Source organism: Paenarthrobacter sp. MSM-2-10-13 (genome assembly GCF_011605365.1).
GTDB lineage: Bacteria > Actinomycetota > Actinomycetes > Actinomycetales > Micrococcaceae > Arthrobacter.
Genome location: NZ_JAAOXO010000006.1, coordinates 1 through 56,439, shown reverse-complemented (window position 1 = coordinate 56,439; position 56,439 = coordinate 1). Strand labels below are relative to the sequence as shown.

Below are 56,439 nucleotides of genomic sequence, written 5' to 3'. Positions count from 1 at the left end.
AGACTGGGGCGTGGCTGCGCTCGAGAGAGCGGCAGAAGGACTGCGCGCGGAGACCGCCGTGCATATCTGCTACGGCTACGGGATCAAGGCGAACACTGACTGGAAGGCGACGCTCGGCTCACAGTGGCGGCAGTACGAGGAAACGTTCCCGCTGCTTCAGAGCTCCAGCATCGACATCATCTCGCTGGAATCCCAGAACTCCCACGTGCCCATGGACCTCATCGAGCTCCTCCGCGGCAAGAAAGTCATGCTCGGGGCAATCGACGTCGCAAGCGAGACCATCGAGACCCCGGAGGAAGTCGCCGACACCCTCCGCAAGGCCCTGCAGTTCGTCGATGCGGACAAGCTCATCCCCAGCTCCAACTGCGGCATGGCACCGTTCCCCCGCGACGTCGCCCTGGCCAAACTGAGTGCACTCAGCGCAGGGACGAGAATCGTTCGCGAGGAACTCGAGCGCTCCGCACCCAAGGTGTCCTAACGATGTTTCACGCTTACCCCCCGGACACCTGGCTCGAGGCTCCCAAGCCAGGCTTCCCGTCCTCCCTCTCGGCCGATGACTTCAAAGCACTGTTCCGTGGTCACCCGGGAGGTGTCGCCGTCATCACGGCGGATGCCGGCGAAGGGCCGGTGGCGTTGACGGTATCGTCGGTGGTGTCAGTGAGTGCGGAACCTCCGTTGCTGATTTTCTCGGTCTCGGCACTGTCCTCTGCCTCCGATGTGCTTTCACGCGCCGAAACCGTCGTCGTGCACCTGCTGGACGCGCACGACGTCGACTTGGCCAAGTTTGGAGCGACCCCCGGCGCGGACCGCTTTGACCAAACGCACCGCTGGTCGACCCTTCCAACCGGCGAAGCGGTGTATGACGATGTCCGCGCCTGGGTGCGCTGCGCCGTCATCAATCGCATGGAGGTGGGAACCTCCACAATCATCGCCGTTCACGCCCTGGAGTCCCGCGTGATGCGTGACGTCCAGGCGGGCGAACCCGGCGACGCTCTGGTCTACCACAACCGCTCATGGCACCGTCTGGGCGAGCATTCCAAGTATGAGGGCTGAGCGCCGCCCCAACAATGCGAGGCAGCAAACCGAACGGCGCACGACGGCGGGAGCATAACTCCCGCCGTCGTCCTCGTTAACGTCGTCATCGTTAACGTCGGATAGCGTTCGCGGGCCACGTTTCGCAGGACACGGGGGCTGCTGGAGCGTCGCTTCCAAGGACTTGAGTAGCTGGGCATTATCGAGGGGCCCGACCCAAAGTAAACAGCGGCCCAAGTTCGATCGCGGTTGGCGGGTTTGCCCCTGCCCTGGAACAGGTAATTGCAGCGGCCCTGGTGGCATACGCGGCCACAAGCAACAGCTCGTCCTCGGATAACGCGTTCAGCTTCTTCCTGCCTGCCGCACCGAGGGCACACACTTGGGCCAGACCCGAGATGAGCCCCGCCATGAACGAGTCCCCGGCCCCCACGGTATCCGCCACGACGATCCTCTCGGCAGGCATCTGCACCCGACCCCGACGCGTGAGGATCACAGGACCGGCCGCACCCCTCGTCAACGCAAGCAATGAAGGACCGAGCTCCAGCCATGCCTCCAGTGATTCCGTTGGTGTCCTGTCCGGGTAGAGCCAAAGGAGGTCCTCGTCGCTGGCCTTCACGACGTCGCTGGCGGCAACGAACTGTTCAACCCGCGCCCGGGCCCGAGCCACATCCGGACTGATGGCGGGCCTGCAATTTGGATCGAAACTGACGGTTGCGGACTCCCGGGCTGCCCGCACAAGCGACAACGTGGACTCGTCCCCCGGCGCGAGGACGGAGGCGATCGACCCCGTATGAACGTGACCGGCGGACCGCACGGCTTCCGCCGCCGAAGTCCAAGCATCGTCTAGGTCCCAGCTGACATCGAAGACATACGTCGCGGCACCGTCGGCACCCAGGGTGGCAGTCGCCGTCGACGTCGGTGCGGAGCCGCCTTTGATGACTCCGACGCCATTGCTGCTGAGGTGCTTCTCCAGCGATGCGCCGTGGGTATCATCGGCGTAGTGCGTCACAAGACTGGTCCGCATGCCGAGCCGTGAAACACCAACAGCGACGTTCAGCGGGCTCCCGCCGGGATAAGCCTGGGACGTAGCCGCGTGGGGATCTCTGATCACGTCCACCAGCGATTCCCCAACCACCGTGACTAAAAGATCCGTGTGATTCATCGGCCCGGGTACACCACGGCTTTGAGCTGCCCCGGCTGCTTGCCGGCGGTCAGCGCCGCCTCGGAATCAGCGAGCCCGAACTTGCCCGTGACTAGGATGTCGAGGTCTACTTTGCCGTCCGCGAGGAGTTGGATGGCCAGCGGCCAGGTGTTGGTGTAGCGGAAGACGCCGGAGAGCCAGATCTCGCGGTTCTGGATGTAAGAGACAGGCAGTTCGACGTCGTCTGCGCCGAGTCCCACCAGGATTACGCGGCCCGCAGGACCCACGGCTTTAATCCCGGAACGGACCGCCTGAGGTGCTCCGGAAGCGTCAATAAACGCATCGACGTCGAGCCCTTCCACCTTATCCGTCAGGGCGTTCAGCGCGTGCGTCGCACCGTGCTTCAGGGCGAAGTTAAGGCGGTCTTCGGCGATGTCCGTGACGTAAATTTCGCTTGCGCCGAAGGCCCGCGCGGCCTGCGCAGCGATGATGCCGATAGGACCGGCGCCGGCGATCAGGACCCGGCTGCCGGGTTTGATTTCTGCGCGTTCGCAGGCCCAGAGCCCTACCGAGAGCGGCTCAATCAGTGCAGCGGCTTCGTCGCTGACATCATCCGGGATGTCGTACGCGAAGTCGCTTTGAATGGTGACATACTCGGCGAACGCGCCGTCCACCGGCGGGGTGGCATAGAACTCCATCTCCGGGCAGAGGTTGTAGCGTCCGGCCTTGCACTGCTTGCAGGTCCGGCAAGGGCGCTGGGGCTCGACGGCGACCCTCGCACCGATGCGAGCGGGGTCCACGGAGCTTCCGACGGCGGCAATCCGCCCTGCGAGTTCGTGGCCGAGGATCAAGGGGTGGTCCACCACATAATCACCGATCCGGCCGTGCTCGTAGTAGTGGACGTCGCTTCCACACACTCCGACCGCGGAAACCTGCACCAGCACTTGGTCGGCGTCGAGGTGCGGGACGGGCAGCGTCTCCATGGTCATCTGGCCTTGGCGCTGCAGGACGGCGGCGCGCATGGTGGCCGGCAGTTCAGGCTGGTCGAGCAGCGGGGTCTGAGTGGTTGAGGTTGTCATGATGGGGGTCCTTTGGAGTTGGTTACTTAGCCGCGTCGAATTACTTGACGGCGCCGAGCGAGAGGCCTTGGACGAGCTTGTCCTGTGCTGCGAATCCGGCGAACAGCACAGGGAGCGAAATGACGACGGCGGCCGCGCAGACCTTCGCGAGGAAGAGGCCCTGGCTGGAGACAAATCCGGTCAGGAACACGGGAGCCGTGCCGGCCACAACGCCGGTGAGCACTCGGGCCAGCAAGAGCTCGTTCCAGCTGAAGATGAAGCAGATCAGGGCCGTGGCCGCGATGCCCGGCATCGCCACGGGTGCTATGACCTTGCGAAGCGTGAGGATCAGGTTGGCGCCATCGATCTGTGCAGCTTCCAGCATTTCGACTGGGACTTCGGCGAGGAAGGACCGCATCATCCACACCGCGATAGGCAGGTTCATGGACGTGTACATGAGGATCAAGAACCATATGTTGTCCAGCGCGCCTACGGTCTTGGCGAAGAGGTACAGCGGAAGGATCGCTGCGACCACCGGCATCATCTTGGTGGAGAGGAAGAAGAACATGACGTCCGTCCACTTCTTCACCGGCCGGATGGACAGGGCATACGCGGCTGGGATGGCCAGGACAAGCACCAGGACGGTGGACAGGATGGAGGCCGTGGCGGAGTTGATCAGCGAAGGCCAAGGGCTAACGCCGGACGTCTCACCGAAGAACTCTTTGTAGGCATCCAGGGTGAGATTCGCAGCCAAGGACGGAGGGTTGGTGGCGGCGTCCGACTCGGAGTGGAACGAGGTCAGGATCATCCACAAGACGGGCGTAGCGAAAAGCAGGGCCAGCAGCCAGGCTGCGATGCCGGCAGCTGTGTTGTTGCGGGTGGGGTCCATCCGCGACTTGCCGCGACGACGGACGCCGGTAGGCGTGCTGGATTTTTCAGGCGTGATGCGGGCTGCGGTGTGACTGAGTGTGCTCATCGTGTTGCCTCCTTCTTGAAGAGCGAGAAAACGGTGCGGAGGGCGAAGGTCGCCACGAGGATGGTGCCGATGACCACCACGACGCCGGCCGCGGAGGCCAACCCGTATTCATTGGCGTAGTAGAAGGTCTGGTAGATCGCGTACGGAAGATTTGCGGTGCCCAAGCCTCCGGACGTAAGGGTGAATACGGCGTCGAAATTCTGCACAATGTAGATCGCACCCAACAGGCCTCCGAGTTCCAGGTACTGGCGAAGGTGCGGGAGTGTAAGGTGCCGGAAGATGGCCCACGGTGTAGCTCCGTCCATCTGGGCTGCCTCCACGGTATCCATGGGCCGGGACTGCAGCCCGGCCAGCAGGATGAGCATCATGAACGGAGTCCACTGCCACACCAGCGAGATGATGACCGCCATCAGCGGCGCTTGGGACAGCAGGTCCAACTGCGGAGGAGTGTCGCTGCCGAACAGGGACCAGATCCACGTCAGGACACCGTTGATCAATCCGTAGGTGGGGTTGAGCAGTGCGTGCTTCCAGATCAGGGCTGCGGCCACGGGCACCACAAGGAACGGGGCAATCAGCAGCGTCCTTGCCAATCCGCGTCCGATGAATTTCTTGTCCAGCAGCAGGGCCAGGCCTAGGCCGACGACCAGGCTGGCCAGGACCACGGCAACTGTGAGGAGGATGGTGGTGAAGATGGCTTGGCGGAGGTCGGGATCGGTGAGGACCGTGACGTAGTTCTCGAAGCCGGCGAAACCCGTGGTGCCGGGGCTCAGGCTGTTCCAGTTGAGGAACGAAATGATCAGTGTCACCACGAACGGGAGCTGCGTGACGATGATGAGGAAGATCAGGGCTGGAAGCAGCGGCGCACGCCGGGCCCAGGCCAGGGCGCGTTCCCGCGATGCTTTGCTTCGTGAAGGTTTTGGTGTGGCATGTCCCGGGCGGGAGATGCGCGCCGTTGCGGTAGTCATGATGTTCTCCTGCGGTTCGGTTATTGCTTGTTCTTGTACTTGTCGCCGACCTTTTGCGCGGCTTCCTGGCCCTTGGCCAAGGCATCAGCCACACTGCCTTGACCGGCAATGGCAGAGCTGACGCCCTGGGAGACGTTGGTGCCAAGAGCGGCGAACTCGGGGATGCCGACAAACTGGATGCCGACGGCGGGCCGCTCTTGGACGCCGGGGTTCTTAGGGTCTGCATTCTCGATGGCAAAACGTTCGGCTTCAAAGAACGGGGCAGCGTCCTGGAACTCGGCGTTCTCGTACGTGGAGATGCGCTTACCTGACGGCACCTTTGCCCAACCGAGCTTGGAGGCCACCAGTTCTTCGTATTCCTTGGAGCTGGCCCAAGCGATGAACTTTTCCGCCGAATCTGTCTTCTTCGACGCCGCCTGCAAAGCCCATGACCACGTCCACAACCAGCCGGCGGATGAGGTTTCCTTCACCGGAGCCTGCGCATAGCCAATCTTGCCCTTCACCGGGGAGGCCTCCGCCTCCAAGGCGCCGGCGGCCGAGGTGGCGTCGTACCACATGGCCACTTTGCTTTGCGTCAGGTTGTTCAGGCATTCGGTGAAGCCTGCCTGGGCTGCACCGGCCTGACCATGTTCCCGGACCAATTTGGTGTAGAACTCCGTTGCTTCCGTGAACTCGGGCGAATTGACCTTCGCGTTCCAGTCCTTATCGAACCAGGTACCGCCGAAGGTGTTGACCACGGTTGTCAGCGGCGCGAAGACCTGCCCCCAGCCCGGCTGGCCCCGAAGGCAGATGCCTTTCATCCCGGGTTCCGCCCCGTCCACCCTTGCGGCGAGCTCAGCCACTTCAGCCCAGGTGGGCTTCTCCGGCATGCTCAGGCCATTGGCGTCGAAGACGTCCTTGCGGTACATCAGGAAGGACGATTCACCATAGAACGGTTCGCCGTAGAGCTTGCCGTCGGTGCCAGTGAGGGACGCGGTGTAGGCCGGCAGAATATCGTCTTGCTTGAACTCAGGATCCTTGGCCACGTTGTCCAGTGGCGCCAACCAGCCATTGGCCGAGTAGAACGGGATCTCGTAGTTGGACAGCGAAGCGACGTCGTACTGGCCTGCCTGGCTGGAGAACTCCTGGCTGATCTTCGCCCGGACGTCGTTCTCCGGCAACACCGTGTAGTTCACGCGGATGCCCGTCTCCTTGGTGAAATTATCCGCAGTGAGCCTCTGCAGGTCTTCCATCTGCGGGTTGTTCACCATCAGGACGCTGATGCTGTTCTGGTCACCAGCTCCGGTTCCGCCCGCTCCGGCACAGGCCGTGGCGGATAGCGCGATGCACAGGGCGCCGGCTGCTAGGGCTGCCGCACGTGTTTTTGGGCGCATTGAGGACTCCTTCGTTCTTCATGGGGGTGCGCAGTCTCCGCACTCCTACTACTGCGTGGAAGTACAAGACCGGAGCGGGGCAATCGTCCGGGAATCCGGGGCGCCTCGCCGTCTTCGTCAACATTAGGCGTGTGGGGTGGGGCACAACTAGCGTCCTTGATGACGCATACTGATACTTATTTTCCCTCTCCCATCGGAGGCCCCCATGAGTTCCACCCCTCCGGGCGACGGCGCTGCGGCGCGGCTGGCCCAGCGGCTTATTGGGATGCGCGCCAACCGCGAAGTGATCCCCGAAGATCCGAACCATTCGGTCCGTTGGCACCAGCATGACTACCCCAGCCCGGTAGCTCGCTGGAATTATCACCCCGAGTACGAAATCCACCTCATCCGAGAAGGATCGGGAAAATTCATCGTCGGTGACCATATCGGCACCTTCGAAGCCGGGCACGTCTCCCTGATTGGGTCCGGGCTCCCCCATGATTGGGTCAGCGATCTCGAACCAGGGGAACTGCTTCATAATCGCGATGCCGTGATCCAGTTCGACGGGAAGTGGGTGGAGCAGGCAGCCGTTCTCATGCCTGAACTGGCTGAAGTAAGGCCGTTGTTGGAACAGTCCGCCCGGGGCATCGAATTCTTTGGCCAGACGGCACAAGTGGCAGCCGACTCCATAGAAGCCATGGGCACCTCCACCGGATTGGAGCGTCTGCATCACCTGCTGGCATTGTTTGCCACGCTTTCCCGGGCGCCGGAGCATGATCGTAAATACCTCGCCGATGAATGGTTCCGACCTCAATTGGACGGCCAAGCAGAAGCAGTCGTGGACATCGTTCTCGAGTACGTCTTCACCAACCATGCCGGCAGCGTCGCCATGGCAGAAGCAGCAGCCATGGTGGGTATGGCCGAGCCCACATTCTCCAAATACTTCAAACGAGCCACCGGGCAGAACTTCACGGACCTGGTTCGGAAACTGCGACTGGCTCACGCACGGCGCCTGCTGGAACGCAGCGAGAAACCGGTCTCGGACATTTGCTACGAGGTGGGCTTCAGCAACCTTTCCAACTTCAACCGGCAGTTCCTCAGGGAAGTTGGTGAGACGCCACGGCAGTTCAGGCAGCGCGTCATGTAGCGAGGGCCACTCACATGCATGAGCAGACGTAAGCCGAGGGAAAGAAAGCCCATGGATGCAAGCAGCCCTGATAAAGGAGATTTAAGTCTGGACAGCGTCCACACTTAGTTTGGCCTGACAAAGCATCGGCCAGCCCGGTCTTCTCACGCCAAGAATATGCCGAAGCCAGACGTTATCTACGCAGTTTCTCGGCATCATGTCGCACTCACTCTCCCTACCCATAAGGAGGTGTAGGCCAACCAGGACCGACCGGACGCACCAAGAAGGGAACGAATAACCCCAGTGCAGAGCCAGCGGAGGGCCAACCAGCCACGACCCTGAACCCGCTCCCCCACAAGTTCACAGGTGACCCGCGGCGCCAGGCACACCCCGCGGCCAGTGTCAGAGGGACCTGACCAACCAGAATGTACACACATTAAAGCAAAAGCCCCCTCTGACGAGGGGGTATGCCGTGCCCGAGGTGGGACTCGAACCCACACACCTTTCGATACTGCATTTTGAGTGCAGCGCGTCTGCCAATTCCGCCACTCGGGCGCGGATATGCGGGGAAGGTAGCTGCTCTCATCTCTGTGAGCAACGCGATCCTTTCCCAGCACGCGAAATTACTATACATGCAGATAGGCTGATTCAAAGAACCGGGCACGCCGATGCAACAAAACCAGCCATCAAAGAGTCCACACTAAGATGGACATGAACCCGCCGAACCTTTTCAAGGAGATCCCGTGACCGAACAGACGGAGTCCACGTCCACAGCCCAGCCGGCCCGACGCGTTGTCGTTGCCGAGGATGAGACCCTCATCCGCCTGGACATTATCGAGATTTTGAAGGGCGAGGGGTACGACGTCGTCGGCGAGGCAGACAATGGCGAGAAAGCGGTGCAGCTGGCCGAGGAATTGAAGCCGGACCTTGTCCTCATGGACGTCAAGATGCCTGTCATGGACGGTATTTCGGCTGCTGAGAAGATCGTCAAGGCACGCATTGCACCTGTTGTCCTTCTGACTGCCTTCAGCCAGAAGGAACTGGTGGAGCGCGCACGCGACGCCGGCGCCATGGCGTACGTCGTCAAGCCGTTCTCCCCCGCGGACCTGATCCCGGCCATCGAGATCGCACTGTCCCGCCATGAGGAGATCAAGGCGCTTGAGAACGAGGTTTCCGACCTCCAGGAGCAGTTCGCTACGCGCAAGCTTGTAGAGCGCGCCAAGAGCCTCCTGACCACCAAGATGGGCTTGACGGAGCCGGAAGCTTTCCGCTGGATCCAGAAGACTTCCATGGACCGTCGCCTCAGCATGCGTGAGGTTGCCGAAACCATCATCAACCAGGTCAACTAACACAAAGCAACGCACGACGGCGGCCGCTCACCTCACCCGAGGTGGGCGGCCGCCGTCGTACTCGCCACAAGCAGTGGTAGTCACCGAGAAACAAAAAAATGCGGGCCCCACCAAAAGGCGGGGCCCGCATTCACTTAAGACCGGAAGACTACGCCTTGGTCTTGGACTTCTTTTCAGGCCAGGGGCCAACGGGTTCCTTGCGGGAGCCGTCGTCGGTCTTGGAGGTGTCGGCGAGGTCGCCTACCTTGTGGACCTTCAGCGAGTTGGTGGAACCGGCCTGTCCTGGAGGGGAACCGGCAGCGATGACAACCAGGTCGCCTTCGTCCACGAGGTCCATTTCCAGCAGGCTCTTGTCCACCTGTGCGGTCATCTCGTCGGTGTGGCCCACGGAGGGCACCAGGACCGGCTGGATGCCCCAAGTGAGGGCCAGCTGGTTCCAGACGTGCTCAACGGGTGTGAACGCGAAGACCGGCTTGACGGGGCGCAAGCGCGAGAGGCGTCGTGCCGAGTCGCCGGACTGGGTGAAAGTACAGATGTACTTGGCGTCCAGCTGGTCGGCGATTTCGACGGCGGCACGGGTGATGGCGCCACCGCGGGTCTTGGGCTTGGTGCCCAGCGGGGGGACGCGCTCAAGACCGTGGACCTCGGTGGATTCGATGATCCGCGCCATGACCTTGACGGTCTCAATGGGGTACTGGCCCACGGAGGTTTCGCCGGAGAGCATGACTGCGTCGGCGCCGTCGAGAACTGCGTTGGCGCAGTCGGAAGCCTCGGCGCGGGTCGGGCGCGGGTTGTCGATCATGGATTCGAGGACCTGGGTGGCCACGATGACCGGCTTGGCCCAGCGGCGTGCCAGTTCGATGGCGCGCTTCTGGACGATCGGGACCTCTTCGAGCGGCAGCTCGACGCCGAGGTCGCCACGGGCAACCATGATGGCATCGAACGCGTCGATGATTTCGTGGAGCTGCTCTACTGCCTGTGGCTTTTCGATCTTGGCGATCACCGGCACGCGGCGGCCTTCTTCGTCCATGATCTCGTGAACGCGCTTGATGTCTGAGGCATCACGGACGAACGAGAGGGCGATCAGGTCTGCGCCGCGCTTGAGGGCCCAACGGAGGTCGTCCTCGTCCTTTTCGCTCAAGGCGGGGACGTTGACGGCTACACCGGGCAGGTTGATGCCCTTGTTGTTGGAAACCTTGCCGCCAACCGTCACGGTGGCAACAACCTTCACGTCGTCAACCTCGATGGCACGCAGTGCCACCTTGCCGTCGTCAATGAGCAGGGCATCGCCTACGTTGACGTCCTCGGTGAGGCTCTTGAGCGTGGTGGAGCAGATGTCCTTGGTACCGGGGACGTCCTCGGTGGTGATGGTGAAGGTATCGCCAACAGCCAGTTCGTGGGGGCCGTCGACAAAGCGGCCCAGGCGGATCTTGGGTCCCTGGAGGTCAGCCATGATGGCCACCGGCTTGCCCAGCCGTGCCGCAGCCTTGCGGACGTTCTCGTAGGTGTTGTCGTGCACGGAGTAGTCGCCGTGGCTCATGTTCATGCGAGCAACGTCGACGCCGGCCTCCAGCACCGCGAGGGTGTTCTCGAAGCTGGAGATAGCCGGGCCGAAAGTTGCCACAATTTTCGCGCGTCTCATATACCTACCCTAAGTAGTCATGCTGATTGAGTAAAAGAAGTGTTCCTGCCGGCGCTATAAGACCGCTATCGCCCGGTCGGTGGGGGCGACCGGTGCCGGGAGAATGGTGCTTCCCATCAGGAACCTGTCCACTGCGGCCGCGCAAGCACGGCCTTCCGCAATGGCCCACACAATCAGTGACTGGCCACGTCCGGCATCGCCGGCAACAAACACTCCCTCGGTGTTCGTCATGTAGTAGCCGTCGCGGGCAACGTTGCCCCGACTGTCGAACTCTGCGCTGACCTGCTCGGTGATACCTGCCGGCTCAGCACCGGTAAAGCCCAGGCTCAAGAACACAAGGTCAGCTGGAATGATGCGTTCTGTACCGGCTTTGGGCAGGCGCTTGCCGTCCACAAACTCGGTTTCAGCAACTTTGACGCCGGTGAGTTTGCCGTTTTCGCCAACGAACTCAACGGTTGATGCAAGGTAGGTACGCTCTCCACCTTCTTCGTGGGCGCTGGCGACCTCGAACAGTGTGGGGAATGTCGGCCACGGTTGGTGGGCGGCTCGTTCGGCAGGCGGCTGCTGGCCGATGGCGAGCGTGGTCACCGATGCTGCCTGGTGGCGGTGTGCGGTGCCGATGCAGTCAGCACCGGTATCGCCACCACCCAGGATGACAACGTGCTTGCCACGGGCGTCGATGTGGTTTTCGGGGCTCTCCCCCGCCACCATACGGTTCGAAGGGACCAGGTAGTCCATGGCGAAGTGCACGCCGTCGAGGTCGCGGCCCGGGATGGGGAGGTCGCGCGGGACGGTGGCCCCGGTTGCGACCACCACGGCGTCATACCGGCGGCGCAGCTGCTCCCACGTGACATCCGTACCAACGGCAACGCCGGTCCGGAAGCGGGTGCCTTCGGCCTTCATCTGCTCAAGGCGGCGGTCAACCTGTTCCTTCTCCATCTTGAAGTCGGGGATGCCGTAGCGGAGCAAGCCGCCAATCTTGTCGTCGCGTTCGTACACAGCAACGGTGTGGCCCACACGGGTCAGCTGCTGCGCCACAGCCAGGCCTGCAGGGCCGGAACCCACCACAGCCACCGTCTTGCCGGTGAGGCGAGTCGGCGGAAGGGGCTGGACCCAGTCGTTATCGAAGGCTTGGTCGATGATGGAGACCTCAACCTGCTTGATGGTCACGGCAGGCTGGTTGATGCCCAGCACACAGGACGCTTCGCAGGGTGCAGGGCACAGGCGGCCGGTGAACTCCGGGAAGTTGTTGGTGGCGTGAAGGCGCTCAATCGCTTCTTCACCCTTGTCCCGCCACACGAGGTCGTTCCACTCGGGAATGAGGTTACCCAGCGGGCAGCCCTGGTGGCAGAACGGAACACCGCAGTCCATGCAGCGGCCGGCCTGGCTCTTCAGGACGCCCTTTTCCTGGGCTTCGTACACTTCTTTCCAGTCCATGATGCGGACGGGAACGGGACGGCGTGGCTGCGTCTCGCGCTGCCGGACTTTCAGAAATCCGCGTGGATCAGCCACCGGTTACCTCCAGGATTCGAGACCATACTTCTTCGCCATCGGGGTCAAGGCCCTCTTCGATGGCGTCAAGACGGGTTTGCAGGACTGCGGCGTAATCGCGCGGCAGCACTTTGGTGATGCGGGCGGCGGTGTCGTCGAAGTTTTCGAGCAGACGGCCGGCCAGGACGGATTCGGTTTCTTCAAGGTGCTTGGTGAGCAGACCATGGACAATGTCGCGGTCCTCGGCATCGAGCTCCAGGAGCTGAAGTTCACCGGTATCGAGGGCCATCTTGTTGACGCGCTCAGGCTGCAGGTCCAGCACGTAGGCGGTTCCACCGGACATGCCGGCACCGAAGTTACGGCCCGTGCGGCCGATAATCAGCGTCTGGCCACCGGTCATGTATTCGCAACCGTGATCGCCAATGCCTTCGACGACGGCGGTGGCACCGGAGTTACGCACCAGGAAGCGTTCACCCACCTGGCCCCGCAGGAACATTTCACCGCTGGTAGCGCCGTAACCTATGACGTTGCCGGCAATGACATTCCGCTCTGCCTGGAACACGTTGGTGCGGTCCGGGCGGACGATGATTCGGCCGCCGGAGAGACCCTTGCCAACGTAGTCGTTGGAATCGCCGAACATACGCAGGGTAATGCCCGCGGGGAGGAACGCTCCGAGTGACTGGCCTGCGGTGCCGTTGAGCGTGACGTCGATGGTGTCGGTCGCCAGGACATCGATGCCGAAGGTCTTGGTCACCACGTGGCCGAGCATCGTTCCCACGGAACGGTCCGTGTTGATGACGTCCAGGGTGATCTTGACGGGCATGCGGTCGCTGAGCGCTTCCTGGGCCATGGTGATCAGCCGCTGGTCGAAGTGCTTGTCCAGCTCGTGGTTCTGGCCGGTCATGTTGCGCAGCGGCACGTCGTCGTCGAACTCCAACCCGTGCAGGATGGGGTCCAGGTCCAGCCCTTCGGCCTTCCAGTGGTTGATCGCTTCGCGGGTATCCAGGACCTCGGCGTGGCCAATGGCCTCTTCCAGGCTGCGGAAACCGAGCTCGGCAAGGATTTCGCGGACTTCTTCTGCGAGGAATTCGAAGAAGTTGACCACGAACTCGGGCTTGCCGTTGAACCGGGAGCGAAGCTCGGGGTTCTGCGTGGCAACACCAACAGGACAGGTATCCAGGTGGCAGACGCGCATCATGATGCAGCCCGAAACCACCAACGGAGCAGTCGCGAAGCCGTACTCTTCGCCACCCAGCAGGGCGGCAATGACAACGTCGCGGCCGGTCTTGAGCTGACCGTCAACCTGAACCACCACGCGGTCACGGAGACCGTTGAGCATCAAGGTCTGCTGGGTCTCGGCGAGGCCAAGTTCCCACGGCACGCCCGCGTGCTTGAGCGAGTTCAGCGGCGAGGCACCGGTACCGCCGTCGTGACCTGAAACAAGCACGACGTCGGCCTTCGCCTTGGTGACGCCGGACGCCACCGTGCCGATCCCGACTTCCGAAACCAGCTTGACGTGAACACGGGCCGAAGGGTTGGCGCGCTTGGCATCGTAGATGAGCTGCGCGAGGTCTTCGATCGAGTAGATGTCGTGGTGCGGGGGCGGCGAAATGAGTCCTACGCCGGGAGTGGAGTGACGTGTCCGGGCTACCCAGGGGTAGACCTTCTGCGCCATCAGCTGGCCGCCTTCGCCGGGCTTTGCGCCCTGGGCCATCTTGATCTGGATGTCCTCGGCGTTGGTCAGGTACAAGCTGGTGACGCCGAAGCGACCAGAGGCAATCTGCTTGATGGCCGAGCGGCGCTCAGGATCCAGCAGGCGATCAACGTCCTCGCCACCCTCGCCCGTGTTGGACTTGCCACCCAAACGGTTCATGGCGATGGCAAGTGTCTCGTGGGCTTCCTGCGAGATGGAGCCATAGCTCATGGCACCCGTGGAGAAACGCTTGACGATGCTGGAGACAGGCTCCACTTCCTCCAGCGGAACTGCCGGACGGACACCGTCCTTGAACTTGAGGAGCCCGCGGAGGGTCATCAGGTTCTCGGACTGATCGTCAATGCCCTTGGTGTAGGACTTGAAGATGTCGTAGCGGCGTTCGCGGGTGGCGTGCTGCAGGCGGAAAACCGTCTCCGGGTTGAAGAGGTGCGGTTCGCCGTCGCGGCGCCACTGGTACTCGCCGCCGCCAAGCAGCGGCTGGTGCGGGTGCTCGATGCCACCTTCGGGGTACGCCATCTGGTGACGTGCCGAAACTTCGGCTGCGATGACATCCAGGCCGACGCCGCCCAGCTGGGAGTGCGTACCTGAGAAGAATTCGTCCACGAGTTCCTGGGACAGGCCCAGTGCTTCAAAGGTCTGGGCGCCAGTGTAGGAAGCCACAGTGGAAATGCCCATCTTGGACATGATCTTCAAGACGCCCTTGCCCAGGCCCTTGATGAGGTTGTAGACACCGTCTTCGGCGGTGACGCCTGTGACGTCACCGTTGGAGATCAGCTGCTCCACCGATTCCATGGCCAAGTAAGGGTTGACGGCGGATGCGCCGTAACCGATGAGAACTGCCACATGGTGTGTCTCGCGAACGTCTCCGGCCTCAACCACCAGGGCGGTCTTGGTGCGGTTCGCACTGCGGAGCAGGTGGTGGTGAACGGCGCTGACCAGCAGGAGCGAAGGAATCGGGGCCCATTGCGCGTTCGAGTCACGGTCGGACAGCACAACGTACTGCACGCCGCGGTTGATCGCGCCGGAAACCTGTTCGCAGATCTCCGTCAGACGTGCACGCAGTGCCGCTTCTCCACCCTCGGGGCGGTAAAGGCCACGAACCTTCATGGCGATGCGATCGCCGTCGGGGGTTTCGATGTTCGCGATCTTGGCAAGCTGATCGTTGTTGATCACCGGGAACGGCAGCGAGATCTGCGGCTGTCGGACCTGCTTGCCATCCAGGAGGTTGCCGTTGGGACCAATGGCACATTTCAGCGAGGTGACCAGCTCTTCGCGGATAGCATCCAGCGGCGGGTTGGTGACCTGGGCGAAGGACTGCACGAAGTAGTCGAACAACAGGCGCGGGCGCTTGGAGAGCACAGCCACCGGGGTGTCCGAGCCCATGGCACCCAAGGGCTCGGCGCCGGTGCGGGACATAGGTCCGAGCAGGATCTTCAACTCTTCGGTGGTGTAGCCAAAGGTCCGCTGACGGATGTTCACCGAAGCGGCCGTGTGGACCACGTGCTCACGCTCGGGAAGCTCGTTGATGTCGATCAGGTTGTCCTTGAGCCAATCAGCCCAGGGGTTGGCCCCGGCAATTTCAGCCTTGACCTCGGTGTCGTCAATGATGCGTCCGGCTTCGGTGTCCACCAGGAACATCTTGCCCGGGGCTACGCGGCCCTTCTTGACCACGTTGGAAGGCTCAACCTCAATGACACCAACTTCGGAAGCGAAGATGATGAGGCCGTCTTCGGTGATCCAGTACCGTCCCGGGCGCAGGCCATTGCGGTCCAGTGTTGCGCCAACGAGGCTGCCGTCGGTGAAGGACACAGCGGCAGGACCGTCCCACGGCTCCATGAGCAGGGAGTGGTACTCGTAGAACGCACGGCGCGCGGGATCCATGGTGGCGTGGTTCTCCCATGCCTCCGGGATCATCATCATGATCGAGTGCGTGATCGGACGGCCGGAGAGCCAGAGGAGCTCGGCCACCTCATCGAAGGAAGCAGAGTCCGAGGCGCCCGGGGTACAAATCGGGTAAAGCTCCTCGGGCACCGAACCCAGCAGGGGGCTGGCCAACTGCGACTGGCGGGCACGCATCCAGTTGCGGTTGCCCTTGACCGTGTTGATCTCACCGTTGTGGGCGATGGTGCGGAACGGCTGCGCCAACGGCCAGGACGGGAACGTGTTGGTGGAGAAGCGTGAGTGGACGATCGCAAGCTTCGTCTTGAACCGCTTGTCCGAAAGGTCCGGGTAGAACGGCTCCAGCTGTGCGGTGGTCAGCATGCCCTTGTACACAATGGTGCGCGAGGACAGCGACGGGAAGTAGACACCGAACTTGTTCTGGGCGCGCTTTCGGATACGCCAGGCACGGGAGTCCAGTTCATTGGGCTCAAGGCTTTCACCGGTGGCCGAAGCGAAGAACGGCTGCGAGAAGTACGGCATGCAGGCCCGCGCCATGGCGCCAACCAGGTCTGCAACCACCGGGACCTCACGCCATCCGAGGACTGTGAGCCCCTCATCAGCGGCGAGGGCTTCGATACCGGCTTTGGCGTTGTCAGCTTCACGGGACTCAGCTGGAAGGAAGGCGGTGCCCACCACATACTGGCCCGGTGAGGGCAGTTCGAATTCGGTGACAGCCCGGAAGAACTCGTCCGGGACCTGCATCAGCAAGCCCGCACCGTCGCCGGTACCTTCGTCGGCGCCCACGGCGCCGCGGTGTTCGAGATTGCGGAGGGCGGTCAGCGCCGCTTCCACGATGTCGTATCCCGGTTCCCCGCGGAGCGTGGCAATAATAGCCAGGCCGCAGGCGTCCTTCTCCTTATCAGGGTTGTAAAGACCCTGAGCCTCCGGGAGCGCGGCAAAGCGCTTGAACGGAGACATGGCACCCTGAGGTTCGATATTTTCGGACCAACCGGGGTTATGAAGATGGGTCATGGGAGACGTCCTTCCTCGAGATCGTGCGTATGGAAGGGACAACGTTGGCCCCACCTTGCCTGCCCTGTGACGGGCACAACAAAGCGCTAGTAATTGGAATTGTAGGCCAGCCGATCCAGCGCAACGAACAGTTACGCAGACCTCTGGCCCCGGCTTGACCAGTGAACATCGGTATGCTGCGATCCGGTTTCCGGGGTGCCACGACGCTGTGGACTGGGCCCTACGAGCGGTGACTCTGTTGCCCCTTTACCGAACGCGACTACTTGGTGTCGTCTGCCTTCGGCGTGGATCCGGGGGCCTTCCTTGCGGCAGTAGCAGCAGACGTGGAACCGGTGCCGGACGTGATGTCCTTTCCCGCCTCCCCTGCTGATTCCTGCGGCTCGTCAACGTGGCCCGGATCGCTTTGGTTATCTGGGAGATTACCACGCGAACCAGTATCTGAGACAGATGCGTCCACATCATGACTGGTGACGCTGGTCACCGCAGCCGGCTCCTTTTCCGCCGTTTTTTCGGGCTCGCGGCCCGGCAAATAAGGTGTATCGGGCACCGGCCGGCCCTTACGGCCCAGGACGAAGAAGACCGCCAGAGCGGCGATAAAGACAAAGATGCTGGTCCACACATTAAGCCTGGTGGTAATCCCGAAAAGGCTGATCTGCTCAGCATCGTCAATGCGCAGCGCTTCAATCCACACGCGGCCCAAGGTGTAGTACACGGCGTACAACCAGAAGAGCCGACCCCACCGGAAATTGAACTTCCTGTCCAGCAGCAGAAGGATGGCGACACCCACCAGGTTCCACAGCATCTCGTAAAGGAACGTCGGGTGGAACAGAGTGCCCGCAGCCATGTCCGGCGGGAAGTTGGCATTGGCGGGGTCAATCTCCAGTCCCCACGGCAACGTAGTGGGCGCGCCGAAAAGTTCCTGGTTGAACCAGTTTCCCAAGCGTCCGATGGCCTGGGCCAGGAGCAGGCCCGGAGCTGCTGCATCCAGGAATGCCGTCAACTTAACGCCTGCCCGTCGGCAACCGATCCATGCACCTACCGCACCGAGGATCACAGCACCCCAAATGCCCAAACCACCCCGCTGGATCTGCGGAATCAGCGAGAGGTCCCCTGTGCCGTCAAACCCGGGCCCGAAGTAAGCGTCCGGGGAAGAGAAGACATGGTAGAGGCGGCCACCGATAATGCCGAAGGGGATCGCCCAGATGGCGATGTCCCACAGACTGCCCTCAGGCGCCCCGCGGCGCTTCCAACGTGCCGAGGTCAGCCACAAGCCAACGATGATGCCCGCCAGGATGCAGAGGGCGTATGCGTGGATGCGCAACGTCCCCCACGGTAGCGGAATGTCGAAACCGGACCACGATGGGCTCGGGATACTCAAGGGGACCATTGCCGCAGCGTGGAGGACGGTCTGCATTCGCTTCGCTGTTTCCTTTTTCTAGGCTTCTGCAGCTGCGCGGCCCAGGCCGGCGCTGAGGTTCTTGGTGAGTTGTCCGACGGCGTCCACGCCGCCGTCGCGGAGGGCCGCCACCAAAGCGGTGCCGACGATCACCCCGTCCGCATAGGCAGCGATTTCACGCACGTGATCCGGGTTGGAGACGCCCAATCCGACACAAACACGCTCGGCGCCGGCCTCGTGGGCACGAGCCACCACGCTTTCTGCACTACTGCTGACGGAGGTTCGTGTTCCGGTAACGCCCATGATGGAGACAGCGTAGACGAATCCACGGCTTGCCTTGACCGTCATGTCCAGTCGCTCCGGAGTGGAAGAGGGCGCCACAAGGAACACCCTGTCCAGGCCGTACTTGTTGGAGGCTTCGATCCACTCATGAGCCTCGTCAGGAACCAGGTCAGGGGTAATGAGCCCTGCTCCCCCGGCTTCGGCCAGGCGGCGGGCGAACTCGTCCACGCCCATGCGCATGACCGGGTTCCAATAGGTCATGACCAAAACTGCTGCATCGGTGGCGGCAGTAATGCCTGCAACCACGTCAAAGACGTCTGCGACGCGGAATCCGTTGGAGATCGCTTCAGTGGTAGCGGCTTGGATCACGGGACCGTCCATCACGGGATCGGAGTACGGAATGCCGATTTCGATGAGGTCAGCACCGTTCCGGGCCAAGGCTATGCCGGCCTCGATGCTCTCCTTGACCGTGGGGTAGCCGGCGGGAAGGTACCCCACCAACGCGGCCCGGCCTTCTGCTTTGGCCCGGTCAATGACGGCGGCGGATTTGCTGGCGAATTCTTCAGTCATCAGTTCTGGTCCTCGTTGACATCCACGGCTGCTTCGTTGGTGCGCTCGGTGGGCCCCTTAGGCTTCCGCGTGGACAGTGTGGTGCCCTTGACGTGCCCTTCCTCGTCCAACATGTTGAACCAGGCGGCAGCAGTCTCCACATCCTTATCGCCACGCCCGGACAGGTTCACGATCACTGTCACGTCCGAGGGATTTTCCTTGCCCTCCGTGAGACGCTGGCCGATCTTGATGGCACCGGCCAATGCGTGGGAGGACTCGATAGCCGGGATGATGCCTTCAGTCCGGCACAGGAGGCTGAACGCATCCATGGCTTCGGTGTCCGTCACGGCCTCGTAGGTGACACGCCCGATGTCTGCAAGGTAGGAGTGCTCCGGGCCGACGCTCGGGTAATCCAGCCCGGCAGAAATGGAGTGTGACTCAATGGTCTGACCGTCTTCATCCTGCATCAGGTACGAGCGGGCGCCGTGAAGTACGCCCGGGCGGCCCAGCGAGATGGCTGCAGCGTGGCGGCCTGTCTCCACTCCTTCGCCGCCGGCTTCAAAGCCGTAGATCTTCACTGATGCGTCGTCAAGGAATGCGTGGAAGAGGCCTATTGCATTGGATCCTCCACCGATACATGCAGCGATGGCGTCGGGAAGCTTCCCGGTTTGCTCCAGGATCTGGCTGCGCGCCTCTTCACCGATGACTTCGTGGAAGTAGCGGACCATGGCAGGGAAAGGATGCGCTCCGGCGGCGGTACCCAGCAGGTAGTGGGTGTGCTCCACGTTGGAGACCCAATCCCGAAGGGCATCGTTGATGGCGTCCTTGAGTGTCTGCGAACCGTTGGTCACGGGAACCACTGTGGCGCCCAGGAGCTGCATGCGCGCCACGTTCAAGGCCTGCCGGCGGCAATCCTCGGCACCCATGTAGACCACGCACTCAAGGCCCAGCAGTGCTGCGGCGGTTGCGCTGGCCACGCCGTGCTGGCCTGCGCCGGTCTCGGCGATGACGCGGGTCTTGCCCATCCGCTTTGCGAGCAGTGCCTGGCCCAGGACGTTGTTGATCTTGTGGGAGCCGGTGTGGTTGAGGTCCTCGCGTTTGAGGAAGATGCGCGCCCCGCCTGCGTGCTCCGAGAAGCGCTTGGCCTCGGTCAGCAAAGACGGCCTGCCGGAGTAGTTCTTGTTGAGGTCCTTGAGCTGGGCGATGAAATCAGGATCAGCTTTGGCCTTCTCAAAGGTGTCCTGAACTTCGTCAAGGGCGGCGATGAGCGACTCGGGCATCCAGCGTCCGCCATAGCTGCCAAAGTAGGGCCCCGATGCATTCCGCAGCGAAGGGCCACCTTGGAGGAATGCATCCGCTGCATTCTCGTCTGAGCCGGCTGTTGGCGCGTCGACCATCAGTCTCACCGTCCTGTTCCAGTTAGTTCTTTGGTAGTTCCACGTGCCACAAGGCAGCCGCAGGCTGATGCCCGGGCTGCCTTGCAACTGTTCGCCGTGATTCAGGTGCTGCCTCAGTTCCTGACGGCGATTGCGGCAGCTCCCGCTGCCTTGAATTCAGTGATGCGTTCGCGCGGTGTGGAGTCGCTGACCAGCGCCTCCCCCACCAGGATGGCGTTGGCGCCGCCCGCGGCGTAATGAGAGACGTCCTCGGGACCCCTGACGCCGGATTCGGCCACGATGACGGACTCAGCCGGAATCAAACCGGCCAATGATCCGAAAACGGAACGGTCGACGTCGAGCGTTTTGAGGTTGCGCACATTGATGCCAATGATCTTGGCCTGCGCCGCGACAGCTCGCTCAATTTCCTCTTCGGTGTGCGTCTCCACCAGGACGTTCATGCCGAGCTCGTGGCTCAGAGCACTGAAGTCAGCAAGCTCCGAGTCGGACAGCGCCGCAACGATCAACAGGATGAGATCGGCACCGTGGGCACGGGCTTCCCAGATCTGGTACTCGTCAACGGTGAAGTCCTTGCGCAGCAACGGCGTTTCGACGGCGCCACGTACGGCGTCGAGGTCCGCCAGGGAACCGCCGAAGCGGCGCTGTTCGGTGAGGACGCTGATCACGGAAGCCCCGCCGTCGGCATACTGCGCCGCAAGCGACGCAGGATCGGCGATGGACGCGAGATCACCTTTGGAAGGGCTGCGACGCTTGATTTCGGCGATGACTTTGAGGTCGTTGCGGATGGATGACGGGCCACCCAAGGCGGCCCACGCATCACGGGCCGGAGCAGCGTTAGCGGCGCGCTCCTTCAGCTCCGCGAGGGACACGAGACCACGCCGGGCCTCCATGTCCTCCTTGACGCCAACAATGATGTCATCAAGAACGGTCACGATTAGTGACCGTTGTTCTGCAGCTTGCTGCCGCCCACTCCGTAGCCTGCCTTGCGCATGACGAAGCCCACGATCAGGCCGATAACCATGACCACCAGTCCACCGACGAAGATCGGGGTGTTGGCGATGACAAATGCGATGGAAGAAATCAGGGCGCCCACCAGCATCACAAGTACGCAGGTCCAGGCAGCCGGGCTGTTTCCGTGGCCAATGGCGTCAGCGTGGCTGGCCATTTTGGATTCAGCTTGGTTTGCGGACACTGTGGTTTTGCTCATGTGAAATCTCCTCAGGATGAATACTGCTTACATTCTGCCATTTATTGACGACGGCCGGGACATCGCCGGACGTCATCGCAGGTGTGGTCGGCTTTGTTGCGCCGGGGAACCCGAAAGTACGATGCGACTGCTTACGTGGGGTCTTCTCCGCGCGAGAGGCTGTCCCAGCTGTCGATCTCGTCAACGGGTTCGTTGTTGCTCTTCTTGCTTCTCGTCCCGGCGTCATATTTGGTCCGTGAGGTCCAGTGACGAGCCGCAAGCGGCAAGAGAACAGCGCAGACCGCCAGAAGGGAACCGGCAATGATGGCAAGCACGGGGAACACAGTAACTGCTGCATCGGCCTGCCCGCCCGATACTCCCGTGGCTGCAGCTATGGAACCTTGCGCGGCTCCCAACGGATCCAGCATGACGGTCACTGCCGCGAGGATGATCCCCGCAGCTGACAAAACAATGAGGACTGCAATGATCCAGCGCGCTATCTTTCCGGCGATGGATGCAGCCAAGCCGCCCGCCAGAGCGACGACAGCCAGTGCTGTGACCGCGGTAGCCGCTTTGCTTCCTTGGACATGGAGGTCACTGTTGGAGGCACCAGTGGGGTCCAGCCGGACCTCGATCCAGGTCTGAGTGGTGGCTCCAAAAACGGCCAGCGCAAGGATGGTGGTGGCCAGAACCAGAGTGGATTTTCGCGCCCACCGCGGAGACTGCCTCACAGAAGGTGCTGAAGATGCCGCGCTCATGAAGCCGACGTCCCGGTGTCGGATTCATCTGCGCTCCGCACAGACCTTGCGGAAATGTTCTGCAACGAACCGGCTGTGTGCACCGCACGGAGAGGTGCGGCAGCTTTGTTCACCGTTTCAAGGGCTTCCGAAGGCTTGTGCGAATCGGCCACGATCCCACCGCCGGCCTGGACGTAGGCGCGCCCCTCACGGAGCAGTGCGGACCGGATGGCAATGGCCATGTCCATGTCTCCGGCGAAGTCCAAGTAGCCCACCACGCCGCCGTAGATGCCACGCCGGTGCGGTTCGAGTTCGTCCAGCAGCCTGAGCGCACGCGGCTTGGGAGCACCGGAAAGAGTGCCCGCCGGAAAAGTCGCTTTGAGGACGTCGTAGGCCTTTGCGTGCGGGGCGAGCTCGCCTACCACGGTGGACACCAGGTGCATGATGTGGCTGAACCGCTCCACTTCCATGAACTGCGTAACGTCCACGGTTCCGGCCACACAGACCTTGGAGAGGTCGTTGCGTGAAAGATCCACCAGCATCAGGTGCTCTGCGCGCTCTTTCTGGTCTGCCAGAAGCTCAGTAGCCAAGGCCTTGTCGGCCTCCACCGTCTTGCCACGGGGGCGCGAGCCGGCGATGGGGTGGGTAATGACTTCCTGTCCGGTTACCGTGACCAAGGCCTCCGGTGAGGAGCCCACAATCGAGTACTCGCGGCCGTCCGCGTCCTCCAGGCTGAAGAGGTACATGTACGGGCTGGGGTTGGTGTTGCGCAGGACGCGATAAACATCCAGGGGGTCCGCGGCGCATTCCATTTCGAATCGCCGCGAGATCACTACCTGGAAAACCTCACCGTCAACAATGGCTTCCTTGCCGCGGTCGATTGCTTCCAGGTATTTGGCCTCGTCCCAGCGTTCCTGGACGCTGGAGGCGAAGTCCAGGGCAGCCGTTTCAAGCACGGACACGGGCTGGGCAACCGGTGTGCTGATCTGCTCCAGCAGCGCCTTCACCCGGGCCACGGCGTCGTGCCAGGCATCATCCACCCGCTCGGAGCTGTCATCGAAATTAATGGCGTTGGCAATCAGGAGGACGGTGCCGTCCATATTGTCGTGCACCGCCATGTCGGTGACCAGGTTCAGTGCCATCTCGGGCAGCTGCAGATCATCTTCGGGCGGGGACGTCAGCCGCTCCCAATGGCGCACAGCTTCCCACCCGAGGAAGCCCACCAAACCGGACGTGAACGGCGGCAACCCATCAAAGCGGTCAGTTTGGAGTGCCGCGACGGTGTCCCGCACAGCGTCAACGGGGTTGCCCGAGACAGGAACTCCCACGGGTGGCTCACCAATCCAGTGCGCCTGGCCGTCTTTGGTGGTCAGCGTGGCACGGGACTTGGAACCGATGAAGGAGTAGCGCGACCACGCGCCGCCAACCGCAGCGGATTCCAAGAGGAAGGTTCCCGGTTGCCCCTTGGCCAGCTTTCGGTACAGGCCAATGGGAGTCTCGGCATCCGCCAAGACCTTGAGTCGGACAGGGATGACACGGCTGTGGACGGCGAGTTCGCGGAACTCTTCCAGGCCCGGGCTGATGATTCCAAGGTCCTGCATGGCTATGTTTTCCGCCTTATTGTCTGAGGTGGTGCGTCAGTGGAAAGTGGTGGGTGCCTTAGTCGCGGTGGCCCGTAACAACTGTGAAGTCGCGACCATCGAAGCAGGTCCGGGTTCCGGTGTGGCAGGCTGCGCCGATCTGGTCCACGCGGATCAGGAGGGCATCGCCGTCGCAGTCAAGGGCGACAGACTTCACGAACTGTACGTGTCCGGAGGTGTCGCCCTTACGCCAGTACTCCTGACGGGAGCGGGAGTAGAACGTGACCCTGCCGGAGGTCATGGTGCGGTGGAGAGCCTCATCATCCATCCAGCCGAGCATGAGGACCTCATGGGTGTCGTGCTGCTGCACGATAGCTGCGACGAGGCCGGAAGAATCCCGTTTCAGGGCGCTGGCGATCTCCTGCGGCAAAGGGCTCGCGGGCTCGCTTGAGGGCTCCGCGGCAGGAGTTGGGCTGGGGGCGGACTGCTCTGACATCAGATCAAGTCTAGTGCCTTTGGCGGGAGCCGGATTCTGCGGCGGTTCCACTGCGCAAGAGTGCTCCGATCGTGCTAGTTTCACAAGTGATGCATTTCGTCGATCCTTCCCGAGAAGTACTGGCCGAAACCCTTCTGGCGGCCGGACCTGACTCCTCCACGCTCTGCGAAGGGTGGCAGACGCGGGATCTTGCTGCGCATTTGTATCTGCGCGAACGGAAGATTGCAGTGGGTTTGGGCCTGCTGATTCCCAGTTTGGGCAAGGCCTCGGAGAAGGCCACCTCCAAACTCGCTGCCAAGCTCAAGAGCCCTGAAGCCTATGCGGACCTCATCAAGACGTTCCGCGCCGGCCCTCCGGCCCTCTCCCCCTTGAAGATCAAAGCCCTGGATGAGACGTCCAATCTCATTGAGTACTTTGTTCACACCGAGGACATTCGCCGCGCCGGCGACCGTTGGGCACCCCGGGCACTCGACGAAGCCTATTCGGATGCCCTCTGGGACGACCTCATCAAGCGCGCTGCGTTCCTTTACCGCGGTGTAGACCTCGGTATTGTGCTTGTGCGACCCACCGGTCCCCGACACGTAGCCAAGCGAGCCCCCGTTTCAGTAGCAATCGTCGGCGAGCCCGGCGAACTGCTCATGCACGCTCATGGACGTACCAGCCAGGCGCTCGTCACCTTCGAAGGCCAGCCGGACGCCGTCGCGCTCTTGCAGTCAGCCGACATCGGCCTCTAAATGCGCAATGGAGGGTCACCTGCACGGTGACCCTCCATTGCCTTTTAAGCTCTACTGATCAGCGAACCTCGAAGCCTGCCTCACGAATCGCGGTCTTCACCTGGGCGATCATGTCATCCGGGCCAAAGTGGAACACCGAGGCCGCCAGCACGGCGTCCGCGCCAGCCTCCACGGCGGGCGGGAAATGGGCAGGCACGCCGGCCCCGCCCGAAGCAATGATGGGGATGTTCACCGCAGCACGGACCAAGCGGATCAGTTCAAGGTCGAAGCCGTCCTTCGTGCCATCGGCGTCGATCGAGTTGAGCAGGATCTCTCCCACGCCCCTGTCGGCGGCTTCCTTGGCCCAGGCGATCGCATCGATTCCGGTACCGGTGCGGCCACCGTGGGTGGTCACTTCAAAACCGGACGACGTCGGGACGTCACCGTCACGGGTACGGCGCGCGTCCACCGAGAGCACCAGGACCTGCGAGCCGAAGTGACGGGTGATTTCATCGATCACATCGGGGCGGGCGACAGCCGCGGTGTTGATGGACGCCTTGTCCGCACCGAAGCGCAGGAGCTTGTCCACCTCTGCCACGCCACGAACACCACCACCCACGGTCAAGGGAATGAAGACTTCCTCAGCCGTGCGGCGGACCACGTCGAACGTGGTTTCGCGGTTGCCGGACGACGCAGTGACGTCCAGGAACGTCAATTCGTCGGCCCCGCCGTTATCGTACCGGTGCGCGAGTTCCACTGGATCTCCGGCATCTCGGAGTCCTTCAAAATTGACGCCCTTGACCACCCGGCCTGCATCGACATCCAGGCATGGGATGACGCGTACGGCTACAGCCATGTGCTGCTCCTAAGTTCTACTGGGCTTGCTGTCCGTGGATCAGATGCGGCAAGCGTGGATGCTGCTGACCAGGATGGCGCGTGCTCCGAGGTCGTAGAGCTCGTCCATGATGCGGTTGGTTTCCTTCTTGGGAACCATGGACCGCACAGCAACCCACTCCGAATCCCGCAGCGGTGAGACCGTGGGCGATTCCAGGCCGGGAGTCAGTGCAGCCGCGTCCTCCACCAGGTCTTTGCGGATGTCGTAATCCATCAGGACGTACTGGCGGGCTACGAGGACTCCCTGGAGTCGACGGATGAGAATCTCGATTTCCTTGGCTGTCCCGTTGGCGGCTCCGCCCGAACCGGACCGGCGGATCAGCACGGCCTCGGACTTCAGGATGGGATCGCCAAAGATCTCCATGCCGGCAGCTTTGAGCGTGTTACCTGTTTCAACGACGTCGGCGATTGCGTCCGCGACGCCCAGACGCACGGAAGACTCAACGGCTCCGTCCAGCCGGACCACGGTGGCGTTCACGCCGCGCTCGGAAAGGTAATCGCGCAAAAGTCCGTCATAACTGGTTGCCAGGCGCTTGCCTTCGAGCTGCTCGACGCCGGTGAAGTCACCTACCGGTCCAGCGAACCGGAACGTGGACGGCGCGAAGCCCAAAGGAAGCAGTTCTTCGGCTTCCACTTTTGCGTCCAGCAACAGGTCGCGGCCGGTGATGCCGACGTCCAGGGTTCCCTGGCCGACGTAAACGGCGATGTCGCGGGGACGGAGGAAGAAGAACTCAATGTCATTGTCGGGATCAACCATGACCAGTTCGCGGGTGTCGCGGCGCTGGCGGTAACCAGCCTCGGACAACATTGCCGAGGCGGCTTCGGACAGGGATCCCTTGTTGGGGACTGCTACACGGAGCATTGGGAGACTTTCTTTTTGGAATGGAGGTTTTCAGGCACCTTGGCCACGCAGGGGGCTCCGCAACAGGCAAGCGGAGTGGCGTGGCTAGAGATGCTTGTAAACGTCTTCCAGGCTGAGGCCCTTGGCGAGCATGAGGACCTGCAGGTGGTACAGCAACTGGGAGATTTCCTCAGCGGCGGCTTCGTCCGATTCGTACTCCGCGGCCATCCAGACTTCGGCGGCCTCTTCGACCACCTTTTTACCGATGCCATGGATTCCGGAGTCCAGTTCGGCAACCGTGCGCGAACCTGCCGGGCGGGTCGCTGCTTTCTCACTCAGTTCTGCGAACAGCGTCTCGAAATTCTTCACGCCCTCCAGACTACTTGCTCAGGGGCAACCACCGCTTGTTGGGGCGTTGCATGACGAAGGGGATGTGAGTGAAGACACACTCACATCCCCTTCGATCCAGGCGTTTAGCTGTACTGCTTGAGTGTCACAGCCGTGGCCAAGGCAGCGGTCACTGCTTCGTGTCCCTTGTCCTCCTTGGAACCCGGAAGGCCGGCACGGTCGATGCCCTGCTGCTCGGTGTCGCAAGTGAGGACGCCGAAGCCAACAGGCACTCCGGTGCGGACGCTGACGTCGGTGAGGCCCGACGTCGCGGCCTGGCAGACGTAGTCGAAGTGTGGGGTCCCGCCGCGGATCACTACGCCGAGGGCTACCACAGCGTCGAAGTGGGGCGCGAGCCTGGCCGCGGCAACCGGAAGTTCAAAGCTGCCCGGAACCCGCAGGAGCGTGGGTTCGGCGATGCCGGCTTCCTTGGCTGCGCGGAGGGCACCGTCAACCAGGCCGTCCATGATCTGTGTGTGCCAGCTCGCGGCCACAATGGCCAACCTCAGCTGTGAGGTTTCCTCGGGGTTGAGGGTGGTGAGGTCGATAGTTGGTGCGCCGTGGCCGCTCATAGTTGCTGGGGATCCGTTCAGTCTTGGTTGTTGTCAAAGGGCAGGGATGCCGGCGTCTTGCCGTTGCTGACGGGCTGGACGTCCAGCGCCAGACGGTGGTCCATCCGGTCTTTCTTGGTCTGCAGGTAGCGGAGGTTCTGTTCGCGGGAGGGAACCTCGGTGGGCACCATCTCCACCACCGTGACACCGGCTTGGGCGAGGCGGTTCTGCTTATCGGGGTTGTTGCTCAGCAACCTGACCTCGTGCAGTCCCATTTCCGCAAGGATCTGGCCCGCGGCAGTGTAGGAGCGCGCATCTACAGGCAGGCCGAGCTGTTCGTTGGCTTCCACTGTGTCAAAGCCGGCTTCCTGCAGCGCATATGCCTTGATTTTGTTGGCCAACCCGATGCCCCGGCCCTCTTGGCCGCGCAGGTACAGCAAGGTCCCGCCCTCTGCGTGGATGAGCTCCAGGGCAAAGGCCAACTGTTCTCCGCAGTCGCAGCGGTAGGAACCAAACACATCACCGGTGAGGCACTCCGAATGCAGCCTTACCAATGGTGCACGGCCGCCCTTGGGCGGGTTGGGGGAACTCACGGCGAGGTGCTCGTGGCCGGTCTCATGGTCAGTCCACGCCTGTGCCACAAAGTCACCAAAAGCCGTAGGCAATTGCACGATCGGCCCACCACTGACGGGGTGAGTCCCGGGGCCGGTGTGGTCGCTGCTGCGTGTGGTCGATGCGGTCATCGCTTCTCCTCGTCCTCCTGTGAAACATGTGCTTTCCGGGACTCTACCGCCTCAACATACGACACCAGGTCCTCGATGGAGATGAGGGGGCATCCATGTTCAGCGGCAAAATCACGGAGACTGTCCAGCCGCATCATTTCACCGTCGTCATGTACCAACTCTGCGATCACACCCACCGGAGCGAGCCCGGCAAGCCGACACAGGTCCACGGCAGCTTCCGTGTGACCTGGGCGTTCACGCACTCCCCCGTTAACCGCACGCAGCGGGAAAATATGCCCGGGGCGTGTGATCGATGCCGGAGTGCTGTTTGGATCCGCCAAAATTCGGGCAGTCAAAGCGCGGTCAGTAGCTGAGATTCCGGTGCTGACTCCGATCGCAGCATCGCAGGAAACGGTGTAGGCGGTTCCCTTTGCGTCCTCGTTGATCTCCACCATAGGCGGCAGGATCAGGGCGTCCGCGCGCTCTGAATCCAAGGGAACACAGATGACTCCGGATGAATAACGGATGGTCCAGCCCATGAGCGCCGGCGTTGCGTGCTCGGCGGCGAAAATGATGTCGCCTTCGTTTTCCCGGTCTTCGTTGTCCACCACGATCACTGCCCTGCCGGCGGCCATGGCGGCGATGGCGGATTCGACAGGATCCAGGCCTGTACGTCCCGTTCCGGCCGGAGTTGTTTTGGCGGGAGCGCTCATCAGTTGCCTCCCTGCCGGGGCGCGAAGGACAGGAGGCGTTCGGTGTACTTGGCCAACACATCAACTTCGATGTTCACCCGGCCACCCACCGCTTTGGCGCCCAAGCCGGTTTCCTCCAGCGTAGTGGGAATCAGACCTACTTCAAACCACGGCGCCGTTTCTGCGGCGGGGCTGACCGCGGTCACGGTCAATGAAACACCGTCGACGGCGATCGAACCCTTTTCGGCGATGTACCGTGCCAGCGTGGCCGGCACTCCAAACCTCAGCCGGTCCCAGTTCCCCAGCGGCTCGCGTTCCAGCAGTTCACCTACACCGTCCACATGGCCTTGGACAACGTGCCCGTCCAGCCGTCCGCCGGCCGGAACGCAGCGTTCCAGGTTTACGGCATCTCCCGCCGTCAGCTCGCCAATGGTTGTCCGGACGAGGGTCTCCCCCATGACGTCCACGCTGAAGTCCTGGCCCTCGATCTGCGTGGCGGTCAGGCACACCCCGTTGACGGCAATGGAGCCACCCAAGGGCAAGCCGTCTGCCGTGGTAGGCGCTTTCAGCCTCAATGTTGCGCTGGCATCGCCATCATGCTCAATGCCAAGCACAGTGCCTTGCTCGGCAACGATTCCCGTAAACATCAGTTTCCTCCTGTGAGATGTTCCGCAGCTTCTCCGTGAAGAACCACATTTTTCTGCGAAACCGAATTCTTGATAGTGCTGGCGGCGCCCCGTGGTGACCGCAGGTGTAGCCGAAGGTCGTTGCCCAGAATCCGGACAGCGCCGCCACCGGCGTCGTCCCAGGACCAGTGCTGGGCGTCCGCAAGTGTGGTGATACCGAGGTCGTGAAGTGCCGGGGTACCGGATCCGAGCAACGTGGGAGCGAGGTAGACGATCAGTTCGTCCACCAGGTCCGCGGCAAGGAAAGTGCTCAAAATGGAGGAGCCTCCTTCCACCATGAGGTGGCGGACCCCCTGTTCGAACAGCAGGCCCAAGGCTTCCGCCGGATCCCGCGTGGGCAGGTGAAGGAAACGCCCGTCGGTTCCCCGGACTGCAGCATCTTCAGGGACTTCCCGCAAACCCATGACTGCACGGAGGGGCTGGTGGGCCGAGAGCCCGCCCTCCGGTGTCCGCGCCGTCAATCGCGGGTTGTCGATCAGCACCGTCCCGGTTCCTACCAGGATCGCGTCGATCAGGCCCCGCAGTCCGTGGTTGTCAGCAAGCGACTCCGGACAGGAGATCCATTGGCTGGTGCCGTCCACAGCGGCAATTCTGCTGTCCAGGGTCTGGGCTATATGCAAGGTGACGAAGGGACGCTTCGCCGCAACGGCGTCGAACCAGTCACGGTTCAGGTCCAGTGCCCTGCTACCTTCCAGCCCGGACCTGACGTCAATGCCGGCGGCAGTGAGCGTGCGCGCACCCCCCGCGGCGGGATCATGGGGATCGTCGACGGCGTAGATCACCCTTGCGATGCCTGCGTCAATGATGGCCTGGGCGCAGGGCCCGGTTCTGCCCACATGGTTGCAGGGCTCCAACGTGACAACCATGGTGGTTCCTGCAGTCTCGACGCCGTTCTTCCGGGCTTCGGAGATCGCGTCGGCTTCGGCATGGGCCGTTCCGGCCCCTCGGTGATAACCGGTTGCCAGTTGCTTTCCCTCCGGACTGAGGATGACCGCCCCTACCAACGGGTTGGCTCCCCGCGGTCCGGCAAGTGCAGCTTTTAATGCGGCTTCCATGGCCGCATTTTCTGCTGCCGTGTAAAACGTATTGTCTAAGCTCACTGGAGGGCCCCCGCGGACACAGCAGCGACTACGGGCTCGGCGTCGCGGCCGGCACGTTCGCGCTTTTCGGCCCGCCACCACACGAAGAACCCGGTGAGGGTAAAGAAGCCGTAGAACAGGTACATCACCGCGCTGGCGTAATAGCCTGCGCTGAACAGCAGCGGCACTCCCACAATGTCAACGGCCACCCAAATCAACCAAAATTCAGTCCATCCACGTGCCATGCCGTAGGTTGCCAGCAGGGACCCCATGAAGGTCCATGCGTCTGCCCAGACGGGCGGATAGGAGCCAAGGGCGTCGAACACGGGCGTCAGTGCAGCCGTGCCCGCCACCATCGCACCAATCAGCGCGAAGCGGACCTTGTTACTGGCCCAACCGGGGACAATTGCACGCCCTTGGGTACCCGACTGCCGGCCTTGCTGCCACCGGTACCAGCCATAAACAGCCACTGCGATGAACATGATCTGGCGGGCGGCCTGTCCCCACAGCGTGGCCGGTGCTGCGGCACCGAATACGTTGCCCAGGAAGACCGTGAGCAAGAGGATGTTACCCACGATGCCGATTGGCCAAGCCCAGACTTTTCGGCGCATACCGCCGAGGGCGCTGAGGAGCCCAAAGATGTTTCCAAGCACTTCGCGTAAGACAAGAGCAGATCCTCCAACGGGGATCTGTGCTTCGAAGAGCCATCGCAGAAAGTCCATGCCGTTCCTTCCCAGTAAGCCGCGATGACTCCGGGGGTGTACGACAGCGCAGTGCCGGGCGTCGCGAAAGGGACGCCCAAGGCATGACTGTACGTGCTTCTCCCATCCAGACTTTAACTGTCGGTACTGGAATTTCACCAGTTCAACCGTCTGCCACCGAACGTCCAATTTCTTGGACTCCAGTGGCTCGCGGGTCGCGGACTATAACCGCCGGTTCGGACTTACACCGACCCCGGAGCACGTATGTGTGTTGTTATTCTGCCACAACTACAAAGATGTCCGGGCTATTCCCGGGCCATTTTCGTAACATGTGGTGACGGTCGTCAGCCGTTTGTCCAAGCAGCGGCTTGACCTGCTGCACGAAGCTTCTCGATCGCCTCCGCGGGATCTGGATGCCCGTACACGGCCGAGCCTGCAACAAAGACGTTCGCGCCGGCTTCAGCCGCGCGCGCAATGGTCTCCTCAGTGATACCACCGTCCACCTGGATGGCGACGCCGATCCCCGACCCCTCAATCGCTGCCCGCGCACGCCGGATCTTGGGCAACGTAATGTCCAGGAATGCCTGACCCCCGAATCCGGGCTCCACGGTCATGATCAACAGCATGTCCAGTTCGCTGAGCATGTCCAGGTAAGGCTCCACGGGTGAAGCGGGACGTAAGGCCATGCCGGCCTTGGACCCCCTGGCGCGCAGTTCGCGGGCCAGCTTGACCGGCGCCATGGCAGCTTCGGCGTGGAACGTCACCGACGCGACGCCGGCGTCCGCGTAGGCAGGCGCCCAGCGGTCGGCGTCGGAGATCATCAAGTGTGCGTCCAGCGGAACCGGGCTGACTGCTTGGATCCTTTGCACCACGGGCAGGCCCAGCGTCAGGTTGGGAACAAAATGGTTGTCCATAACGTCCACGTGGACGGCATCGGCATTGCTGATCCGTTGCAGTTCCGCCTCAAGGTTGACGAAATCCGCTGACAGGATGCTCGGGTTGATACAGCACTGAGACAAAGCAGCCCCTTCGGGTGGGTGGGAATGGGAAACCGGGTTACGGCAGCTACGGCTTTTTGCGGATGAGTGCCATAAACATGGCATCCGTTTGGTGAACGTGCGGCCATAGCTGGGCCGTGAGGTCATGACCTGCACCAAGATTTCCGGTAAGGCTGACATCGTCCAACGCCTGCCCGGCGTCCAGCAGTTCAAGGTCCTCACGCTTGGCAAGCACGTCCGCAACAACGGCCGTGGTCTCGGCCGGATGCGGCGAGCACGTCACATACGCCACCACGCCACCGGGCCTGACGGCATCAAGCGCGGACTTCAACAGGTCACGCTGCAACGGACCCAGGTCACCGATGTCCGCGGGAGAGCGGCGCCACCGGGATTCCGGCCGCCTTCGCAGGGCACCAAGTCCACTGCAAGGTACGTCCACCAACACGCGGTCAAAAGTTTCGGGCTGCTCCGCACCCACTTCGCGGCCGTCGCCGGTCCGCACTGTCCACGCCTCATGCGGCACAGCCGAGAGTGCCTGCTGAACAAGTTTGGCCCGGTGCGGTGCCGGCTCATTGGCCAGGAGGGTAGCGCCGTCGCGGTGCGCCAAGGCAGCAAGGAGCGCAGCCTTGCCACCGGGCCCCGCGCACAAGTCCAACCACCGTTCACTCTGTGCAGGAGAATTGCCCAGCTCAACTCCAGCCAAAGCACGGGCAACCAGCTGGGATCCCACGTCCTGGACGCGCGTAGTACCGCGGCGGACCGATTCAAAACGGCCCAAGTCCCCGCCGGCTGAAAGAGCTGAATCTTCCACCAGCTCACCTGCTGTAGCTCCATGATCGAAAGCCTCATCCAGGTTTCCAAGACCGGGCAACGCCACCAGGTTAACCACCGGGGCCGCGTTATCGGCCTCCAAGAGCGCATCAATCTCGGATTTGGGGCGACCGTGGTTCACCAGGGATTGGCGGAGTGCACGGACAATCCATTCCGGGTGGGCGTGGCGCAGGGCAGCAATTTTTGTCTCGTCGGATTCGTCATCCAGCACGATCTCCAGCCACTCGCCCATGGTGTGGGCAGTGACCTTGCGAAGTACGGCGTTGATGAGGGCCGATGGTCCGGCTCCGATGACGGCGCGTGCTAGGCCGACGGTCTGATCCAGCGCTGCGTGCGCCGGAACACGCATGGAGAGCAGCTGGTGGGCGCCGATTCGCAGCGCATCCAGGATGGCCGGATCCAGTTGCTCCAAGGGACGGTCCACGCAACGGGCCAGGATGGCATCGTAGGTACCCTGCCCGCGCAAAGCCCCGTAGCTCAATTCAGTGGCGAAGCCAGCATCGCGCCGGTCCAGGCGGTGCTCGCGGATACGTGCCGGCAGCACCAAGTTTGCATAGGCGTCTTCGGAGGCAACCGCCCGAAGAACTTCAAAGGCCACGAGCCGGGCTGGATCAGCGCGACGTGTGCGTTGCGAAGGAGCGTTATTGGTAAAACCCCTTTGCGGTCCCCTGTTCCGTTCCCGGCCCTGCGCGTTGCGTTTGCTTTCGCTGCGGGCGCCACGGTTACCCTGTGAGTCCCGGTTGCCCGCCCCGCCGCCGTCCCGGCTCCCGCTGTTGTTGGGGCCTCGCCGGCCGGACTCGCTCATTCGAATACCACTCTCTCGGGTGTTGCCAGGCCGCGCGCCCAATCGGCAGGCGACATCATTTTCTTACCGGCCGGTTGGATCCGGCCAAGCTCCACTCCATGGGAACCGGTACCTACCAGAACCGACTTGCCGTCCACCTTGATGCTCCCCGGCGGAAGATCCTTGATATCGGGCCGGAGAGTCACGGGTTCAAGTTTGACCCTCTGGCCGTCCAAGGTTGTCCATGCTCCGGGTTCAGGGGTAACTCCTCGCGCCCGGCGGTTCAAGGCAAGGGCCGGCTGCTGCCAGTCGAGACGACCGTCGTCGAGCGTCAGCTTGGGGGCGAGGGAGATCTCCCCGGTCTGCGGCTGAGGAGCAGCCTGCCCGGCATCAATGGCGGAAAGGGTCTGGCTCAGCAGTACCGCGCCACTGATGGACAGGCGCTCGAGCAGATCACCCGCGGTATCTTCAGGACGAACTGTTTCTGTGAGTGTGCCAAATACAGGCCCGGTATCCAGGCCTTCTTCAAGCTGGAAAGTAGCCGCCCCGGTGACGTCATCGCCCGCGATGATGGATCTTTGCACGGGCGCCGCACCGCGCCATGCAGGGAGGAGGGAGAAGTGCAGGTTGACCCAGCCGTGTGCGGGTACACCCAGCGCGGCCTTGGGAACAATGCCGCCGTAAGCAACGATTGCGGCGACGTCGGGAGCGAATTCCGCGATTCTCTGTGTGGTTTCCGCGTCGACCTTTGCCGCTCGAATGACCTCGATACCAAGTTCCATGGCTCGTGCAGCAACCGGCGAAGGCGTCAGAACGCGCTTGCGGCCCACGGGCGCATCAGGCCGGGTGAGGACCGCAACGATCTGGAAGCCAGCCTTAACCAAGGCATCCAACGACGGCACAGCCACAGCGGGCGTTCCTGCGAAGAGGACCCTCACTCGGGAGCTCCGAAACTACCGCCGCCGAAACTGGAGCCCACGGAGTTGGCGCGTTGGGAGGTTGTTTGCTCCGTGATGGCGTGATAGTTGGCGTTCCGGATGGCACGGAGGGCGGCCTTTCGGTCGTCCCCTTCCAACCTGTCGGTATAGAGGACGCCGTCAAGGTGATCTGTCTCGTGTTGGAAACAACGGGCCAACATGCCCTCCGCCTCCACCGACACCGGATTCCCGTTCAAGTCCACGCCAGTAGCCCTGGTAGCCCGGTAACGGCGCACGGGAAAGCCCAAACCGGGAATGGAGAGGCAACCCTCTACTTCGTCCGGCTGGAAATCCTCACTGTTTTCCAGGACCGGATTGATGATGTGTCCTTCCACTCCCCCAATGCGGTACGTAAACACCCGCTGGCTTACCCCCACTTGAGGAGCGGCGAGGCCGGCACCTTCAACGTCTTCCATGGTTTCGGTCATATCAGCTACCAGCTTGGCGAGCTCCGGACCGAAATCGGTGACGGGGTCAGCTACGGTGCGCAGCACCGGATCCCCGATGATTCGGATACTCAAAATTGCCATCTGCTGTCAGTCCTCACGATCGTCAAACCAGGCTCCGGTTGTTACGGGGCCTAGGCCAGTTTAGTTGAGGTCATGTTGCTGCAGGTGCGGCGCCTGCTGAAGCGAAGACGGGCGGAGCAATAGGGAGCAACGGCTGTCCGGCCGCGACAACGTCCGCTGACATCTCCCACACGCGCCGCAAGGCGCAGAACTTCCACCAGTGGTGCTTGAGGATGTCCGGATTGGCCCGTTGCGGCCTGACTTCGGTCTCGCCGATAGCTACTGCCAGCAACATGGGGTTATCGCCGTACTTCCACGGCTCCCATTCACCTGCAACAGGATCCACCAGACTTTCCTCTGCCTTCATCCCGGCCGCGAGCTGCATGACCACTTTGTCATCCAAGGCTTTGACCGTACCGTCGCGGGTAGTGCCTTTGGTTTTGTAGTCAATCAGGCAGATGCGGCCGTTGATCCGGGCCACGAGGTCCAACGTTCCGGCATAACCCACCGTTTTGTTCCACACCGTGATCTCGGGCGCGAGGGGCTCTACCCGGTAGAGTTCCCACCACTCATCAAAGCGGGCAGCAAAGGCCTGTTCTCCATGGGCGGCGAGGTCTTCCCGGCATTCTTCCAGACGGTGCGGCCGCCCCATGGCCCGCAGGGCCACCTGTTCGCAGTATGTATGAACACGATCCCCGCGTGCTGCAGCTGCATCCCGATAAACCTCGGCGGCCTTGGAGGCTTTGTTGATGGCCTGACGAATCCTGGCAGGACTTCCGAGGATGGCCGGAAGCTCAGGATCTGCAGCCAGGCTGCTTGCGCCCATGTAACTGAACCAACCGTCCAAAGCATGCGCCTGTTGTCCGATCACTGTGGTGATGGACGGCACAGAAAATTGCTCAGTGGTGGAGCGGGCGTACATCCGGCCGTAGTCAGTAGCGTGGGCAAGCAGTGGAGCAGTCATATAAAGACTGTGTCACAGAGGACCGACAGAATTCATCCGCGGAAAGATCACGGCAAGCTGCTCAGGAGGCAGCCTGGCCAGCTTGCCGGCGAGGATCGGCGCGGTCGCTGAGAGATCTACAAGGCGGGCGGCAGTTTCCGTGACGGCCGGGAGCAGTTCCGGCTCCTCTTGTTCGTGCATGCTGATGGGTGTCGCGTGCACGTGAATCGTGACGCAGAAACCAGAAATCGGGCAGGCATACGGGTTGCACTGGAAAACAGCTGAATAAGGAAAAACCCCGTCCGGACCGACTCAGTCAGTCCAAACGGGGTTTAACCATTGCATACAGGCTGTGGGCGATACTGGGTTCGAACCAGTGACCTCTTCGGTGTGAACGAAGCGCGCTACCACTGCGCCAATCGCCCGGGTGCATAGAAAACACTAACGGACCATCGCCGGAATGCAAAACGGATCCTGATGTTCAGACCGCCCTCGAACTACAACAGTGAAATTACAGCGGTGAAATTCGCCTAAATCCGCGTGAATACAAGGATCCAGCCGCCACTGCGATCAAAAGCAAGCTACCGATTTGGAGTTTGCAGGAACCTCCTATAGAGTTTTTACTCGTCGGAAAGCGACGGAATGCCTGCAAGGCTGCCCGCCGATAACGACACTGCGGACGTAGCTCAGCTGGTAGAGCACCACCTTGCCAAGGTGGATGTCGCGAGTTCGAATCTCGTCGTCCGCTCGCAAGGCACTGTCAAGGCAAGACTTCTTCGGAAATCTGCTTACACGGTGGGTTGGCCGAGAGGCGAGGCAGCGGCCTGCAAAGCCGTATACACGGGTTCGAATCCCGTACCCACCTCGGTGAAAACCATGTCTTCCAGCAGCTGGCTGGATGCATGGGCGATTGGCGCAGCGGTAGCGCGCTTCCCTGACACGGAAGAGGTCACTGGTTCGATCCCAGTATCGCCCACCAGAACAAGGAAACTTGTTTGTTGTTGAAGGCCGGGCATCAACCCGGCAAGCAGCATGTGCGGACGTAGCTCAGCTGGTAGAGCACCACCTTGCCAAGGTGGATGTCGCGAGTTCGAATCTCGTCGTCCGCTCTCCTATTGAAGGACCCGGTAACGGGCGATTGGCGCAGCGGTAGCGCGCTTCCCTGACACGGAAGAGGTCACTGGTTCGATCCCAGTATCGCCCACCAAAACAAGGCAACTTGTTTGTTGTTGACAGCCAGGCTTATACCCGGCAGGCAGCATGTGCGGACGTAGCTCAGCTGGTAGAGCACCACCTTGCCAAGGTGGATGTCGCGAGTTCGAATCTCGTCGTCCGCTCCAGAATAAAGAAAGCAGCTCCCAGGAGCTGCTTTTTTTATGCCCGGATTTTGCGGATATCCAATTCATTAATGGAAGTAACCGATACCCCTCAGAAGAAGTCGCTTTATCTAATGTGATTCGGCTCGCATAATGTACTGCGAGCTCATCACCGTTCCACGCCCACCGGCAGGAGTACCCCCATGAACCAACAGACGGCTTCACAGTCCGTCCTGAGGCGCAAGCCGATCGACGACATCGAGGAAGAAAACAAACACAGCGGGCTTTTCAAAAGTCTTGGCCTCTGGCAGCTGACAGCCATTGGCGTCGGCGGAATTATCGGCGTCGGCATCTTCTCGCTGGCCGGGCTGGTAGCCCATGGCAGCGAGAGCAACCCCGGCGTTGGCCCTGCCGTGCTCTTCTCGTTCCTCATCGCCGGCCTCGCTTCCGGCGCAGCAGCACTGTCCTACGCCGAGTTTGCCGGCATGATCCCCCGCGCCGGCTCGGCCTACACCTACGGCTATGTAGCTCTGGGAGAGATCATCGGCTGGTTCATCGGCTGGGACCTCCTGCTGGAGTACATCGCCATTGTGGCTGTGGTGGCTATCGGCATTTCCGGCTACTTCGATGCTTTCCTTTCAGGCATCGGAATCCATATGCCCACCTGGATGACGTCCACGGCCGATGAGGGCAAGGGCGGAATCATCAACCTTCCGGCCATCCTTGTCTGCCTCCTGGTCACCTGGATCCTGAGCCGTGGCACCAAGGCGTTTGGCCGGTTTGAACTGGTGGCAGTCGCCATCAAGGTCATCCTGATTCTGTTCATTATCGGGCTGGGTATTTTCTACATCAACACCGAGAACTACAACCCGTTTATGCCCAGCGGCTTTGGGCCCGTCCTGGCCGGTGCCGCCACCGTCTTCTTCGCCGTCTTCGGCTATGACGCCATGAGCACAGCTGCGGAAGAGGCCAAGGACGGCAAAAAGCACATGCCCAAGGCCATCATCCTGTCGCTGATCGTCGCAATGCTTCTGTACGTTGCCGCAACCCTCGTACTCACCGGCATGCAGAACTACAAGGACATTGATCCCACGGCCGGCTTCGCATCTGCATTCACCGGCGTCGGATTGCCTGTGATCGCCACTATCATTTCGGTATTCGCGGTCCTGTCCATCCTCACCGTGATGCTGACATTCCTGCTGGGTGTCACCCGCGTATGGTTCTCCATGAGCCGTGACGGCCTGCTCCCGGGCTGGTTCGCCAAGACTGACAAGCACGGAACCCCGCAGCGCGTCACATGGATCGCCGGTGTTGCCTCGGCATTCCTCGCCGGAGTCTTCCCCATCAAGGAAGTTGCCGATCTCACCAACATCGGCATTCTGGCTGCCTTCGTGGTGGTCTGCATTTCCGTGATCGTGTTCCGCTACACCAAGCCCAACGCCCCGCGCACCTTCCGCCTGCCGTTCATGCCGGCAGTCCCCGCCTTCGGCGTCCTGGCATCGGCGTTCCTCATGTTCCAGCTCCACTGGGAAACCTGGGTCCGGTTCGGCGCATGGCTGGTCATCGGCTTGATCATCTACTTCGCCTATGGCCGCAGGCACTCCCTCATGAACCCGAACAGCCCGCGCCACAAGGTTGAGAGTAAGCCGTTGGCGTAGTTCGTCCACAGGCCTCCGCAGAACCCTTGGCACCCCGCAGAACTGGTGTTAGGGTCGGACGCGGAGGAGCGAACTGGCTCCGCGATGGAAGGGAGGTGCCCGTGGGTTTAATTGACGACCTGAAGGGCAAGGCTCAGGGTCTCATTCAAGGCAACGAAGAAGCCATCAAGAATGGCATCGAAAAGGCCGGGGATTTTGTGGATCAGAAGACGGGCGGTAAGTACGCCGGTCACGTCGACAAAGTCCAGAATGCCGCTTCCGACTTCGTGGCCAAGAACGACGGTCAGCCTGGACAGGCTCCCGTCACGGATGAGCCGAAGCAGCCGTAGCTGCCTGAGCCGCCGTACCAGATACGTCAAGGGGGCACCGGTCCCGCCGAGAGGCGCCACCGGTGCCCTTGGCGTTTAAGCGGCGCCCTTGGCGTCTAAGCGATGCCCCTAGCGTTGGGCGTTTCCCAGGCGGCAGCCACGAAACCGGTCGGGAGACTTCCACCAGGTCAGGTACTTTGGACCTTATGCCTTCAGCTTCAACCCGTGCCGTCCAAAGCCGCGCCCCTAAGGAGACGCTGGGCCCGCCTGTCACCGCAGGTGTTGTCACCGCTTTAGTCGGTTTCACGTCCTCGTTCGCAGTGGTCATTGCGGGTTTGAAGGCCGTAGGCGCCAATCAAGCGCAAGCATCCAGCGGCCTGCTGGCGCTGACCCTCACCTTTGGACTGGGTATCTTGTGGTTGTCGTGGCGGTCCCGGATGCCGGTAACACTCGCGTGGTCCACACCAGGTGCCGCGCTGCTCGCCTCTGCCGGAATGGTCGACGGCGGGTGGCCGGCTGCTGTGGGTGCGTTCCTGATGGTGGGGGTACTGATTCTCCTCACGGGACTGTTGCCCGTCTTGGGGAGGATCATGGCAAAGATCCCTACGGCTTTGGCGCAGGCGATGCTCGCCGGGGTGCTGCTGCCCTTGTGCCTTGCACCCTTCAAATCTTTGGGATCAGCGCCCCTGTTCATCGCGCCGGTGGTGTTGTGCTGGGTGATCCTGATGAAATTCGCACCACGGTGGTCGGTTCCGGCATCGCTGCTGGTGGCCCTGGCTGTCATCGGCATCCACATCTCAACCACCGGTGTTCAGGTATCCGGAGGCAGTCTTTTACCAAGATTGGAGTGGACCACGCCTGCATTTACCGTCGGAGCCGCGGTAGGACTGGCGCTCCCGCTCTTCATCGTGACCATGGCGTCGCAGAACATTCCCGGCGTCGCGGTCCTCAAATCCTTTGGGTACACCACGCCGTGGCGGCCGTCCATGCTCGTGACGGGAGCTGGAACGATCGCCGGAGCACCCTTCGGTGGCCATGCGATCAACCTGGCCGCCCTCAGCGCAGCCCTGGCTGCTGGTGAAGAGGCCGGAAAGGACCATGGCAGGCGCTGGATCGCCGCGTTCGTCTCAGGCATCGCTTATCTGGTGCTGGCCGCTGCCTCCGCCGCCCTGGTCACCCTGGTGGCTGCCGCCCCGCCCGGACTCCTGGAAACCGTTGCAGGGCTCGCTCTTTTGGGAACGCTGGCTTCGTCCATCTCATCAGCACTGGCGGTAGCCGAGGAACGCATCCCGGCCTGCATCACTTTCCTGCTGGCAGCCTCAGGGTTGAGCGTTGCCGGGATCGGCGCTGCTTTCTGGGCCTTGGCAGGCGGCATAGCGGTTCGCTGGCTGCTGAAGAGCCGCGAACCTGTTCAGAAGGGTTGAATCGCGCAGCAGGCCTGAATCAGGCAGGCTCGTGGTTTTGGGCTTCGCGTGCCAAAGCCGTCAGCCTGGACACGGCACGGAAATACTTCTTCATGTAACCACCGGTCATCATCTCTTCGGTGAAGAGTTGGTCGAACGGTACCCCACTGGCCAGGATCGGCACATCTTTGTCGTAGAGCCTGTCCGCCAGTACCACGAAGCGGAGCGCAACAGCCTGTTCGGTGATTGTTTCGACGTCGCTCCACACCACGGCCTCCACGCCGGAAATGAGCTGGCGGTAGCGGCTGGGGTGGACTGCGGCCAGGTGGTTGACGAGCGTACGGAAATCATCAACGGCCACGGTCTTTCCGTCGAACTCGGCACGCATCCGGTGCTTGAGCTCTTCGGTCTTGAGCGGCGCGGGGGCCGCGGGCAAGCCTCGGTGACGGAAGTCTTCGCCGTCGATTCTGACTACGTCAAACTGATCCGCAAGAACCTGTATTTCGCGCTGGAAGTCCACGGCAGCGAAGCGTCCCTCCCCCAGTGATCCGGGGAGGGTGTTGGACGTCGCTGCCAGCTTCACGCCGGCGTCGGCCAGTTCACGCATCAGCCTGGACATGAGCACGGTGTCGCCCGGATCATCAAGTTCGAATTCGTCGATGCACACCAGCTTGTAGCTGCTGAGGGCTTCCACTGTCTTGCGGAAGGACAGCGCACCCACAAGGTTGGTGTATTCCACGAACGTACCGAACGCCTTGGGCCCCGGCGACCTGTGCCAGAGAGAAGCCAGAAGGTGTGTCTTTCCCACGCCAAAGCCGCCGTCAAGGTAGATTCCTGCCCTCGCTGCCGGGGCCTTCTTGGCGAACAACTTCTTGAAAAGCCCGCCACCGTCCTCGGATCCCACGGCGTCGGCGAATCCGGAAAGCAGCTTCACCGCGTTAGCCTGGCTCGGTTGGGACGGATCCGGCCGGTAGCTGTCGAACGATACCTCTCCAAATCGAGGAGACGGGTAGAAACCCTTGAGGAGTTCTTCCACAGAGACTGCCGGTGTGCGGGCAGCCAGTTGTTCGATCTTTACCACGGTGGTCCGTTCCTTCGGTGTTGGGTCCCCAGCAAGAATACCGGCATCGGACACTGGCCAAACCGTCACGTGACCAAGCCCATGTTTCACCGTGTGACCGCTGGGAAGCATTCCTGGCTGCCCGTGGTTAGTGTTGGAGCACGCCCGGCCGGCACCTGCACCACCTCCCACGGCCTGGCTCCGACCGTTGTCAGTGAAAGGCCATCACCATGTCCTACCCAGTTGAACAGAACGATAAGTTTGCAGCATACGCAAACCCTGAACGCCTCGTGTCCACTGAGTGGCTCGCGGCAGCCATCGCCGACGGCGCCATTTCCGACGGCAAGCTTGTTGTTGTCGAGTCCGACGAAGACGTTCTCCTCTACGAAACAGGCCACATCCCGGGCGCCGTCAAAATCGATTGGCACACGGACCTGAATGACGAGGTCACCCGCGACTACGTTGATGGCGCCGCTTTTGCCGCCCTCGCTGCTTCCAAGGGCATCTCCCGCGACAGCACCGTGGTCATCTACGGCGACAAGTCCAACTGGTGGGCTGCCTACGCACTCTGGGTCTTTACGTTGTTCGGCCACGAGGACGTCCGCCTTCTTGATGGCGGCCGGGACAAGTGGATCGCCGAAGGCCGCGAAGTGACCACCGACGTTCCCCAGCCCGCCGCTGGTGAATACCCGGAGGTGGAGCGCAACGATGCTCCCATCCGGGCATTCAAGGAAGATGTCCTGGCACACCTGGGCAACCCCCTCATTGATGTCCGCTCCCCTGAGGAATACACGGGACAGCGCACGCACATGCCGGCATACCCGGAGGAGGGCGCCCTGCGCGGCGGCCACATTCCCACGGCCGCATCCATCCCTTGGGCACGCGCCGCGGCTGAAGACGGAACCTACCGGAGCCGCGAAGAACTGGAGGCCCTGTACCTTGGCGAGGCTGGCCTGGAGGCCGGGGATGACGTGGTGGCTTACTGCCGGATCGGCGAACGTTCCAGCCACACGTGGTTCGCGCTGAAATACTTGCTGGGATTCGACTCCGTCCGTAACTACGACGGCTCCTGGACTGAGTGGGGCAATGCTGTGCGGGTTCCCATTGTCAAGGGTGCTGATCGTGGCTCGGTACCTTCCTCCTTGGTCCGCAACTAGCCACCTCTGCAATTGATCCTCGGTGAAGGCATCCGTAGTGTTCCGGCACACACGATGCATTGCCCCTTGTTGTGCGTAAGCTGGAAGTGATGAGTACCAACACATTGCCCACCGCCCTGGCGGAAATCGTCGATGACTTCCAGGCGCTGACGGAGCCTGACCGCCTGCAACTCCTTCTCGAATTTTCGAGGGGCTTGCCGGACCTTCCGGAGCGCTTGAAGGACCACCCTGAGCTACTGGAACAGGTTGTGGAGTGCCAGTCACCGTTGTTTCTCACTATCGAGTCCGAGAAAAACCCCGACGGCGGCGCCCGCGCCTACCGGCTCTTCTTCAAAGCTCCTCAGGAAGCACCCACAACCAGGGGCTTCGCAGGGGTTCTGCACGAGGGCTTGGATGGATTGACGGCTGAGGAAATTCTTGCCGTTCCCGACGATATGCCTGAGTTGCTGGGCCTGACCCGGGCCATCACTCCCCTGCGTATGCGGGGAATGACCGCCATGCTGGGGCGCATCAAGCGGAAAGTAGCAGCCGCCAGCCGGTTGGAAAGCTGACCGGCTGGAAATCTGAGGGACACAACCACGCGATGGCCAAGAAAACGGCTTCACAGGGAACGCCGGCAACTGCAGCACTTGCAGCGGCCGGCGTTCCGTATGTGCTGCACCCCTACGCCCACGATCCCGGGACAGCCAGTTACGGTCTGGAGGCCGCTGAAGTTCTGGGCATCGATCCGGACCGGGTTTTCAAGACTCTCATGGTCGAGGTTGAGGGCCGCTTGGCAGTGGCCATCGTTCCGGTATCCGGGAATCTGGACTTGAAGGCGGTAGCTGCAGCTCTCGGTTCCAAGAAGGCCGTCATGGCGGACCCTCGCACGGCGGAACGACGCACGGGATATGTTCTGGGAGGCATCTCGCCACTGGGGCAGCGGCAGAGCTCTCCCACGGTGGTTGACGAGTCCGCCTTGGCTTTCACCACCGTCCTCGTCTCAGGAGGCCGCCGCGGACTGGATATTGAGCTGGGCCCGGCGGACCTGATCCGGCTCACCGAGGCCATCACCGCTCCCATTGGCACCAGCGAGAAACATCGAGGCTGACCCCACACCGCCAAAAGCCCGCCCCTGAGCCGGACTATCCAGTGGCGCCGGGCTGTCCCGGGTTGTTCCGGGGAGCCAGTTGCCTCTGCAGCCACGCCCGGACCAGGCGCTCCCACCGTTCGGGATCGACGTTCCACTCCTTGGTGTGCCGGGCGCCGTCGAAGGGTTCAAACGTGACCATCTCGGGGTTCTTTTCCGCGAGAATGGCGGACGGGCCAAAGGGCACGTAGTCGTCGTCCACGCTATGGATCAGCAGGGTGGGAGTCCGCAGCTCAACTGCGCGGGCTTCCCAGTCCATGGCTTTCAAGTCCACAGGTGCCGATAGCCCGGTCAGCCTGCGCCCCAGGGGGTGGCTTAGCATCATCTGCCCGTAGCGGCCCACGTTGTAGGGAATTTTGTTCATCTCAGCGTGATGGGCCATCACGTTGACCCAATTAATGACCGGCGCGTCCAGCACCAGGGCACGGATGAGGTGACGGTGCTTGGACAGGTCCGCTGTTTGCAGGCTGATGGCCCCACCCATGGACCAGCCGAACAGAACGATCTCCTGGGCACCCCGGTCCAGCGCGTACTCGATGGCGGCCTCAACGTCGCGCCATTCCGTAGAGCCCAAGCCATACCGCCCGTCCGGCGCGGAAGGAGCCAGGCCGTCGTTGCGGTAGGAGATCAGCAGGCTGTCCATGCCGAGTTCGCGCGCGGTGCGGACGGCACGGAGGCCCTCAAGGCGCGTTGCTCCGCGACCATGGACCATGATGGCGCAGACCGGCGCCGCTGCCGACGCTTCGGCGCGGATCAGCCAGGCAGGTGCCGCCCCGCCGTCGATCTCTATGTCCACATCCTCGGCCGCCAGACCGACCGCGGCAGGATCCGGATACGTAGCCCCGCTCCACCATGCACGGCGCGCCTCCGAGATGTTGCCGCTGTAAACTTCCTCAACCTCGCGCAGCACGGTCTGTTCGGCGGGCGAATAGGACACGATCCGGCCTATCCTGGCGTGGCCTTTGCCACCGGAGAAGAACAGGCTGAACACGCCGTCAATAGTGCTGTCCGGCGTGGCGGCCAGGATAACCTGTTGTCCTTTGTCGCCTTGCCCCTTGTCGCCACGGATCACGGCCAGGACTTCCTGGTCTTCGTGCCGGGCGGCAGGGGTGATGACGCGGCGGGCGAAGTACACCGCGAGCGCCGAGGACCCCGCCCCCACCAGGCTGGCGAGGGTGCCGCCCGCCAGGAAGCCGGCGATGGCCCATTTGGTGCGGAGAGAAAGTTTCTTGTTTGCAGCGTCGCTCGCTGGCGGGGTAGTCGATGCCATGGTTCCATTGTTGCTGGTCCCCGGCGCGGCGTGGTGCAGGTGTGGGTAGCGCGGCGTTCCGTGAGGGGATTGATTCGCGCGAGTCAGCGTTGCAAAGTCTGCGGTCTGCGGTTCGCCGGGACTACGCTGTAGTCATGAGTGATCCCATCGTCATCCTGACTGAAGAGCCCCTCGGCCCCGACGACCGCGTTAATATCGCCAAACTGCTCGACGGCGGTGATGCGCCTCTTATTGTCTTGGTTCCCTCCAATACTGAACGGCACCTTCTGGTGGATTTCCTGGAAAATCTGTCGCTGCTGGATATTGCCAAGGCGTTCCGGGAGCTCACTGCGCAGCACCCGGATCCTGAGGCTGAACGTGCGGAGGCCTCCGAGACACTGGCAGCATCGCTTGCGGCGCTGGCCGGCTTGGGTGGAGGCGTTACCGGCGAGGTCGTCGACGGCGGTGCCGTGGCCGGCTTGGTGGCAAAAGTCCGGGCGGTGGATGCTGCCCAGGCTGTGGTCATTACCCGGCCCCATGCGATTGCGGACACGTTCCACACTGACTGGGCCAATAAGGCACAGGACCAGCTGGGCCTTCCGGTCCTGCACTTGTATGCGGGCTCGGGATTTATCGGCGACTCGTAAGCGTTGCATTAGACATGAACACTCCTGAGAACACCAGCAACACAACTTCCGCGCCCGAGGGGGCTGCCGTTCCCGTGGAAAAGAGCGATGCCCAGTGGCGCGAGGAGTTGACGCCCGAAGAGTACCGGGTGCTTCGGCAGGCAGGCACCGAGCGGCCGTACACGGGTGAGTACTGGGATACCCACACCGAAGGGGTCTACCAGTGTCGCGCCTGTGGCAGCCGGTTGTTTACCAGCCGGGAGAAGTTTGATTCCCATTGCGGCTGGCCGTCGTTCTGGGCCCCACTGGCAGAGGGCACCGTCCGGTATCTTCACGACCGCACCATGGGTATGGATCGGGTGGAAGTGCGCTGCGCTAATTGTGATTCACACTTGGGACACGTTTTCGAGGGTGAGGGCTATGGAACGCCTACGGACCAGCGATTCTGCATCAACTCCGTCTCGTTGCGTCTGGTGACGCCGGAAGAGAACTAGGCCTCAACCGGCCCCGACCCACCCAATGGCCAAGAGTTTCTTACGCTCAAGCCATTCTTGGATTAGCAACGCTTCCCGCTTGCTACGCTCGGCCCAGAAGCAATTACCTCTTCGAAAGGGCCGAGCTCCATGACCACTATCACCACCGTTATCGCCCAGCGCGTCACCGCCGACGACGCTGAGTGGATGTCCTTGAAGGCAGCAGCCACCGCCCTTCAGGCGCTCCAGGAACAGGACGGCTCCATCGCCGATTCCGCAGTGCACCCCGAGGCGGCAAGCCTGGTGTCCACTATTACAGACTCCATTTCGGCCCTGGCACCGCATTTCCCTCACGATGCCCGCTACCTGGAGCTCCTGGTGGAAGACTTCGGCCGCTGGGTTCAAGGAGGCTTCGGGGTACCGGACTTCCTGGACTCCCTTCAGGCGTTCCAGCCCCAGGAGCAGCGCGTTGACGGCCTGCAACACCTGGTTGTTTTCCCCATGTACACACAGAACGGCAGCACCAACAGGTTGGTCGAAGCAGTCCTGATCGAGGTCATCTGGCCCGAGTTCATTGGCGGCCTGGAAGCAGGCGAATACTCCAACAGGCTCTTCGTCCCCATCCGCTTTGTGGACTTCACTCCGGGCTACGACACCAACTCGGCCGTGCTCTTCCCGGAGACGGTGGCAGTCCGTGAGACGCCTACGTTCACGTGGGGTGCCATCTTCGCCGATCGTGAAGCCGCCCGGTTCCGCCGCGTACTCAAGGCCGCTGCGGCAACCACGTCCTTGGAACTTCCCGGGGACGCAGCGGAGCTGATCGAGGATCAGGAACTGACCCAGCGTACGTTCGTCATGTGGGACCTGATCCACGACCGCACCCATATGCGCGGCGACCTCCCCTTCGATCCGTTCATGATCAAGCAGCGCATGCCGTTCTTCCTGTACTCCCTCGAGGAGCTGCGCTGCGACCTGACCGCGTTCCGTGAATCCGTGCGCATTGAAAAGGACGAAGAGGCCGATCCCGATGCCCGCAAGCATGCGAAGCTGGTCCAGTATGCAGTGATCTTCGACCGCATCTTCCGGTTTGCCATCACCGGCAGCCGTGTGCGCAACTACGACGGCCTGGGCGGCCAGCTCCTTTTCGCTTGGATGCACCAGCACCACGTTCTCCACTGGACGGACAGCAAACTCTCCATCGACTGGGACGAAGCTGCCGCGGTGGTGGTGGAACTCGGCGCCAAAATCGAAGAGCTGTACTGGCGCTCCATCGACCGCCCGAAGGCTGCCCACTGGCTTGCGGCATACGAGCTCATTTCGAGCACTGTGACTCCCCACCCGGCGTCCGTATGGGCCAAGGGTCCGGAAGCACTTCCTTTGGATGGCCCGCCCCGCGGCCTCACGGACCAGGTGCTGGACGACGAATTCCCCCTGTCCATGTTCTATGAAGCACTGGAGAAGAAAATGCGCCCCATCATTGACTCCACCACGGGCATCACGGGCGCGACTGCGGCCTGATGACCACACTGACTATCCTTGTGACCGGCGGAAGCAGCGCTTCCGGCATCGCCGTGACGCGCGCTTTGGGGGCCGCCGGTCACAGGGTGCTCACTGTGGGCTCGGACGAAGCCCGGATCAAGGCCGCTGCCGCCCAAGCAGGCAATGCGGCGCTACCTTTGGTCTGCGATCTCGCAAACCTGGAGTCCGTAAGGGACCTCGCGGCCACTCTCACCGGGCTCGGTGTTGAAGGCGTCGACGGCGTCATCCACTTGGTGGGCGGTTGGCGCGGAGCAAAGGGCATCGAAGACCAAACCGACGAGGATTGGGAGGCCATGGAGCGCAGCGCTGTAACCACGCTGCGGAACGTCTCCCGGGTCTTCTACAGCCAACTAGAAGCATCTGCACACGGCCGGCTGGCCATAGTGTCATCAACCACCGCAGCTTCCCCCACAGCTGCGGCCGCAAGCTACGCTGCGGCAAAGGCAGCCGCGGAAGCCTGGACCCTTGCCATAGCCGACGGCTTCGGGCGGGCGCAAAGCGGCAACACCGGAAACACTGATGCTCCCACCGAGCAGCACAGTACCGAGCAGCACAGTGCAGCGGTGATTTTTGTGGTGAAAGCCCTCGTTGACGACGCCATGCGGCAGGCCCATCCCGAAAGGCGGTTCCCGGGCTTCACTGATGTTGAAGAACTGGCGACTGCCGCCGTCGGACTCTTTGAACAACCGGCCGCAGCCCTCAACGGCCAGCGCATCCTGCTGGCCACATAGAATCCTGCCGGCCCAAATAGACTTGAAAGCGTGAATGAACAAGTGACGAGCACAACAGAGGCAATCCACGGCGCCACGGACACCCCGGGCCCGGTTCAACTGCATGAACCTGCTCAACTGCATGATCCGGTTCAACTGCATGATCCTGCGGTTCGCGGATTCGCATCCGACAACTATTCCGGCGTGCACCCGGAGATCCTCGCAGCGCTGGCAACCGCCAACGGCGGACATCAGGTCTCCTACGGCGAGGATGTGTACACGGCACGGCTGCAGGAGGTGCTGGAGCAGCAGTTCGGCCCCGGCATCGAGACGTTCCCGGTCTTCAACGGCACCGGTGCCAACGTCCTTGCCCTGCAATCCCTCCTCCCCCGTTGGGGTGCAGTGATCTGCGCCTCCACAGCGCACATCAACATGGATGAAAACGGTGCACCGGAGCGGGTGGGCGGCATCAAGCTCCTGCAGGTTCCCACCGGCGACGGCAAACTCACTCCTGAGCTGATCGACCGTGAGGCCTGGGGCTGGGGCGACGAACACCGCGCCCAGCCGCTGGTGGTCTCCATCACCCAAACCACTGAACTCGGGACCTGCTATACGCCGGATGAAGTGCGGGCCATCGCCGACCATGCGCACTCGAAGGGCATGAAGCTTCACATGGACGGTGCCCGGCTGGCGAACGCTGCCGCCCACCTGGATGTCCCCCTTCGCGCTTTCACCCGCGATGCCGGCGTGGACATCCTCTCTTTCGGCGGCACCAAGAACGGCCTGCTTTTCGGCGAAGTGGTGGTGGCACTGAACCCGGAAGCCGCCGACGGATTGAAGTTCCTGCGCAAAATGAACATGCAGCTGGCCTCGAAGATGCGCTTCATCTCAGCCCAGTTCATCGCCCTCCTGGAGGATGGCCTGTGGTTGCGTTCCGCCGCCCACGCCAACGCCATGGCCGCCCGCCTGAGGACAGCCGTTGAGGAAATCGACGGCGTGGAGCCAACCCAGGCAACACAGTCCAACGGGGTCTTCGCCATACTTCCCGAAGGCGTGGCGGACAAGCTGCGGGAGTCCTTCGCCTTCTACGACTGGGACGCTGCCCGCCGCGAAGTGCGGTGGATGTGTTCGTTCGATACCACGGAGGCGGACATCGATGCCTTCGTAGCGGCGATCCGACGCGAGCTGGCCTAACACATAACACCTGCAACCCGGGGCGGCGAGCCTGCACAGATTCGCCGTCCCGGACGCATAATCTGCGATGGTGAACGCCCTCGCACAGGTTCCCTCGGAGTTTCTCTTCGCCTTGGGATCACTACGAAAAGCACAATGCCGTAGCGAGCTGCGGCTTGACGAGATCCCCGCTCCTGCCCGGCTGGCTCCCTACGCAGTTGCACTGGGAGCTGAGGTATTCAGCTCTACTGCCGCCACCCGCCGGGTTCCCGTGCACGGACCAGCAGCCAAGGCCTTCGCTGCGAGCCAGGGCACCAGCCCCTCAAGCGAAGAGGACGACGAACTCGCTACCGGCCGCTTCATCCTCCTCTACGACCCCGAAGGTTCCGCCGTTTGGGAAGGGGAGTTCCGCATCGTCACGTACATTCGGGCCCAAATGGACGCTGAGATGGGAAACGACTCCATGCTTGGCTCCGTTGCCTGGACGTGGCTGGTGGACGCCTTGGAGAACCACGCCGCGCCCTACCGCGCTGCCGGTGGCACGGCGACAAGAATTCTTTCCGAAAGCTTCGGCACCCTGGCTGAGCGGCCGGACACCATAGACATTGAACTGCGGGCATCCTGGACACCCGCCAGCCAGGATGTCCAAGCCCACCTCGAAGCCTGGTCCGACATGGTCTGCACCTTCGCGGGCTTGCCACCCCTGCCACCAGGGGTCACCGGATTGCCCAACAGGAGACTCAATTGACTGTGACAAACGCATCATCGGGTACCCCCAATGGACCGGCAACGCCCTGCTGCGGCCGGAATCGGTAAGCTTAAGCCACCATGACCCCTGAATATCCGGAAAACACCACGGCCGGCGATCCGGTTGCTGATCCCACCACCCACATCAAGGTAGACGGCTTCGACAGCCACGTCCCTGAAATTATCGATCTCGATACTCCCCGCGAAGGGGTACCCGTGGTCATCGACACCCTGTCAGGGCTGGAGCGGTGCGCAGCCGCCATCGCGGCCGGAACGGGTCCTGCCGGAGTGGACGCGGAACGCGCATCCGGGTTCCGTTACGGCCAGCGGGCTTTCCTGGTACAGATCCGGCGCGAAGGTGCCGGAACCTGGCTCATAGATCCAGAGCCCTTCGAGAACCTGAACATCATCAATGACGCCCTCCGCGGCGTCGAATGGATCCTGCACGCGGCGTCCCAGGATCTCCCTTGCCTCTCGGAGCTGGGCATGTGGCCTGACAAACTCTTCGATACCGAACTAGCCGCCCGCCTTGCGGGACTCCCCCGGGTTGGACTTGCCGCAGTTATTGAACAACTCCTCGGCTTTGGCCTGGCCAAGGAACACTCCGCGGCCGATTGGTCCACGCGCCCCTTGCCGGAGCCCTGGCTGCGTTACGCAGCCCTCGACGTCGAAGTCCTCGCGGAGCTCCGGGAGGAACTCATCGAGTTACTGGAAGCCGACGGCAAGCTCGAATACGCCGAACAGGAGTTCGCAGGAATACTTGCCGCTGGCCTGTCGGCCCCGCGCGTGGATCCTTGGCGGAAAACCTCCGGTCTCCACCAGATACGCGACCGCAGGCAACTGGCCGCTGTCCGTGAATTGTGGCTGGAGCGGGACCAACTGGCGCGCAAACGCGACGTAGCACCCGGCCGCCTCATCCCGGACTCCGCACTGGTGGCCGCAGCCAAGGCCATGCCCACCACGGTGCCTCAACTGCTGGCCACCAAGGGCTTCCACGGACGCTCAGCTCAAAGGGAAGCCCCACGCTGGCTGCGCTGCATCACCAATGCCCGGACACTCACTGACCTCCCGCCCCTCCACCTGCCCACCAACGCTCCGCCCCCACCCAGGGTCTGGGTGGATCGGGATCCCGAGGCTGCGGCTCGTCTTGCCACCGCCAGGCCGGCCCTTCAGGCCAAGGCCGATGAGCTGAAGCTGCCGGTGGAGAACCTGCTGACACCGGATTATTTGCGGCGGGTCACCTGGCGTCCTCCGGCCGACATCTCCCTGGAATCCGTCGCTGAGGAACTGCGGTCCTTGGGCGCCCGGGAATGGCAGATCTCCTTCGCGGCTCCCATACTCACTGAAGCGTGCTTGAACCCCGCCCCGCTTCCCGCCAAAGAGAGCAAGGCCAAGGAAGCCAAAGCGCCCACGGACGCGCACTCTTCCGGCAATGCCGGCTAAGCTCCTTCCCGATGTGAGGCCTGCCCCCGCGAACTGTGGTTCGTGGCGGCAGGCCTTTCGCGTCCCAAGGACACGGACCCGGGCGGACCTTGCATGCTAAGTTACCCACGAGTAACATTGCATCAATGCCAGCCGAAGGGCCCGCGATGCGGGATTCGGCGCCATGTCTCAACGAGGAGTTAATACATGAGTCCATCCCGCAGTGCTCAGAGAAACGTCCGCGATGTCGTCTTCGTCGATGGCGTGCGTACACCCTTCGGCAAAGCCGGCGAGAAAGGCATCTACGCGGGTACCCGCGCCGATGACCTCGTGGTGAAGTGCATCCGCGAGCTGATGCGACGCAATCCCTCTCTTCCCGCGGACCGGATCGACGAGGTCGCCATCGCCGCCACCACCCAGGCCGGGGACCAGGGCCTCACCATCGGCCGCACAGCGGCACTCTTGGCCGGACTCCCCCGCTCAGTACCCGGATTCGCCATCGACCGCATGTGCGCAGGTGCCATGACGGCAGTAACGACGACGGCGAGCGGCATCGGCTTCGGCGCTTACGACGTCGTCATCGCAGGCGGCGTGGAGCACATGGGCAACCACCCCATGGGCGCAGGCGCCGATCCCAATCCTCGGTTCATGTCCGAGCGCCTGGTGGATCCCGCGGCGCTGAACATGGGTAACACCGCAGAGAACCTGCATGACCGCTTCCCGGCCATCACCAAAGACCGCACAGACGCCTACGCCGCCGCCTCCCAGGCCAAGCTCGCCGCCGCGTATTCCAATGAGCAGATCCAGCAAGACCTCGTCCCCGTAGCCACCATGAAGCCCGGCCAGGGCTGGGCCCTGCACACCACGGACGAACCACCCCGTCCGGGCACCACCGTTGCGGACCTGGCCGAATTGCGCACGCCCTTCCGCGCCCACGGCCGGGTCACCGCAGGCAATGCCGCTGGCTTGAACGACGGCGCTACAGCGGCTGTTCTTGCTTCCGCCGACGCCGCTGAGGAACTGGGGCTCCCGGTCAAAATGCGCCTCGTCTCTTACGCCTTCGCCGGTGTTGAACCCGAGGTCATGGGCATCGGTCCGGTACCGGCAACCGAAAAGGCGCTGAAAAACGCAGGACTTGGCATCGAGGACATTGGGCTCTTCGAAATCAACGAAGCCTTCGCCGTCCAGGTCCTGAGCTTCCTGGACCACTTCGGCATCGCCGATGACGATCCCCGGGTCAACCGCTATGGCGGGGCGATCGCCGTCGGACATCCACTTGCTTCCTCGGGCGTCCGTTTGATGAACCAGCTCGCTCGGCAGTTTGAGGAAGACCACTCGGTTCGCTATGGCATCACCACCATGTGCATCGGATTGGGCATGGGTGCCACCGTCATCTGGGAAAACCCCCACCACGCCGCATACCAATCTTTCACTGCTGACCAGGCCACCACGGCCATCACCGAAGGAGCCGCCGCATGAGCGCCGCCGAATTCCAGAAACTCGCCGCTCTCTTCCCCGATGAAGTGGTGACCCACTCCTACGTGCAGGACATCTCCCTCCCGGGCGGTGCCGGCACCTTCGCACTGATCACCTTGGACAACGGCTTGGACCACTCCAAGCCCACAACTCTGGGGCCCAACACGTTGGTGGAACTCGGAGGGGTGTTGGACAACCTCAAGGAGCGGGCCTCACGGGGAGAAATCGTTGGCGTCGGCGTCACGGGCAAGCCCTACTTCCTGGTGGCCGGGGCAGACCTCTCAGCTGTTAAGACTCTCAAGGAACGCGAGCACGGGCTTTGGATGGCACAGCTTGGCCATGCCGTCTACAGCACCCTCGCGAACCTGGGCGTTCCTAGCTTTGCCTTCATCAACGGGCTGGCTTTGGGCGGTGGCTTGGAGATCGCCCTGCAGTCCACCTACCGAACCGTCTCGACGGGTGCCGGCGCCCTGGCCCTGCCGGAAGCGTTCATTGGCCTGGTGCCCGGATGGGGCGGCGTCTACATCCTGCCGCGCCTGATCGGCCCGGAGAATGCCGTCAAGGTCATGATCGAGAACCCCCTCAGCAACAACCGGACTCTCACCGGCCCGCAGGCGTTCGAGCTCGGCGTGGCCGATGCCATGTTCGAACCCGCCGATTTCGTGGAACAGTCGTTGGCGTGGGCGGCACGGGTTATCTCCGGCGACGTCACGCCGGAGAGGAAGAACGCCGTTGATGCCGCCGATGACGCAGTCTCCGGCCGGTGGGCTGCGGCGGTCACCGCGGGACGAGCCTTTGTGGAGTCCAAGACCTCCAACGCCTCTCCCGCCCCGGCCAAGGTCCTGGACGTCATGGAGGCCAACCGCACCATGACCCAAGCCGAGTCGGCTGAACTCGAGTGCGAGACCCTCGCGGGGCTCATGCAAACCGACGAGTTCCGCTCCACGGTGTACGCGTTCCTGGACCTCGTCCAGAAACGCTCCAAGCGTCCTGCAGGCGCGCCTGACCGTAAGCTTGCCCGCCCGGTCACCAAAATCGGCGTGGTGGGTGCAGGGCTCATGGCCAGCCAGCTGGCACTGCTGTTCGCCCGGCAGCTGAAAGTTCCCGTCGTTATGACGGACATTGATCGGGCACGGGTGGACAAGGGCGTCGCCTACGTCCACGCCGAAGTCGACAAGATGCTGGCCAAGAAGCGGATCAAGCCCGACGCCGCCAACAGGACCAAGGCGCTCATTACCGGATCCGTCGCCAAGGAAGCCTTTGCCGACGCCGACTTCGTGATCGAGGCCGTCTTCGAAGAACTGCACATCAAGAAGCAGGTCTTCGCCGAGGTTGAAGCCATTGTTTCTCCCGAATGCATTCTGGCCACCAACACTTCATCGTTGTCGGTGACAGCCATGGCAGAGGATTTGAAGCACCCGGAACGCCTGGTGGGCTTCCACTTCTTCAACCCCGTAGCCGTCATGCCGCTCCTGGAGATCGTTAGGGCGCCCAAGACCGACGACGCCGTCCTGGCCACGGCATTCGAACTGGCCAAGGGGCTCAAGAAGACTGCCGTGCTGGTCAAGGATGCTGCCGCCTTCGTCGTCAACCGCATCCTGCTCCGCCTCATGGGGGAAGTCATCGCCGCGTTCGACGAAGGCACCCCGGCAGAGGTGGCTGACAGTGCCCTGCGTCCCATGGGGCTGCCGATGTCACCGTTCACCCTGAGCGCCATGGTCGGCCTGCCGGTGGCACAACACGTCCAGGAATCCCTGCATGCCGCGTTCGGCGAGCGGTTCCCGGTCTCGCAAAACCTGCAGAAACTCATCGACAACGGCGTGAAGAGCCTCTGGGCTCCGGGAACGGATGGAACCCCTGTCATCCCTGCCGAGACGCTGGCCCTCATGTCCTTCGGCGACACCCCGTCCACTGGCGAGGAAGTTCTGCGGCGTACGCAGGACGCCCTGGCCGAAGAAATCGGGCTCATGCTGGAAGAAGGCGTCGTAGCGGGCCCTGAGGACATTGACCTTTGCGTCATTATGGGCGCCGGATGGCCAATGTTCCTGGGCGGCATCACGCCGTACCTGGATAGGGTGGGCGCTTCCGAGCGGGTGAACGGCAAGCGATTCCTTGCCCCCGGCGTCGCATCAGCACCTGCCTGATCCGTCCCTCTCTCACATCCCGCGCCTTAAACTGCGGTCGTCAAGTTTTTGAGACAGGTCTCGTTGTTGTTTTTGGTTAGGAGGCCAGGGGTTGCTGGGCGCGGGTTTGGTAGTTGGTGTGGGCTTTGGCTGGTGGTATGCCGCCGGCTCGGCGGTTGG

At 62.4% G+C, this 56,439-nt stretch carries 53 protein-coding genes, 8 tRNA genes and 1 riboswitch (1 of these 62 only partly in view); of the genes, 26 read left to right on the top strand and 35 right to left on the bottom strand.

Features of this window, described 5'->3' with window-relative positions; all coding sequences use genetic code 11:
* Together HAV21_RS13300 and HAV21_RS13295 are read left to right on the top strand one after the other, a co-directional pair.
* Positions 1–478 carry the 3' end of a methionine synthase gene (locus HAV21_RS13300; protein WP_166842036.1) on the top strand. Its footprint begins 569 nt before the window's first position, so the window shows 478 of its 1,047 coding nt (coding positions 570–1,047); the start codon falls outside the window, past its left edge; its stop codon occupies positions 476–478.
* 2 nt (positions 479–480) lie between these two features.
* On the top strand, positions 481–1,053 hold the full coding sequence (locus tag HAV21_RS13295; protein WP_166842035.1) for a flavin reductase family protein: 573 nt from the start codon (positions 481–483) through the stop codon (positions 1,051–1,053).
* A 178-nt stretch (positions 1,054–1,231) separates the two neighbouring features.
* Here the strand turns inward: HAV21_RS13295 and HAV21_RS13290 are convergent, their stop codons facing one another.
* Genes HAV21_RS13290 through HAV21_RS13270 form a run of 5 tightly spaced genes read right to left on the bottom strand, consistent with a single transcriptional unit; the run spans position 1,232 to position 6,545 of the window.
* Positions 1,232–2,194: a carbohydrate kinase gene (locus HAV21_RS13290; RefSeq protein WP_166842034.1), complete on the bottom strand. Its 963-nt coding sequence runs from the start codon at positions 2,192–2,194 to the stop codon at positions 1,232–1,234.
* Positions 2,191–3,252, bottom strand: a complete 1,062-nt coding sequence (locus HAV21_RS13285; protein WP_142939409.1) for an NAD(P)-dependent alcohol dehydrogenase — start codon at positions 3,250–3,252, stop codon at positions 2,191–2,193. Before HAV21_RS13285 ends, HAV21_RS13290 begins: the two co-directional genes overlap by 4 nt.
* Positions 3,253–3,292: 40 nt before the next feature.
* The gene (locus HAV21_RS13280; RefSeq protein ID WP_166842033.1) at positions 3,293–4,207 is read right to left on the bottom strand and encodes a carbohydrate ABC transporter permease; all 915 of its coding nucleotides are present in this window, start codon (positions 4,205–4,207) and stop codon (positions 3,293–3,295) included.
* Positions 4,204–5,172, bottom strand: coding sequence for a sugar ABC transporter permease (locus tag HAV21_RS13275; RefSeq protein ID WP_142939411.1), 969 nt, complete (start codon positions 5,170–5,172; stop codon positions 4,204–4,206). The genes HAV21_RS13280 and HAV21_RS13275 overlap by 4 nt, the downstream gene beginning before the upstream one ends.
* A gap of 20 nt (positions 5,173–5,192) precedes the next feature.
* Positions 5,193–6,545, bottom strand: a complete 1,353-nt coding sequence (locus HAV21_RS13270; protein ID WP_142939412.1) for a sugar ABC transporter substrate-binding protein — start codon at positions 6,543–6,545, stop codon at positions 5,193–5,195.
* 205 nt (positions 6,546–6,750) lie between these two features.
* Here HAV21_RS13270 and HAV21_RS13265 point away from each other — a divergent pair, with 205 nt between their 5' ends.
* Complete coding sequence (locus tag HAV21_RS13265; protein ID WP_166842032.1) at positions 6,751–7,671, top strand: helix-turn-helix domain-containing protein; 921 nt, start codon at positions 6,751–6,753, stop codon at positions 7,669–7,671.
* Positions 7,672–8,123: 452 nt separating this feature from the next.
* Here HAV21_RS13265 and HAV21_RS13260 read toward each other — a convergent pair.
* Positions 8,124–8,205 (bottom strand) — tRNA-Leu (locus HAV21_RS13260).
* 188 nt (positions 8,206–8,393) lie between these two features.
* On the opposite strand from HAV21_RS13260, the gene HAV21_RS13255 reads away from it, so the two are divergent.
* On the top strand, positions 8,394–8,999 hold the full coding sequence (locus tag HAV21_RS13255; protein WP_011774540.1) for a response regulator: 606 nt from the start codon (positions 8,394–8,396) through the stop codon (positions 8,997–8,999).
* 148 nt (positions 9,000–9,147) lie between these two features.
* Here the strand turns inward: HAV21_RS13255 and pyk are convergent, their stop codons facing one another.
* From pyk to hisI, 11 genes are all read right to left on the bottom strand, one after another.
* Positions 9,148–10,641, bottom strand: a complete 1,494-nt coding sequence (pyk, locus tag HAV21_RS13250; RefSeq protein WP_166842031.1) for a pyruvate kinase — start codon at positions 10,639–10,641, stop codon at positions 9,148–9,150.
* A 54-nt stretch (positions 10,642–10,695) separates the two neighbouring features.
* On the bottom strand, positions 10,696–12,153 hold the full coding sequence (locus HAV21_RS13245) for a glutamate synthase subunit beta (protein ID WP_166842030.1): 1,458 nt from the start codon (positions 12,151–12,153) through the stop codon (positions 10,696–10,698).
* Positions 12,146–16,759: a glutamate synthase large subunit gene (gene gltB / locus HAV21_RS13240; protein WP_142939416.1), complete on the bottom strand. Its 4,614-nt coding sequence runs from the start codon at positions 16,757–16,759 to the stop codon at positions 12,146–12,148. Before gltB ends, HAV21_RS13245 begins: the two co-directional genes overlap by 8 nt.
* Positions 16,760–17,018: 259 nt before the next feature.
* Positions 17,019–18,173 (bottom strand): prolipoprotein diacylglyceryl transferase, encoded by a 1,155-nt coding sequence (gene lgt / locus HAV21_RS13235; protein WP_166842029.1) that lies wholly within the window; start codon positions 18,171–18,173, stop codon positions 17,019–17,021.
* Between the two features lie 21 nt (positions 18,174–18,194).
* Entirely contained in the window at positions 18,195–19,007 is an 813-nt protein-coding gene (gene trpA, locus HAV21_RS13230) for a tryptophan synthase subunit alpha (RefSeq protein WP_166842028.1), read from the bottom strand.
* A complete protein-coding gene (gene trpB, locus HAV21_RS13225; protein WP_166842027.1) occupies positions 19,007–20,383 on the bottom strand; it encodes a tryptophan synthase subunit beta in 1,377 nt (458 codons plus the stop codon). Before trpB ends, trpA begins: the two co-directional genes overlap by 1 nt.
* Before the next feature lie 113 nt (positions 20,384–20,496).
* On the bottom strand, positions 20,497–21,315 hold the full coding sequence (trpC, locus tag HAV21_RS13220) for an indole-3-glycerol phosphate synthase TrpC (RefSeq protein WP_347877649.1): 819 nt from the start codon (positions 21,313–21,315) through the stop codon (positions 20,497–20,499).
* 2 nt (positions 21,316–21,317) lie between these two features.
* Positions 21,318–21,590, bottom strand: coding sequence for an HGxxPAAW family protein (locus HAV21_RS13215; RefSeq protein WP_142939421.1), 273 nt, complete (start codon positions 21,588–21,590; stop codon positions 21,318–21,320).
* Positions 21,591–21,721: 131 nt separating this feature from the next.
* Entirely contained in the window at positions 21,722–22,327 is a 606-nt protein-coding gene (locus HAV21_RS13210; protein WP_142939422.1) for a Trp biosynthesis-associated membrane protein, read from the bottom strand.
* Positions 22,324–23,907 (bottom strand): anthranilate synthase component I, encoded by a 1,584-nt coding sequence (locus tag HAV21_RS13205; protein ID WP_166842026.1) that lies wholly within the window; start codon positions 23,905–23,907, stop codon positions 22,324–22,326. Before HAV21_RS13205 ends, HAV21_RS13210 begins: the two co-directional genes overlap by 4 nt.
* Before the next feature lie 58 nt (positions 23,908–23,965).
* The gene (gene hisI, locus HAV21_RS13200) at positions 23,966–24,382 is read right to left on the bottom strand and encodes a phosphoribosyl-AMP cyclohydrolase (RefSeq protein WP_166842025.1); all 417 of its coding nucleotides are present in this window, start codon (positions 24,380–24,382) and stop codon (positions 23,966–23,968) included.
* An 89-nt stretch (positions 24,383–24,471) separates the two neighbouring features.
* Between hisI and HAV21_RS13195 the strand changes: the two genes are divergently transcribed.
* Complete coding sequence (locus HAV21_RS13195) at positions 24,472–25,116, top strand: TIGR03085 family metal-binding protein (protein WP_166842128.1); 645 nt, start codon at positions 24,472–24,474, stop codon at positions 25,114–25,116.
* A gap of 58 nt (positions 25,117–25,174) precedes the next feature.
* On the opposite strand, the gene hisF is transcribed toward HAV21_RS13195, so the two are convergent.
* The 16 genes from hisF to HAV21_RS13115 form a co-directional block, all read right to left on the bottom strand.
* Positions 25,175–25,951, bottom strand: coding sequence for an imidazole glycerol phosphate synthase subunit HisF (gene hisF, locus HAV21_RS13190; protein ID WP_166842024.1), 777 nt, complete (start codon positions 25,949–25,951; stop codon positions 25,175–25,177).
* Between the two features lie 39 nt (positions 25,952–25,990).
* Positions 25,991–26,851, bottom strand: coding sequence for an ATP phosphoribosyltransferase (gene hisG / locus HAV21_RS13185; protein WP_142939426.1), 861 nt, complete (start codon positions 26,849–26,851; stop codon positions 25,991–25,993).
* Between the two features lie 84 nt (positions 26,852–26,935).
* On the bottom strand, positions 26,936–27,199 hold the full coding sequence (locus tag HAV21_RS13180; RefSeq protein ID WP_018778638.1) for a phosphoribosyl-ATP diphosphatase: 264 nt from the start codon (positions 27,197–27,199) through the stop codon (positions 26,936–26,938).
* Between the two features lie 104 nt (positions 27,200–27,303).
* Entirely contained in the window at positions 27,304–27,789 is a 486-nt protein-coding gene (gene ribH, locus HAV21_RS13175) for a 6,7-dimethyl-8-ribityllumazine synthase (protein WP_166842023.1), read from the bottom strand.
* Between the two features lie 17 nt (positions 27,790–27,806).
* Positions 27,807–28,511 carry a GTP cyclohydrolase II gene (ribA, locus tag HAV21_RS13170; RefSeq protein WP_142939428.1) on the bottom strand — a complete coding sequence of 235 codons (705 nt, stop codon included), beginning with the start codon at positions 28,509–28,511 and terminating at the stop codon, positions 27,807–27,809.
* Positions 28,508–29,203 (bottom strand): 3,4-dihydroxy-2-butanone-4-phosphate synthase, encoded by a 696-nt coding sequence (ribB, locus tag HAV21_RS13165; RefSeq protein WP_166842022.1) that lies wholly within the window; start codon positions 29,201–29,203, stop codon positions 28,508–28,510. The genes ribA and ribB overlap by 4 nt, the downstream gene beginning before the upstream one ends.
* Positions 29,203–29,829, bottom strand: coding sequence for a riboflavin synthase (locus tag HAV21_RS13160; RefSeq protein WP_166842021.1), 627 nt, complete (start codon positions 29,827–29,829; stop codon positions 29,203–29,205). Before HAV21_RS13160 ends, ribB begins: the two co-directional genes overlap by 1 nt.
* Entirely contained in the window at positions 29,829–30,968 is a 1,140-nt protein-coding gene (gene ribD, locus HAV21_RS13155; protein ID WP_166842020.1) for a bifunctional diaminohydroxyphosphoribosylaminopyrimidine deaminase/5-amino-6-(5-phosphoribosylamino)uracil reductase RibD, read from the bottom strand. Before ribD ends, HAV21_RS13160 begins: the two co-directional genes overlap by 1 nt.
* Positions 30,965–31,669, bottom strand: coding sequence for a nicotinamide riboside transporter PnuC (gene pnuC, locus HAV21_RS13150; protein WP_166842019.1), 705 nt, complete (start codon positions 31,667–31,669; stop codon positions 30,965–30,967). Before pnuC ends, ribD begins: the two co-directional genes overlap by 4 nt.
* 89 nt (positions 31,670–31,758) lie before the next feature.
* Positions 31,759–31,914: riboswitch (FMN riboswitch) on the bottom strand.
* Between the two features lie 78 nt (positions 31,915–31,992).
* Positions 31,993–32,667: a ribulose-phosphate 3-epimerase gene (rpe, locus tag HAV21_RS13145; RefSeq protein ID WP_142939433.1), complete on the bottom strand. Its 675-nt coding sequence runs from the start codon at positions 32,665–32,667 to the stop codon at positions 31,993–31,995.
* Between the two features lie 46 nt (positions 32,668–32,713).
* Positions 32,714–34,282, bottom strand: a complete 1,569-nt coding sequence (locus HAV21_RS13140) for a transcription antitermination factor NusB (protein ID WP_166842018.1) — start codon at positions 34,280–34,282, stop codon at positions 32,714–32,716.
* Complete coding sequence (gene fmt, locus HAV21_RS13135) at positions 34,279–35,199, bottom strand: methionyl-tRNA formyltransferase (RefSeq protein ID WP_166842017.1); 921 nt, start codon at positions 35,197–35,199, stop codon at positions 34,279–34,281. Before fmt ends, HAV21_RS13140 begins: the two co-directional genes overlap by 4 nt.
* Entirely contained in the window at positions 35,196–35,768 is a 573-nt protein-coding gene (gene def / locus HAV21_RS13130) for a peptide deformylase (RefSeq protein WP_142939436.1), read from the bottom strand. Before def ends, fmt begins: the two co-directional genes overlap by 4 nt.
* Before the next feature lie 70 nt (positions 35,769–35,838).
* Complete coding sequence (locus tag HAV21_RS13125; RefSeq protein WP_142939437.1) at positions 35,839–36,711, bottom strand: cytochrome; 873 nt, start codon at positions 36,709–36,711, stop codon at positions 35,839–35,841.
* Positions 36,712–36,723: 12 nt separating this feature from the next.
* Entirely contained in the window at positions 36,724–36,891 is a 168-nt protein-coding gene (locus tag HAV21_RS13120) for a hypothetical protein (protein WP_160147655.1), read from the bottom strand.
* A gap of 152 nt (positions 36,892–37,043) precedes the next feature.
* Positions 37,044–37,115, bottom strand: a tRNA-Val gene (locus HAV21_RS13115).
* 250 nt (positions 37,116–37,365) lie between these two features.
* Here HAV21_RS13115 and HAV21_RS13110 point away from each other — a divergent pair.
* The 9 genes from HAV21_RS13110 to HAV21_RS13070 all read left to right on the top strand — a co-directional run bounded on the left by HAV21_RS13110 (position 37,366) and on the right by HAV21_RS13070 (position 41,396).
* Positions 37,366–37,438 (top strand) — tRNA-Gly (locus tag HAV21_RS13110).
* A gap of 46 nt (positions 37,439–37,484) precedes the next feature.
* Positions 37,485–37,555: transfer RNA gene (locus HAV21_RS13105), tRNA-Cys, on the top strand.
* A gap of 39 nt (positions 37,556–37,594) precedes the next feature.
* Positions 37,595–37,669: transfer RNA gene (locus HAV21_RS13100), tRNA-Val, on the top strand.
* A 57-nt stretch (positions 37,670–37,726) separates the two neighbouring features.
* Positions 37,727–37,799 (top strand) — tRNA-Gly (locus HAV21_RS13095).
* 23 nt (positions 37,800–37,822) lie between these two features.
* Positions 37,823–37,897, top strand: a tRNA-Val gene (locus HAV21_RS13090).
* A 57-nt stretch (positions 37,898–37,954) separates the two neighbouring features.
* Positions 37,955–38,030: transfer RNA gene (locus tag HAV21_RS13085), tRNA-Gly, on the top strand.
* A gap of 179 nt (positions 38,031–38,209) precedes the next feature.
* On the top strand, positions 38,210–39,664 hold the full coding sequence (locus HAV21_RS13080; protein WP_166842016.1) for an amino acid permease: 1,455 nt from the start codon (positions 38,210–38,212) through the stop codon (positions 39,662–39,664).
* 95 nt (positions 39,665–39,759) lie between these two features.
* Positions 39,760–39,993, top strand: a complete 234-nt coding sequence (locus HAV21_RS13075; RefSeq protein ID WP_014921420.1) for an antitoxin — start codon at positions 39,760–39,762, stop codon at positions 39,991–39,993.
* A 185-nt stretch (positions 39,994–40,178) separates the two neighbouring features.
* Positions 40,179–41,396, top strand: coding sequence for a benzoate/H(+) symporter BenE family transporter (locus HAV21_RS13070; RefSeq protein ID WP_142939439.1), 1,218 nt, complete (start codon positions 40,179–40,181; stop codon positions 41,394–41,396).
* 19 nt (positions 41,397–41,415) lie between these two features.
* On the opposite strand, the gene zapE is transcribed toward HAV21_RS13070, so the two are convergent.
* Positions 41,416–42,456, bottom strand: a complete 1,041-nt coding sequence (gene zapE, locus HAV21_RS13065; RefSeq protein WP_142939458.1) for a cell division protein ZapE — start codon at positions 42,454–42,456, stop codon at positions 41,416–41,418.
* A 209-nt stretch (positions 42,457–42,665) separates the two neighbouring features.
* Here zapE and HAV21_RS13060 point away from each other — a divergent pair, with 209 nt between their 5' ends.
* From HAV21_RS13060 to ybaK, 3 genes are all read left to right on the top strand, one after another.
* Positions 42,666–43,592: a sulfurtransferase gene (locus tag HAV21_RS13060; RefSeq protein ID WP_166842015.1), complete on the top strand. Its 927-nt coding sequence runs from the start codon at positions 42,666–42,668 to the stop codon at positions 43,590–43,592.
* Positions 43,593–43,681: 89 nt separating this feature from the next.
* Positions 43,682–44,143, top strand: coding sequence for a SufE family protein (locus HAV21_RS13055; RefSeq protein ID WP_187697232.1), 462 nt, complete (start codon positions 43,682–43,684; stop codon positions 44,141–44,143).
* A 32-nt stretch (positions 44,144–44,175) separates the two neighbouring features.
* Positions 44,176–44,682, top strand: a complete 507-nt coding sequence (gene ybaK / locus HAV21_RS13050; RefSeq protein ID WP_166842014.1) for a Cys-tRNA(Pro) deacylase — start codon at positions 44,176–44,178, stop codon at positions 44,680–44,682.
* Between the two features lie 34 nt (positions 44,683–44,716).
* Here the strand turns inward: ybaK and HAV21_RS13045 are convergent, their stop codons facing one another.
* A complete protein-coding gene (locus HAV21_RS13045; protein ID WP_166842013.1) occupies positions 44,717–45,991 on the bottom strand; it encodes an alpha/beta fold hydrolase in 1,275 nt (424 codons plus the stop codon).
* A gap of 134 nt (positions 45,992–46,125) precedes the next feature.
* On the opposite strand from HAV21_RS13045, the gene HAV21_RS13040 reads away from it, so the two are divergent.
* The 9 genes from HAV21_RS13040 to HAV21_RS13000 all read left to right on the top strand — a co-directional run bounded on the left by HAV21_RS13040 (position 46,126) and on the right by HAV21_RS13000 (position 56,280).
* Complete coding sequence (locus tag HAV21_RS13040) at positions 46,126–46,617, top strand: hypothetical protein (protein ID WP_026005514.1); 492 nt, start codon at positions 46,126–46,128, stop codon at positions 46,615–46,617.
* A 14-nt stretch (positions 46,618–46,631) separates the two neighbouring features.
* Positions 46,632–47,090 (top strand): peptide-methionine (R)-S-oxide reductase MsrB, encoded by a 459-nt coding sequence (gene msrB / locus HAV21_RS13035; RefSeq protein WP_142939444.1) that lies wholly within the window; start codon positions 46,632–46,634, stop codon positions 47,088–47,090.
* A 129-nt stretch (positions 47,091–47,219) separates the two neighbouring features.
* On the top strand, positions 47,220–48,587 hold the full coding sequence (locus tag HAV21_RS13030) for a DUF6421 family protein (protein WP_166842012.1): 1,368 nt from the start codon (positions 47,220–47,222) through the stop codon (positions 48,585–48,587).
* The gene (locus tag HAV21_RS13025; RefSeq protein ID WP_166842011.1) at positions 48,587–49,339 is read left to right on the top strand and encodes an SDR family NAD(P)-dependent oxidoreductase; all 753 of its coding nucleotides are present in this window, start codon (positions 48,587–48,589) and stop codon (positions 49,337–49,339) included. Before HAV21_RS13030 ends, HAV21_RS13025 begins: the two co-directional genes overlap by 1 nt.
* A 99-nt stretch (positions 49,340–49,438) precedes the next feature.
* Positions 49,439–50,512 carry a low specificity L-threonine aldolase gene (locus tag HAV21_RS13020; RefSeq protein ID WP_208096825.1) on the top strand — a complete coding sequence of 358 codons (1,074 nt, stop codon included), beginning with the start codon at positions 49,439–49,441 and terminating at the stop codon, positions 50,510–50,512.
* Between the two features lie 67 nt (positions 50,513–50,579).
* On the top strand, positions 50,580–51,239 hold the full coding sequence (locus tag HAV21_RS13015; protein ID WP_166842009.1) for a DUF3000 domain-containing protein: 660 nt from the start codon (positions 50,580–50,582) through the stop codon (positions 51,237–51,239).
* An 80-nt stretch (positions 51,240–51,319) separates the two neighbouring features.
* A complete protein-coding gene (locus HAV21_RS13010) occupies positions 51,320–52,681 on the top strand; it encodes an HRDC domain-containing protein (RefSeq protein ID WP_166842008.1) in 1,362 nt (453 codons plus the stop codon).
* A gap of 186 nt (positions 52,682–52,867) precedes the next feature.
* Complete coding sequence (locus HAV21_RS13005; protein ID WP_166842007.1) at positions 52,868–54,139, top strand: acetyl-CoA C-acyltransferase; 1,272 nt, start codon at positions 52,868–52,870, stop codon at positions 54,137–54,139.
* Positions 54,136–56,280 (top strand): 3-hydroxyacyl-CoA dehydrogenase NAD-binding domain-containing protein, encoded by a 2,145-nt coding sequence (locus HAV21_RS13000; protein ID WP_166842006.1) that lies wholly within the window; start codon positions 54,136–54,138, stop codon positions 56,278–56,280. The genes HAV21_RS13005 and HAV21_RS13000 overlap by 4 nt, the downstream gene beginning before the upstream one ends.
* The last annotated feature ends 159 nt before the right edge of the window (positions 56,281–56,439 follow it).

Excerpts from the sequence above, each read along its gene's own strand:
- HAV21_RS13295 (WP_166842035.1), top strand. The coding sequence starts at position 481 with ATGTTTCACGCTTACCCCCCGGACACCTGGCTCGAGGCTCCCAAGCCA.
- HAV21_RS13290 (WP_166842034.1), bottom strand. The coding sequence starts at position 2,194 with ATGAATCACACGGATCTTTTAGTCACGGTGGTTGGGGAATCGCTGGTG.
- HAV21_RS13285 (WP_142939409.1), bottom strand. The coding sequence starts at position 3,252 with ATGACAACCTCAACCACTCAGACCCCGCTGCTCGACCAGCCTGAACTG.
- HAV21_RS13280 (WP_166842033.1), bottom strand. The coding sequence starts at position 4,207 with ATGAGCACACTCAGTCACACCGCAGCCCGCATCACGCCTGAAAAATCC.
- HAV21_RS13275 (WP_142939411.1), bottom strand. The coding sequence starts at position 5,172 with ATGACTACCGCAACGGCGCGCATCTCCCGCCCGGGACATGCCACACCA.
- HAV21_RS13270 (WP_142939412.1), bottom strand. The coding sequence starts at position 6,545 with ATGCGCCCAAAAACACGTGCGGCAGCCCTAGCAGCCGGCGCCCTGTGC.
- HAV21_RS13265 (WP_166842032.1), top strand. The coding sequence starts at position 6,751 with ATGAGTTCCACCCCTCCGGGCGACGGCGCTGCGGCGCGGCTGGCCCAG.
- pyk (WP_166842031.1), bottom strand. The coding sequence starts at position 10,641 with ATGAGACGCGCGAAAATTGTGGCAACTTTCGGCCCGGCTATCTCCAGC.
- gltB (WP_142939416.1), bottom strand. The coding sequence starts at position 16,759 with ATGACCCATCTTCATAACCCCGGTTGGTCCGAAAATATCGAACCTCAG.
- lgt (WP_166842029.1), bottom strand. The coding sequence starts at position 18,173 with ATGCAGACCGTCCTCCACGCTGCGGCAATGGTCCCCTTGAGTATCCCG.
- trpA (WP_166842028.1), bottom strand. The coding sequence starts at position 19,007 with ATGACTGAAGAATTCGCCAGCAAATCCGCCGCCGTCATTGACCGGGCC.
- trpB (WP_166842027.1), bottom strand. The coding sequence starts at position 20,383 with ATGGTCGACGCGCCAACAGCCGGCTCAGACGAGAATGCAGCGGATGCA.
- HAV21_RS13215 (WP_142939421.1), bottom strand. The coding sequence starts at position 21,590 with ATGAGCAAAACCACAGTGTCCGCAAACCAAGCTGAATCCAAAATGGCC.
- HAV21_RS13210 (WP_142939422.1), bottom strand. The coding sequence starts at position 22,327 with ATGAGCGCGGCATCTTCAGCACCTTCTGTGAGGCAGTCTCCGCGGTGG.
- HAV21_RS13205 (WP_166842026.1), bottom strand. The coding sequence starts at position 23,907 with ATGCAGGACCTTGGAATCATCAGCCCGGGCCTGGAAGAGTTCCGCGAA.
- hisI (WP_166842025.1), bottom strand. The coding sequence starts at position 24,382 with ATGTCAGAGCAGTCCGCCCCCAGCCCAACTCCTGCCGCGGAGCCCTCA.
- HAV21_RS13195 (WP_166842128.1), top strand. The coding sequence starts at position 24,472 with ATGCATTTCGTCGATCCTTCCCGAGAAGTACTGGCCGAAACCCTTCTG.
- hisF (WP_166842024.1), bottom strand. The coding sequence starts at position 25,951 with ATGGCTGTAGCCGTACGCGTCATCCCATGCCTGGATGTCGATGCAGGC.
- hisG (WP_142939426.1), bottom strand. The coding sequence starts at position 26,851 with ATGCTCCGTGTAGCAGTCCCCAACAAGGGATCCCTGTCCGAAGCCGCC.
- ribH (WP_166842023.1), bottom strand. The coding sequence starts at position 27,789 with ATGAGCGGCCACGGCGCACCAACTATCGACCTCACCACCCTCAACCCC.
- ribA (WP_142939428.1), bottom strand. The coding sequence starts at position 28,511 with ATGACCGCATCGACCACACGCAGCAGCGACCACACCGGCCCCGGGACT.
- ribB (WP_166842022.1), bottom strand. The coding sequence starts at position 29,203 with ATGAGCGCTCCCGCCAAAACAACTCCGGCCGGAACGGGACGTACAGGC.
- HAV21_RS13160 (WP_166842021.1), bottom strand. The coding sequence starts at position 29,829 with ATGTTTACGGGAATCGTTGCCGAGCAAGGCACTGTGCTTGGCATTGAG.
- pnuC (WP_166842019.1), bottom strand. The coding sequence starts at position 31,669 with ATGGACTTTCTGCGATGGCTCTTCGAAGCACAGATCCCCGTTGGAGGA.
- HAV21_RS13140 (WP_166842018.1), bottom strand. The coding sequence starts at position 34,282 with ATGAGCGAGTCCGGCCGGCGAGGCCCCAACAACAGCGGGAGCCGGGAC.
- def (WP_142939436.1), bottom strand. The coding sequence starts at position 35,768 with ATGGCAATTTTGAGTATCCGAATCATCGGGGATCCGGTGCTGCGCACC.
- HAV21_RS13125 (WP_142939437.1), bottom strand. The coding sequence starts at position 36,711 with ATGACTGCTCCACTGCTTGCCCACGCTACTGACTACGGCCGGATGTAC.
- HAV21_RS13120 (WP_160147655.1), bottom strand. The coding sequence starts at position 36,891 with ATGCACGAACAAGAGGAGCCGGAACTGCTCCCGGCCGTCACGGAAACT.
- HAV21_RS13080 (WP_166842016.1), top strand. The coding sequence starts at position 38,210 with ATGAACCAACAGACGGCTTCACAGTCCGTCCTGAGGCGCAAGCCGATC.
- HAV21_RS13070 (WP_142939439.1), top strand. The coding sequence starts at position 40,179 with ATGCCTTCAGCTTCAACCCGTGCCGTCCAAAGCCGCGCCCCTAAGGAG.
- HAV21_RS13060 (WP_166842015.1), top strand. The coding sequence starts at position 42,666 with ATGTCCTACCCAGTTGAACAGAACGATAAGTTTGCAGCATACGCAAAC.
- HAV21_RS13055 (WP_187697232.1), top strand. The coding sequence starts at position 43,682 with ATGAGTACCAACACATTGCCCACCGCCCTGGCGGAAATCGTCGATGAC.
- ybaK (WP_166842014.1), top strand. The coding sequence starts at position 44,176 with ATGGCCAAGAAAACGGCTTCACAGGGAACGCCGGCAACTGCAGCACTT.
- HAV21_RS13045 (WP_166842013.1), bottom strand. The coding sequence starts at position 45,991 with ATGGCATCGACTACCCCGCCAGCGAGCGACGCTGCAAACAAGAAACTT.
- HAV21_RS13040 (WP_026005514.1), top strand. The coding sequence starts at position 46,126 with ATGAGTGATCCCATCGTCATCCTGACTGAAGAGCCCCTCGGCCCCGAC.
- msrB (WP_142939444.1), top strand. The coding sequence starts at position 46,632 with ATGAACACTCCTGAGAACACCAGCAACACAACTTCCGCGCCCGAGGGG.
- HAV21_RS13030 (WP_166842012.1), top strand. The coding sequence starts at position 47,220 with ATGACCACTATCACCACCGTTATCGCCCAGCGCGTCACCGCCGACGAC.
- HAV21_RS13025 (WP_166842011.1), top strand. The coding sequence starts at position 48,587 with ATGACCACACTGACTATCCTTGTGACCGGCGGAAGCAGCGCTTCCGGC.
- HAV21_RS13015 (WP_166842009.1), top strand. The coding sequence starts at position 50,580 with ATGGTGAACGCCCTCGCACAGGTTCCCTCGGAGTTTCTCTTCGCCTTG.
- HAV21_RS13010 (WP_166842008.1), top strand. The coding sequence starts at position 51,320 with ATGACCCCTGAATATCCGGAAAACACCACGGCCGGCGATCCGGTTGCT.
- HAV21_RS13005 (WP_166842007.1), top strand. The coding sequence starts at position 52,868 with ATGAGTCCATCCCGCAGTGCTCAGAGAAACGTCCGCGATGTCGTCTTC.
- HAV21_RS13000 (WP_166842006.1), top strand. The coding sequence starts at position 54,136 with ATGAGCGCCGCCGAATTCCAGAAACTCGCCGCTCTCTTCCCCGATGAA.